Below are 51,059 nucleotides of genomic sequence, written 5' to 3'. Positions count from 1 at the left end.
TTTTTGGGGTTTGGGGATGAGGGAGGGGGGGAGCGGGTGGGGAGTGGGCTGGAGAAGGGGGCGGGGGTCCCCCCGGTATCCGGTGTTGGGGGGCGGGGGGGGGGGGGAACACTTCCCCCCGTCCCCCCCCGCGCCCCGAATCCCTCACCAGGAGACGACGACCTTGTCGCCCACCCGCACCTGCGCGAAGAGCCGGGCGATCGCCGTCTCGTCCCGGACGTTCACGCAGCCGTGCGAGCCGCCCGCGTAACCGCGCGCCGCGAAGTCGTACGAGTAGTGCACCGCCTCGCCCCCGCTGAAGAACATCGCGTACGGCATCGGCGAGTGATAGAGCGTCGACACATGGTTGCGTGACTTCCAGTAGATGTGGAACACACCCTCGCGGGTCGGGGTGTACTGCACGCCGAAGCGCACGGCCATGGTCGACACGGTCCGCCCGTCGATCATCCAGCGCAGCGTCCGGCTGGTCTTGCTGATGCACAGCACCCGCCCGGTCAGACAGCGCGGGTCGGGCGCCGCGGCCGGCTGGCCGCCCATCAGGTACAGCTCCCACTTCCCCGGCGCATGCGTCATCGCCAGCAGCCGCCGCCAGGTCGCGGTGTCCGTCATGCCGGTCCGCGGCAGCCCCCGCTTGCCCTGGAAGCCGCTGACCGCCCGCTCGGTCAGATCGTCGTACGACCCCGTCGGCCCGTCGAACAGCCAGTCCAGCTGGCGCAGCCGCGCCTGGAGCTCGCGCACGCCCGGCCCGCTGTCGCCGCGCCGCCACAGCACGGCGGGGGACGGCGTCTCCGCCCGCGCGCCGGGCGGGGCCTGGGACCGGGTCCGGGCGGGTACCGGTCCGCCGGGTCTGCCGTCGGTGCCCGCGGGCTGGACGGTGCAGCCGACGAGAGCGGTGAGGGCGGTGAGGGCGGTGAGGGTGACGGCACGGGCTCGTACGGCGGCGGGGCCGCCCGGCAGCTTCATGCCGAGGATGCTTCCCCGCGTGACCGCCGCCGAACGAGCGGGCATGGTGAGAAGTGACGGACGTACTGCCGTACCGCGGAGGCGAGGCATCCATGGCGCGTGAGTCGGAGTCGGGGCTGCCGATCGAGCCGGTCTACGGCCCGTCGGCGCTGGACGGCTGGGACCCGGCCGTCAGTCTGGGCGAACCGGGCGGCTACCCCTTCACCCGGGGCGTGTACCCGACGATGTACACCGGCCGCCCCTGGACCATGCGCCAGTACGCCGGTTTCGGCACCGCGGCCGAGTCCAACGCCCGCTACCGGCAGCTGATCGAGCACGGCACGACCGGGCTGTCGGTCGCCTTCGACCTGCCCACCCAGATGGGCCATGACTCCGACGCGCCCCTCGCGCACGGCGAGGTCGGCAAGGTCGGCGTGGCGATCGACTCGATCGAGGACATGCGCGTCCTCTTCGACGGCATCCCGCTGGGCCAGGTCTCGACGTCGATGACGATCAACGCCCCGGCGGCCCTGCTGCTCCTGCTCTACCAGCTGGTGGCGGAGGAGCAGGGCGTCCCGGCGGACCGGCTGACGGGGACGATCCAGAACGACGTCCTGAAGGAGTACATCGCGCGCGGGACGTACATCTTCCCGCCGAAGCCGTCCCTGCGGCTGACCGCGGACATCTTCCGCTACTGCACCGCCGAGATCCCGAAGTGGAACACGATCTCGATCTCCGGCTACCACATGGCCGAGGCGGGCGCCTCGCCCGTGCAGGAGATCGCCTTCACGCTCGCCGACGGCATCGAGTACGTGCGGACGGCGGTCGCGGCCGGGATGGACGTCGACGACTTCGCCCCCCGCCTGTCCTTCTTCTTCGTGGCCCGTACGACGCTGCTGGAGGAGGTCGCGAAGTTCCGCGCGGCGCGGCGGATCTGGGCGCGGGTGATGCGGGAGGAGTTCGGCGCGCGGAACCCGAAGTCGCTGATGCTGCGCTTCCACACCCAGACGGCCGGGGTGCAGCTGACCGCCCAGCAGCCGGAGGTGAACCTGGTCCGGGTCGCCGTACAGGCCCTCGCGGCGGTGTTCGGCGGCACCCAGTCCCTGCACACCAACTCCTTCGACGAGGCCATCGCGCTGCCGACCGACAAGTCGGCCCGGCTGGCGCTGCGGACGCAGCAGGTGCTGGCGTACGAGACGGACGTACCGGCGACGGTGGACCCGTTCGCCGGCTCGTACGCGGTGGAGCGGATGACGGACGAGGTGGAGGAGGCGGCCGTCGCCCTCATGCGCAGGGTGGAGGAGTTCGGCGGGGCGGTGGCGGCGATCGAGCGGGGCTTCCAGAAGGCCGAGATCGAGCGGAACGCCTACCGGATCGCCCAGGAGACGGACTCCGGCGAGCGGGTGGTCGTGGGCGTCAACCGCTTCCAGCTGGACGCGGAGGAGCCGTACGAGCCACTCCGCGTCGACCCGGCGATCGAGGCCCGGCAGACCGAGCGGCTGCGCCGGCTCCGCGCGGAGCGGGACCAGGGCGCGGTGGACTCGGCCCTGGCCGCCCTGAAGAAGGCGGCGGAGGGCGAGGACAACGTCCTCTACCCGATGAAGGAAGCCCTGCGCGCACGGGCGACGGTGGGAGAGGTGTGCGGCGCGCTCCGCGAGGTGTGGGGCGCTTATGTGCCGTCGGACGCGTTCTGATCCGGGCGGGTACCCCGTAGGGGCGGCCGCGGCCGGTCAGAGGCCGACCGTGGGGAGGTAGGACTCCAGGCCCGCCGTCGTGTCGCCCGTCCAGGCGATGTGGCCGTCCGGGCGGATCAGGAAGACTCCGGGGCCGTAGCCGGCGGGGGCTGCGGGCAGTGCGCGGATGTCCGGGCGCGGGGCGGGGGCGCCCAGGAGGGTCCAGTGCGGGCCGCGGAAGGTGTCGAAGAGGCGGACGCCGTTCACCGTGCCGTCGGGGGCACGGTCGCCCGCCTGGACGCCGGTCGGGTGCTTGCGGGTCTCCGCGCTCAGGGACGACGTCCGGTATCCCACGTCGAGCTGGACCGTGGCCCGGCCCCGGCGCACCTCTCCGCGGTGCACGCCCGTCGACAGCTCCAGCATCGCGGCCGCGTTCGCCCGGCGTTCCTCCTCGTAGGTGTCGAGCAGTGCCTCCGGCGCCCCGTCGCGCAGCACCGCGCCCAGTTTCCAGCCGAGGTTGTAGGCGTCCTGCACGCTGGTGTTGAGCCCCTGTCCGCCGGCCGGGGAGTGGATGTGCGCGGCGTCGCCGGCCAGCAGGACCCGGCCCGCCCGGAAGCGGTCGGCCAGGGCCGCGCGAGGCCGGAACTCCGAGGCCCAGTGCACCTCGGCCAGGTCCCCGGCGTCCAGGTGGGTGCCGGCGGCGACCAGCCTGCGCAGTCCGTCGAGGGAGAGGTCCACCGCCTCGTCCTCCGCCAGGCGCGCCTGGAGCTGGAACCGGTCCGTGCCGGCCAGCGGGCACAGGCCGACGACGGTCCCCTCGTCCCTCGGGAACACATGCCAGTGCTCCCGGTCCAGGCCACCGATCCGCACGTCCGCCACCAGGAACGGCGCCGGGTCCACCGTCTCCCCGGTCATGCCGACGCCCACGGCGCGCCGGATGGCCGAGCGGCCGCCGTCGGCCGCGACGACATACCGCGCGCCGAGCGTCGTACCGTCGGCGAGGCCGACCCGCACCCCGTGCGCGTCCTGCTCCACGCCCGTCACCTCGTGGCCGAAGGCGACCTTCCCGCCCGTCTCCAGCAGCCGCGCGTACAGCACCTCCTGGGTCCGCCACTGCGCGATCGACCACGGTTCGGGGTACGGCGTGCCCTCGTCCGGCGCGATCCGGTCGAACATCGGGCTGGTGTCGGCCGGTGCGCCGTCCCGCCAGATCAGCCGTGGCGGCACCGGACCGCCCGCCGCGCGGATCCCGGCCAGCACGCCCAGGTCGTCGAAGACCTCCAGGGTGCGCGGCTGGAGGCCCTTGCCGCGTGAGCCGGGGAACAGGCCGTCGGCCCGCTCCAGCACCAGCGCGTCCACTCCGCGCCGCGCCAGGTCGATACCGAGGGTGAGACCGGTCGGCCCCGCGCCGACAATCACGACATCCATCCCAGCTCTCCTTAACGTCGTTAAGTTCCGTCGCTCGCAAGGATGCCCTTAACGCTGTTAAAGTGTCAAGGGTGAGCCCCGAGAAACGCGCCCCCCTGGACCGCCGCCGGGTCGCGGACACCGCGCTGCACCTGCTGAACGAGGTCGGCCTGGACGGCCTGACCCTGCGCGCCATCGCCCAGCGGCTGGACGTCAAGGCGCCCGCCCTGTACTGGCACTTCAAGGACAAGCAGGCGCTGCTGGACGAGATGGCGACGGAGATGTACCGGCGGATGGTCGCCGGAACCGCGCATCACCCGGACGACACCTGGCAGGAGCGGCTGCGCAAGGTCAACCGCGGACTGCGCGCCGCACTGCTCGGCTACCGCGACGGCGCCAAGGTGTTCAGCGGCTCACGCTTCACCGGCACCGACCACGCCTCCGAGCTGGAGGCCAACCTGCGCTTCCTCACCGGTGCGGGCTTCACCCTGGCCCAGGCCGTCCAGGCGTCCCGCGCGGCGCACCTGTACACCCTCGGCTTCGTCACCGAGGAGCAGGGCATGCGGCCCCGCCCGGACGAACCCCGGCAGGGGTACGACCTCGTCGAGGAGCGGGCCCGCCGGCTCGCCGACTACCCGCTCGCGGCCGAGGCCGGGAAGGTGCTCTTCGACGACTACGACCGCCAGTTCGAGGAAGGACTGGCGGTCGTGATCGCGGGAGTGGAGGCGCGCTACGGCATCGGCTGAGCGCGGGCCGGCGACGGTTTCAGCGCCCGCTTCAGCCGCGGCCCGAACGGCCTCTCCACCAGCCGGTGGATCAGCCAGGCCAGCACCAGCATGGCCACCACCGTCAGGGCGAGCGTCGGCCACGGCGGCAGCCCCAGGCCCCGGTGCAGCACCCGGATGACGAACCAGCCCAGGTGCTCGTGGACCAGGTAGAACGGGTACGTCAGCGCGCCCGCCGTGACCAGCCAGCGCCAGGAGGCCCACTGGGTCCAGCCCAGCGCCACGGCGGCGACGGCGGCGAAGGCGAGAGTGACGACGAGCATCACGACGTACGGATCGCGGTGCGGATGCGGGCCCCACAGCCCGCGCGTGGCCTCGCTCTGCGCCAGCAGCCAGGACATCGCGACGATGCCCCAGGCGAGCAGGCCGCTGCCGAAGCGGTGGATCAGATACAGGGCCAGCCCGCCGGTGAAGTAGGGCGCGTACTCGGGCATGACCAGCTGGTTCAGCAGGTCGTTGCCGGAGCCGTGGCACAGCACCGCCGCCGCCGTCCACACGCAGGCGAACAGCACCACCCGGCGGTAGGTCACCCCGCGCACCACGACGAGCAGGGCGAACAGCACGTAGAAGCGCACCTCGACCCAGAGGGTCCAGCACACGCCGAGGACCCGGGTCGCGCCCATCGGCTGCTGGAGCATCGTCAGGTTCACCAGGAACTCGTCCGGCCGCACCGGGTGGACGACGACGGGCAGCGCCGCGGCCGCGCCGGTGACCAGCACCAGGGCCACCCAGTAGGCGGGGTACAGGCGCGCGACCCGGGAGCGGAAGAAGTCGCCCAGAGTGCGGCCCCAGCTGCTCATGCAGATCACGAAGCCGCTGATGACGAAGAAGAACTGCACCCCGAAGCAGCCGTACACGGCCACCCGGTACAGGGTGGGGAAGATGTGCCGCGGGTCCCCGTGCCAGGACCCGGCGACCGTGCCGCCGCGACCGGCGTAGTGGTAGAAGCAGACCAGCAGCGCGGCCACCAGCCGCAGACCGTCCAGGGCGAACAGCCGGCCCCGGCGACCCGTCGCGAGGACCCGGCCGCCGTCCGGCCGGGGTATGACAGGCCCCGCCTCGGCGGCAAGCCCGGGAGAGGGAGCGGGCATATACGGATTCTTCCTTCCTGCGTGCCTGCCACGGACGTCCTGCGTGCCCGCCGCGAACCGACCCGGCGCCCGGGCACGGCATCCGACCCGGATGCCGTCAACCGCGTGCGCCGCGGCGCAGGCTGCGGGCCTTGCGGGCCACGCGGCGGACTGTTGCGTTGCGGGGGATGAAGGCCAGTTGCGCCGGGACCCCGCCGGGCAGGGCCAGTGCGGACAGACGCCGTCGCTTGAAGTAGCGCGCGGTGTGCGCGTCCAGGTTCCGGGCCAGCCAGCCCTCGGCCTCCGGGCGCAGCCCCGGCAGGATCTTCGGCTGCATCGCGAAGCCCACCGCGCGCACCAGCCCGCTCAGCGCCTCCACGGTCATGCCGCGGCGCTGCTCGGTGACGGCGGCCGCGTCGGTCAGCTCCGGCAGCAGCGCGTCCACGATGGTGACCGGGACCCGGTTGCTGTTCTCGTACGGCGTCAGCCCCTCCAGCAGCAGCTCGGTGCCGACCCGGGCGACCGGAAGGCCGTACAGGGCCTGCGCCGTGAGCAGCGCGGTGGAGAAGCAGCCGACGACCAGCGCGGGACGCATCCGCTGGTACAGCACCTCGGCCAGCACCGGGGTGTCGAGCACGGTCAGCTCGGCGTCCAGCCGCTCCGCCTCCTGCTCCAGGGAGCGGGTGTAGCGGGCCGGGGCCGAGGGGTGCGGCTTGAACACCACCCTCCGGTGGCCGAGCCGGACCGCGCCGCGCAGCATCCGCACATGCAGCGCCTCCTCCTGCTCGGCGGTGAGGATGTCCAGCGCGGACAGGTACTGCCCCAGCAGCAGTGCCGGTTCGTCGATGTCCGGCAACTCCGCGGTTTCCTGGGCGAGTTCGGCGAGCACCTTAATGAAGGCCGGGCTCGGCAGCAGCTCGCCGGGCACCCCGAACTCGGTGAGCAGCAGCGGCTCCAGACCCGGCACCAGGTCCAGGTGCAGCACCCGGTCCACCCGGGTGCCGACCAGCGGGTCGATCTTGTTGCGGGTCGGGCCGTAGCTCATCAGTCCGTCGGCGTACACCGTGACCGGGGCGCCGGTGAAGCTCTGGGCGAGCGCCAGGGACGGGTTGACCTGGATCGACTCGACCGCCAACTCCACGTCGTCGGAGCCGAGTTGCCACTCGTGGCGCAGATAGCGCTCCCAGAGCGGCAGGTCGTCCGCGCGGGGTGCCCAGCCGCCCGGGTGGAAGGGGAAGATCGCCGCGTTGTACGAGACGACGTCGTCGAAGCGGTCCCGCAGCCGTTCGAAGCCGGGCGCCCGGTCCAGCGCCGGGGTGATCTCCGGTGCGGCCGCGTTGTTGCAGACCAGCAGGATCCGCCGGTCGGCCGGGCGGAAGCAGCCGGAATCCAGTGCGGCGGCGAGCGTGGCCGTGCCGTACAGCGTCGACGCCTGGAAGATCTGGGTGGTCACGCGGCGGCCCCCGCGGCGGCGGGACGGCGGCGCAGCCGGCGCAGCCGGGAGGCGCGCTGGATGTCCATCGAGTCCAGTGCCTCGTCCAGCACGTCCTGCGGCATGCGCCGCAGCGCGGCGGCACTCAGGGATTTCAGTTTCTTCGCCACCGCGGGCTCGAACCTTTCGATGGTTCCCAGATGATGGGAAATGATGGCGCAATAGGTGCGGACGGCCTTCGGCAACAACCGTGCGGCCTCCCGGTCCAGGGCGGTTTCCGCGATGACCTGATCGAACGCCCGAATGAAATCGAGTTGCCGCACATCGCCGATCTGGGTGAGCGAGGACGCGACCCCGCGCCGGTAGAACACCCCGAGCAGGCTCACCACGGCGAAGGACTCGGCCTCCCGGTGCAGCTTCCAGATCCACGGCCGGTCCTCGGCCGTGCGCAGCCCGTCGGTGAAGTGCAGCAGCCCCCGCTCCAGCAGCCGGCGGTGGTAGACGCCCGCCCAGGCGTACGGGTAGTCCACGGACGTGGACCGGTCGGCGGGCAGTATCGCCTCGCGCGGGTCCAGCACCACGTTCCGCCGGCCGACCGGCACCCGCACCACACTGCGCGCCCGCGCCGTGCACTGCACATGGTCGGTGCGCAGGAAGTCGCAGCCCAGCTCGTCCATCGCGGCGACCAGCCGGGGAAAGTAGCCGGGGGCGAGCCAGTCGTCGCCGTCCAGGAAGGTCAGATACTCGCCGCGCGCCCGGTCGATCCCGGTGTTGCGCGCGGTCGCCAGCCCGCCGTTCTTCTCGTGCCGGACCAGCACGGCCCCCGGCAGCTCGCGCTCCGCGCGCGCGAGAATCTCTGGTGTCCCGTCGCGGGAACAGTCGTCGACGAGAATGAATTCGAAGTCCTCACGCGCGTTCGCACCCAGACTGGTGAGGGTGTCGGGCGCGTATTGCTGCACGTTGTAGAACGGCACGATGACGGAGAGCTTGACCACGTCAGGGACGTTAGGGGGAAGCCCGTCATTCGTCTTGACGCTTCGCTTGATACCGGGTGAACGACACGTGGCGAAGCTGTGAACCGGGCTTTTTCAGGGGGAGTTCCCGGCCCGATTCGCCATTCGGCGGTGTGCTGTTAACCGTTTGTTGCATTCCGGTTGGGCGGAACCTCGGAATGCCTTCCTAGCGTCTTCGGCGTGCCAGCAAGTGCAACGAAGTCCCTGCGGGTCGCCGTTCTCGCGGACTCCGACACCCGGTGGAAGTGGGGGGCGCTCACCGCGCAGCGCCTCACTCCGGCGGCTGCCGGGGTCCGGCTCGACGGCTACCTCCTGCGGGGGCGCGCCACACCGACCCCCCGCCAGCTTCAGGAAGTCGGCGTCCGGGCGGACTCCCTGAGCGAGGTCACCGGCGTCGAGTTCCTGCGTGCGATGACCGCCGAGCCGTACGACATCCTCGTCCTCGCCCTGGTCGGCGGCGGTGTGCAGGCGATGCTGCACGGGCTGCGCAACGCCTGGGGCACGGGCCCGCGTCCGGTGGTGGTCACCGGATACGTCGGCGTCGTCTACGAGAAGCTCGCCGACGGGCTGCTGCTGCGGCACGGCGCCGACCTCGTCCTTGCCAACTCCCGCCATGACGCGGACCGGTTCCGGGCCGTGTACCAGGGGGTGGGGGCCGACGCCTCCGCGGTGACCGAGGTCGCGCTGCCCTTCCTCGGCGGAGCGCCGTACACCGGTGAACACGACCCCTACACGGTGGTGTTCGCGGCCCAGCCGTCCGTCCCCGACAACCGACGGGACCGCACCTATCTGCTGGACCGGCTCGTCGAGCACGCCCGCCGCCACCCCGAGCGCGAGGTGCTGCTCAAACTGCGCTCCAAGCCCGGGGAACACACCACCCACATCGAGGAGCTGCCGTACCAGAAGCTGGTCCAGGGCAAGGAGCTGCCCGCCAACTTCCGCCTGGTGTACGGCCACATGGGCGAAGTCCTGGACCGCACCGACCTGCTGGTGACGGTCAGCTCCACGGCCGCGCTGGAGGCCCTGCACCGCCGTATCCCCACGGTCCTCCTGACCGACCTCGGGGTGCGCGAGGTGCTCGGCAACCACCACTTCACCGGCTCCGGCTGCCTCGCCTCCTGGGACCAGCTCGACGCCGGACACCGGCCGGTGCCGGACGAGGAGTGGGTGGCCCGGCAGGGCGTGGCCGCCGACGGCGGCTACGAGACGGCCTTCGACACGGCCCGCGCCCGCATCGCCGAGCTGCTGGACCGCCCCGGCGGGCTGCCGCCCCTCACCCCCTACTACACCCCCCGCACCGCCCCCGGCTATCTGCCCGGCATCCTCGCCCGGCACCACCTCGGCCCCGACGGCGCCCCGCTGCCCGGCGCGCCCGCCGCCGACAAGGCGCCCGGACCGGTCCGGCAGATCGTCCGCCGGGCCGCGCGCGGCGCCTACCGCCACGGTGTGCAGCGCGTGGCCCCCGTGATCCGCCGCATGGGCGAGCTGTGAACCCCCAAGGAGTGGAAACCGTGTCCGAGACAGCAGTCGGCGTGCGCCGCATCCTCGCGGTGATCCCCGCCCGGGGCGGCTCCAAGGGAGTGCCCGCCAAGAACCTGGCCCCCATCGGCGGCGTCCCCCTGGTCGCCCGCGCGGTCCGCGAGTGCCTGGCCACCCGGCTGGTCACGGACGTGGTCGTCTCCACCGACGACCGGGCCATCGCCAACGCGGCCCGCGAGGCGGGCGCCGAGGTCGTACTGCGCCCCGCCGCCATCGCCGGTGACACCGCCACCTCCGAGGCGGCCGTACTGCACGCGATGGACGCCCACGAGGCCCTGCACGGCGCCGCCGTCGACGTCGTCGTACTCGTCCAGTGCACCAGCCCCTTCCTCGTCCGCGAGGACGTCGACGGCGTCGCCGGCGCGGTCGCCGAGCAGGGCGCCGACACCGCCGTCACCGTCGCCCCCTTCCACGGCTTCGTGTGGCGCCACTCCGACGAGACGGCCGGGGGCGGCTTCGGCGTCAACCACGACAAGTCCTTCCGGCCCCGCCGCCAGGACCGCCCCCAGGACTTCCTGGAGACCGGCGCCGCCTACGCGATGGACGCGGCCGGCTTCCGCAAGCACCAGCACCGCTTCTTCGGCCGTACGGAACTCGTCCGCACCGACCCCGCCCGGGTCCTGGAGATCGACGACCCGCACGACCTCGCCCGCGCCCGCGCGCTCGCCCCGCTCTTCGACGCGGACCGCCCGGGCGCCCTCCCCACCTATGACGACATCGACGCCGTCGTCCTCGACTTCGACGGCACCCAGACCGACGACCGGGTGCTGATCGACTCCGAGGGACGGGAGTTCGTCTCCGTCCACCGCGGCGACGGACTCGGCATCGCGGCCCTGCGCAAGAGCGGCCTGAAGATGCTGATCCTGTCCACGGAACAGAACCCGGTGGTCGCCGCCCGCGCCCGGAAGCTGAAGCTCCCGGTGCTGCACGGCATCGACCGCAAGGACCTCGCCCTCAAGCAGTGGTGCGAGGAGCAGGGCATCGCGCCGGAGCGCGTGCTCTACGTCGGCAACGACGTCAACGACCTCCCGTGCTTCGCCCTCGTCGGCTGGCCCGTGGCGGTCGCGAGCGCCCACGACGTCGTACGCGGCGCCGCACGCGCGGTCACCACCGTCCCCGGCGGTGACGGCGCGATCCGAGAGATCGCCAGCTGGATCCTCGGCCCCTCTCTCGATTCCCTCCCCGAGTAAGGACACCCCCAGTCATGAGCAACTCCCGTCTGCGCACGTTCGGTTCGCGCGAGGTCGGCCCCGGCCGCCCCGTCTACATCTGCGGCGAGATCGGCATCAACCACAACGGTGAGCTGGAGAACGCCTTCAAGCTCATCGACGTGGCCGCCGAGGCCGGCTGCGACGCCGTCAAGTTCCAGAAGCGCACCCCGGAGATCTGCACCCCGCGCGACCAGTGGGACATCGAGCGCGACACCCCCTGGGGCCGGATGACCTACATCGACTACCGCCACCGGGTGGAGTTCGGCGAGGACGAGTACCGCCAGATCGACGCGTACTGCAAGGAGAAGGGCATCGACTGGTTCGCGTCCCCGTGGGACACCGAGGCGGTCGCCTTCCTGGAGAAGTTCGACCTGCCCGCCCACAAGGTCGCCTCCGCGTCCCTCACGGACGACGAGCTGCTGCGCGCCCTGCGCGACACCGGCCGTACGGTCATCCTCTCCACCGGCATGTCCACCCCGCGCCAGATCCGCCACGCGGTCGAGGTGCTGGGCAGCGACAACATCCTCATGTGCCACGCCACCTCCACCTACCCGGCCAAGGCCGAGGAGCTGAACCTCCGCGTGATCAACACGCTGGAGAAGGAGTACCCGAACGTCCCGATCGGCTACTCCGGCCACGAGACCGGCCTCCAGACCACCCTGGCCGCGGTCGCCCTCGGCGCCACCTTCGTGGAGCGCCACATCACCCTCGACCGCGCCATGTGGGGCTCCGACCAGGCCGCCTCCGTCGAGCCGCAGGGCCTGACCCGCCTGGTCCGCGACATCCGCACCATCGAGGCCTCCCTCGGCGACGGCGTCAAGAAGGTCTACGACTCCGAGCTGGGCCCGATGAAGAAGCTGCGCCGGGTCACCGGTGTCGTCGCCGAGGCGGAGATCGCGGCCGCGGCCGGCGAGCCGGTCGCGGTCTGAGCGTTCTGATTCCCTTACGACGGGACGGTCGTACGCCGATGAGCCCCCGCGCCGGTCACCCCGGCCACCCTCCCCGCACGCTCGCCTTCGTGGAGAGCCCCGTCCAGCTGCTGAACGTACTGGAGTGGGCGCACCTGCACGGTCTGCACGGCGCGGACCCGGACGGCACCGGCCCGGCCGCGCCGCTGCCGTGCGTGCCGACGCAGGTGCGGCGGACGGTGACCGGCGACTCGCCACGCACCGGCGCGGAACTCACGGTCGTCGTCCTGTCCCCGACCGACCCCATGACCCGGGGCCAGCTGCGCCGCATGGCCGACCTGGCCCGGGACGAGGGGTACCGGGTGCGCTGGGAGGAGGCGCGGGGCGGTACGACGGCCCCGTTCGCGACGATCGGCGGCCTGGCCGGTGCGCTGCGCCGCGCCGACCGCATCGTCATGGGGGACCCCTTCTCCCGCTATGTGCAGCTGCTGCTGACGATCACCCGCGCCCGCGACCTGGTGGTCGTGGACGACGGCACCGCGACGATGGAGTTCGTCGCCCAGCTCGCCCGCGGTGAACGCCTGGTGCGCTGGCACCGCAAGGGCGGCCGCCGCGGCCCCCGGGACCTGCTCTTCGCCCCGGTCTCCGCCTCGGCCCGGCGCCGCCTCACCCCGAGCGACCGGCACCGGGTGGAGGTCTTCTCCTCCATGCCGGTGACCCAGACGCCGGACGGTGTGACGGTCACGGCGAACGACTTCGCCTGGACCCGGGCCCGCTTCGGCCCGCCGCGCATCACCAAGGGCGCCGACATGGTCGGTACATCGCTGGTGGAGACCGGCGTGGTGGACGGCGACCGCTACCTCGAAGCCGTCCGCCACCTGGCCAAAACCCACGGCGCCACCCGCTACTTCGCCCACCGGCGCGAGAACACCGGCAAACTCCACCGCCTCGCAGCCGAGACGGGCCTGGAGATAGTCCGCCCGGACCTGCCGCTGGAACTGATCGCCCGCAGGGGCCCCATCGGCCGTACGATCCTCAGCTTCCCCTCCACCGTCGTCCACACCCTCCCGCTGGCGCTGACCGGCACGGGGGTGCGGGTGGCGGTCTGCGACATCGACCCGAGCTGGCTCACCGACTCCGCGTCCCCCCGCGCCCAGGGCTTCCTCTCCGGCGTGACCGGCACCGCCCGCGACGTCCACCGGCTGACGGCGGTGACCCCGGCGTGACGGACGGCCCCCAGGGCCGCTCTTCCGGATGTGCGTGCCGGGGCCCGCGACGCCGGCACGATCCGGAAGAAGACCCTAGGGCGGGGTGGTGCCGCAGCCGGTCGGGCAGACCCAGAGCCGGAACGGCAGTCCGCGGTAGCGCACCTCGCCCAGCACCCGGCCGCTCGACCCCAGCGGGAGGCCGCAGTCGGCGCAGTCGATGCCCATCTGCTGGCGGGGCCGGAGCCGGGCGACGTCGGGCAGGAGCGGGGGCGCCGAGACAAGGGTGTTCACGCGCCGCCCCCGACCGTCCGGCCCCGGGCGGGCCGGACGGCGGCCGCCCGCACCGGCGTACGGAAACTGCTCATCGATGTGGAACCTCCAGCTGTGCCAGGCGGAAGCGGACCCCGGCTCGGCGGCGCCGCCGTGAGAACGGTCAGGGACGGTCGCCGGGCCACCCGAAGCGACGCGGGGGACCGGAGAGCGGGTCATGGGCCGCAGGACCGGCGGCCCCCACCTCTCCCACCGGTCCCGCGAAGCCCCCCGGTGGCAGGTCGCCGCTCGGGTACAGCGTGCCCTCCTGGGGCGCCGCCGCTTCTTCCACGGCCGCCTTCTCGGAAGACTGGGACCGGTGCCGGGGGAAGGCCCGCCGGGGCGGTCTGGTCAGGGTGACCTGCCGTACCACCTGCTGGAAGCAGGCCAGCGAGGCGAGGCTCGGCAGCGCGGCGGCCACGGTGTCCACGATGTTCTTCGGTGCCTGCGCCACACACAGGGCCATGGCGATGGCGGAGAACACCAGCAGGACGGACCAGGAGTGCAAGGCCCGGCGCTGGTGCAGCGCCGCCCGGAGGATGGACAGCGACGCCACCAGCCAGGGGCCGAACACCAGCAGAGGCCACCAGGAGACCACGCCGCTCTCCGTCCGGGCCGCCGCCACTAAGCGCAGCGGGTCGTAGGCGATCAGGCCGCCGAAGATGCTCACTCCCGAAGCGATGACGGTCGCGGCGGCGGCGATGAGGTAGCTGGCGATCCGGATCCTGCCGGGACGCTGTCTCCGGCGGTCCTTGCGGTGGCCCCGCGGAGCCGCCTTCACCGGGGGCAGCTCCGCCGTGAGTTCCACCAGGGCCTCGCGGGGCGTCTTCGGCTCCGGAGCCATGGGGTGGTCCTCATAGCGCGGGCCCGGGACCCTGCCCTCCTGCTCCATGGTGTCCCGGAGCATGTAGGCCAGTTCTTCCGCGGGGTCCCAGCCCGAGTCCGGGGGGACCAGAGGGTGCGGGAAATCCTCGGTGGGCGACCGGTGCCGCCCCCTGCCGTGGTAGTAGTCGTCCGCATAGTCGGCGGGGAAATCCGGGTACGATCCCGTTGTCTCGTGCTGCATGGGCGATGTCATTCCGTCGGTGAAATACGGAACCAGGTGTCCGCGCCCGCCCAGCGCTGGGAGATGTCACTCTCCAGCGAGTTCATTCTCTCCATGAATTCCTGGAGGATCTCCTCGGTCGCCTCCAGTGTGACAGGGAGGCCGCCCCTCATCAGGACCCCTTTGGCGCTGTGCATTTCGGCGCGTGCCGGCAGGTAGGTATAAGAACCCAGCCGCACGGGACGCACCCTCAGAGCCTTCGTCATGCTGCAACTAACGGCACCACGCGACGATGGGTGTGCGGCAAAGGAGTGAAGAAAGTAGCCGGACAAACACCTTGTCCCGGTGTCGTTCGGCCCTATGCCCATCCTGTATGAGAAATGGAAAAGCAGGTGGTACATGACGACGGCGGGATCAGAAGAAAAGGTTTTTCAAAGTGTAGGGGCTGTTTCTCCCTGGTCGCAGCCCCTGGGGCGGATTGTTAGGATTTCCTGCCGTCGGAGCAGCCCGGTGCGTCACTCATGGCCCGCACCTCGCGCTGTAGCACTTCCCCCATGCGACGCCACCGCCGCAATTCCACGGTGTCGGTCTGCCGCATCCGGAACTGGTGGGGTCGTACGAAAATGGACCCCGCGGTACAGAGGGAAGTACATGTGATTACCGTCCAGACGAGCATGTTCCACATTTTTTCTTCTCCCGTGTGACGTGCGGATGGGGTCGCAGATTATCCGTGTCGAGATGTGGCATCTCACATACGCGCGATGCGGAATAATGCGTCACTCGAAGAGCGGACTAAAAGTAAATGAGGGGCGAGTTCCTCCGCAGCTTGATTTTTTTGCCCGCACCGTGGGGAGCATGGCTCGGTCGGCGGGGCTGCCGGCAAGGGGGAAACGGGGAGGATCACACTCATTCTCCTGGGACGAATGGGAGCAGTTGAAGGCGGACGCCGCGGACGGGGACGCCAAGTGGGCGCCGGAACTGCGGGCGTTGAAGGCCGACGGCGACCTGGTGGCGTCCGGCCGGGCCTGGACCCGCTACCGTGCGGGACGAGGCCAACCGTCTCGTGCCGGCCGAGAGCCGGGCCGGCTACAGGACAAGCTGGACGCCTGGATGAAGAAGGAGGGGCCGGCCGGCCCCGGTCCGGCCGGCGGCCGCGCCTCCCCGCCCGCCGTCGGAGGGCGCGTCCGGGGGGTCCGGTGCGTGGACATGGCGCGCGTGATCGTGGCGTGACGTGGTATGCGTGGAAGGAGGAAACAAGTGTTTTACCCACCAGTGTCCGCCGCCATGCGTCCGCCGGTCAGATTTTATTCCCCTAACGGGCTGAACTTTTGTTGATCGAGGGGTACTTGACCGGCCGGGCGTCCTACCCTTCAGAGGGTGAAGCAATTGATGTCCCTAGAGTCCGAGGCCGGCCTCGCGGGGGATGTGCTCCCCGGGGTGCTGAGCGAGTCCCTGCACACCGAACTCGTCGCGTTCCGCCGCGACTTGCACATGCACCCCGAGCTGGGCAACCAGGAGTTCCGAACCACCGCCGCGATCAAGGAGCGGCTGGAGCAGGCCGGGCTGCGGCCCCGCGTCCTGTCCGCCGGAACCGGACTCGTGTGCGACATCGGACTCGCCGAGGGGGAGCGGTCGGCGGTGCCGCTGCTGGCGCTGCGGGCCGACATCGACGCCCTCCCCATCCCGGACACCAAGACCGACTGCCCGTACCGGTCGACCGTGCCGGACCGGGCGCACGCGTGCGGACACGACGTGCACACGACCGTGGTGCTCGGGGCCGGGCTGGTGCTGGCGGACCTGCACGCCAAGGGGCTGCTGCCCCGGCCGGTGCGGCTGGTCTTCCAGTCCGCCGAGGAGCTGATGCCCGGCGGTGCCCTCGACGCCATCGAGGACGGGGTGCTGTCCGGTGTCGGACGGATTCTCGCCGTGCACTGCGACCCCCGGGTGGACGCCGGGAAGATCGGGCTGCGGCACGGGGCCATCACCAGCGCCTGCGACCGGCTGGAGATCGCCCTCGACGGGCCCGGCGGGCACACCGCCCGGCCGCATCTGACCACCGACCTGGTCACCGCCGCCGCCCGGGTCGCCGTGGACGTGCCCGCGCTGATCGCCCGCCGGGTCGACACCCGGGCGGGGCTGGCGCTGACCTGGGGCCGGATCGAGTCCGGGCACGCGCCGAACGTGATCCCGCAGCACGCCGAGCTGTCCGGCACCGTGCGCTGCCTGGACCTGGAGGCCTGGCGGCAGGCCCCGGACATCGTGCACGCCGCCATCGACGAGGTCGCCACCCTGCACCGGGCCAAGACGGAGATCACCTATGTACGCGGGGTGCCGCCGGTGGTGAACGACAAGGACTCCACCGAGCTGCTGCGCCGCGCCATGGCCGCGCGGCGGGGGCGGGACTCCGTCGAGAGCACCGAGCAGAGTCTCGGCGGCGAGGACTTCTCCTGGTACCAGGAGCATGTGCCGGGTGCCATGGCCCGGCTCGGCGTCCGCCGGCCCGGCGAGCGCACGGTGCGCGATCTGCACCAGGGCGACTTCGACGCCGACGAGCACGCGATCGTGGTCGGCGTCGAGATGTTCACGGCGGCGGCCTGCCTGGACGCCAGGTCCCCCATGGAGGACTGAGCCGCAGTAGCGGCACCGGCAGAAGGCTGCCCGGCGCGATGCCGGACAGCCTTCTGCCGTATACAGGCCTTCTCCTGGGCAGAGCCCTGCCGGGCGGGATCAGACCGGCTCGTCGGTCTCGATCTTCATCCGGAGGACGCCGACGCCGGAGTGTCCCGGGTCCGAGCTGCACGTCGCATGGGAGGTCTCGCCCTTGCGCGTGTTGACCCAGTTGCCCTCCATGTTGAAGGTGTGGCCGTTCGGGCCTACGCACACGGCCCAGACGCGGTGCACGCTGAAGCGGGTGTCGCCGCCGGTGCACTTGCCGTAGGCGGTGCCACCGTTCTTGGACGTCCAGGTGGTGCAGGTGGAGTCGGCGGAGGCGGGCGTGGCCGCCAGGACGACGAGCGCGGTGCTGGCGGTGAGACCCACGCCGACAGCGGCGGATACGGCCTTACGGAAATTCAAGAGTTCCCCCTTGGTCGATCCAGAAGATCTGGATGATCGGACGATCGGAAAGATCGACTTTGGTCAGAAGCCGAAGATCGCCGCGGTCAAGCTAGCCAAGCGGGAGGCGGCTTGCAAGGGTGTTCGATCAACCTGCCGGGCCGCCTCCCGGAGGCCGGGCAGGCGGAGCGAGAGGTTCCGCTGTCCGGCGCAACACACTCGTAAGCCATTCGTGCCCTGTGCGCGACGACGGCGTGAGAGATCACAGACCCCGAGTTCAGGCAGTGTTTGCCTCGAATCGATAACGGCTTCGAGAGGGGTGTTTTTCTGACATCTACGCGCGTTACGATGCCGCGAAGCCGACGCCGATGGGGGCGTCTCGGCCCGAGCACTGGCATGGTGCTCACATCAAGCGCCGACAAGGCGCTCAGGTCAGGTGAAGGAGCCTTCCCGTGCGCCGGGTAGCCAAGCTTTCCGCTGCGTGTCTCGCCACCGCAGCCCTCGCACTGACTGCCACAGCCTGTGGCAGCACCTCGTCCGACAACAACGGCACCTCGCCGTCCTCCGGCGGAGGCAAGGGTGTCAAGATCGGTCTCGCCTACGACGTCGGCGGCCGTGGTGACCGGTCCTTCAACGACTCCGCCGCGCGCGGTGCGGACAAGGCCCAGAAGGAGTTCGGCGGCTCGATCAAGGAGCTGACCGCGAAGTCCTCGGACACCCCCGCGGACCGTGTGCAGCGCCTGACGGACCTGGCGGACGCCGGCTACAGCCCGATCATCGCCGTCGGTTACACCTACGCGCCCGCCGTCGAGCAGGTCGCGAAGAAGTACCCGAAGACCTCCTTCGGTCTGGTCGACGCCGTGGTCGGCGGCAGCAACGTCAACAGCATCACCTTCACCGAGGAGCAGGGCTCGTACCTCGCCGGTGTCGCGGCCGCGCTGAAGACGAAGAAGGACCACGTCGGCTTCATCGGCGGTGTCGACAGCCCGCTGATCAAGAAGTTCGAGGCGGGTTACGTCCAGGGTGTCCACGACACCAACAAGAAGATCAAGGTCGACACCCAGTACCTGTCGCACGGCTCGGACACCTCCGGCTTCTCCAGCCCCGACAAGGGCAAGGAGGCCGCGCAGGGCATGCTGGACGGCGGCGCCGACGTGATCTACACGGCGGCCGGCTCCTCCGGCAACGGCGCGATCGAGGCCGTGCACGGCGTCAAGGGCGCCTGGGCCATCGGCGTGGACTCGGACCAGTACAACATCCCGGGTCTGGCGCAGTACAAGAGCTCGATCCTGACCTCCATGGTCAAGAACGTCGACGTCGGCGTCTACGACTTCATCAAGTCCGTCCACGACGGCAAGCCGCTGTCCGGCAACAACGTCTACTCGCTGGCCAAGGGCGGCGTCTCGCTGGCCGCCAGCGGTGGCTTCATCGCGGACATCCAGCCCAAGCTGGACGCCGCGAAGAAGGACATCGTCGACGGCAAGATCAAGGTCAAGACCACCCCGTGATCTGACGGTCCGGGGGTCCCGGACCCGCCCGCGGCCCCAGCGCCCGGGCGGTCCGAGGACCCGTCGGATCAGGTCCGTCCAGCGGACCTCGGCTCGGCGCGGGGGAGCCTTCGGGACCCCCTCGCCGAGCCATAACAATGTGTCAACTCTACGCGTGTAGCACGGAGTTGCCGCGCTAGCGTCGCCGACGCCCAGCCCTCCCCTACGCAGCCCCTTTCCCCGAGGAGAGTGCGCCATCAACGCGTCCAGCCCTCCCGCTGCCGTCGAACTGCGCGGCATCACCAAGCGTTTCCCCGGCGTCGTCGCCAACCGCGACATCGACATCACGGTCCGCACGGGCACCGTCCACGCCCTGTGCGGTGAGAACGGCGCCGGCAAGTCGACCCTGATGAAGATCCTCTACGGCATGCAGCAGCCGGACGAGGGCACCATCACGGTCAACGGCGAGCAGGTCGTCCTGCACAACCCCGGCGACGCCATCGCCCGCGGCATCGGCATGGTGCACCAGCACTTCATGCTCGCCGACAACCTCACCGTCCTCGAGAACGTCGTCCTCGGCGCGGAGAAGCTGTACGGCATCGGCGGCAAGGCCCGCGCGAAGATCAAGGAGATCTCCGACGCGTACGGCCTGAACGTCCGCCCCGACGTCCTCGTGGAGGAACTGGGCGTCGCCGACCGCCAGCGCGTGGAGATCCTCAAGGTCCTCTACCGCGGCGCCAAGATCCTCATCCTGGACGAGCCGACCGCGGTGCTGGTGCCGCAGGAGGTCGACGCGCTCTTCGCCAACCTGCGCGAGCTGAAGGCCGAGGGCCTCACCGTCATCTTCATCTCGCACAAGCTGGGCGAAGTGCTCTCGGTCGCCGACGACATCACCGTCATCCGGCGCGGCACCACGGTGGGCACGGCCGTACCGTCCGCCACCACCCCCAAGCAGCTCGCCGAGCTGATGGTCGGCAGCGAGCTGCCCACCCCGGAGACCGAGGAGTCCACCGTCACGGACGTCCCGATGCTGGACGTCACCGGGCTGCACCTCACGCAGACGGGGCTCGACGGCATCGAGCGGATCATCCTCGACGAGATCACCTTCACCATCCACAAGGGCGAGGTGCTGGGCATCGCCGGTGTGGAGGGCAACGGCCAGTCCGAACTGGTCGAGGCGATCATGGGCATGCGCCACCCGGACACCGGCGTCGTCACCCTCGACGGCACCAACATCTCGCACATCGACACCCGCGCCCGCCGCGTGGCCGGTATCGGCTACATCCCCGAGGACCGCCACCGGCACGGCCTGCTGCTCGAGGCGCCGCTGTGGGAGAACCGCATCCTCGGCCACGTCAGCGAGAAGCCCAACTCGCGCGGCGGCCTGCTGGACATCAAGGCGGCCCGCGCCGACACCGAGCGGATCGTGCAGGCGTACGACGTCCGCACCCCCGGTATCGACGTGACCGCGGGCTCGCTGTCCGGCGGCAACCAGCAGAAGCTGATCGTCGGCCGGGAGATGAGCCACAACCCCAAGCTGCTCATCGCCGCCCACCCCACCCGTGGTGTGGACGTCGGCGCCCAGGCGGCCATCTGGGACTACATCCGCGAGGCCCGTCGCGAGGGCCTGGCGGTGCTGCTGATCTCCGCCGACCTGGACGAGCTGATCGGCCTCTCCGACACCCTGCGGGTGATGTACCGCGGCCGCCTGGTCGCCGACGCCGACCCCGCCACCATCACCCCCGAAGAGCTGGGCTCCGCCATGACGGGTGCGGCCTCCGGCCACCTGGAGCACACAGAGGACGACGAGCGATGAACAAGCTGACCTCACGGATCGACAAGGAGCGGCTGCTCCTCGGCATCGCGGCCCCGGTGCTCGCGGTCGTCGCCGCGCTGGTCATCACCGCCCTGGTGATCCTCGCGACCGGCAAGAACCCGGGCCCCGCCTTCAACGACATGGTGACCTACGGCTTCGCCAGCGACAGCCAGGTCTACATCCTCAACAAGGCGACGACGTACTACCTCGCGGGTGTCTCGGTGGCCATCGGCTTCCGGATGAACCTGTTCAACATCGGCGTCGACGGCCAGTACCGGATCGCCGCCTTCTTCGCCGCCGTGCTCGGCGGCGCGCTGACCCTGCCCGGCTGGATCGCCATCCCGCTGATCATCATCTGCGCCATGGCGACCGGCGCCCTGTGGGCGGCCATCGCCGGTGTCCTCAAGGTCACCCGGGGCGTCAGCGAGGTCATCTCCACGATCATGCTGAACGCGATCGCCACCGCGGTCATCGGCTATCTGCTCCAGCCCGGCAAGCTGGCCCGGCTGGAGGAGGGCGGCACGGTCGTCTCCACCAAGCCGCTGCCGACGTCCTCGTACTTCTTCAGCATCAACACCGGTCCGGCCGGTGAGCTGTGGGGCTTCATCTTCCTCGCCGTCATCGTCGGTGTCGCCTACTGGTTCGTGCTCGGCCGCACCCGCTTCGGCTTCGACCTGCGCACGGTCGGCCAGTCCGAGAGCGCCGCCTCCGCGAGCGGTGTGTCGGTGAAGAAGATGGTCCTCACCAGCATGCTCATCTCGGGTGCGGTGGCCGGTCTGATCGGCATGCCGACCCTGCTCAACGACAGTCACGCCTTCAGCAACGACTTCCCCGCCGGCATCGGCTTCACCGGCATCGCCATCGCCCTGCTCGGCCGCAACAACCCGGTCGGCATCGCGCTCGGCGCCCTGCTCTGGGGCTTCCTGGAGCGCACCACGAACCACCTGGAGTTCCAGGGCTACGACAAGGAGATCCTCGGCGTCATCCAGGGCGTCATCGTCCTCTGCGTCGTGATCGCCTACGAGGTCGTACGACGCTACGGCCTCAAGCGCCAGCAGCAGAAGGTCGGCGCGGAACTCGCCGCCATGGCCGCCGCCACGACGAAGAATCAGGAGGTGGCGTGATGACTGCCACGATGACCGACGCGCCGCCGCCCGCGGCGCCCAAGGCGGGCAACGCCCCCCAGCGCTCCGGCCGCTCGCTCGGCCAGCTCCTCATGATCATCGCCGGTGCCCTGCTGCTCGTCGCCGCCGTCCGTATGATCACCGGCTCCGACCAGCTCGACTCCGCCGGACAGGTCAGTGCCGCCGTCGGCCTCGCGGTGCCGATCGGCCTCGCCGGTCTCGCCGGTCTGTGGTCCGAGCGGTCCGGCGTGGTCAACATCGGCCTCGAGGGCATGATGATCCTCGGCACCTTCGGCGCCGGCTGGATCGGCTGGCAGACCAACCCCTGGCTGGGCCTGCTCTGCGGTGTCGCCTTCGGTGTCCTCGGCGGTCTGGTGCACGCCGTCGTCACCATCACCTTCGGCGTCGACCACATCGTCTCCGGTGTCGCGATCAACCTGCTCGCGCTCGGCATCACCCAGTACCTCGCCAAGGTCTTCTTCACCACCGGCAAGGCGGCCGACGCGGGCGGCAACCCCAAGCAGTCCCCGCCGGTCGACTCGCTGCCGCAGGTCACGGTGCCCGGCCTCTCCGACGCCCTGGCCTCGGTGGAGAAGCACCACTGGTTCCTGGTCTCCGACCTCGCCGGCATCCTCGGCGGCCTGGTCACCAACCTGTCCGTGATCACGATCCTGGCCGTGGTGCTGTTCGTCGCCAGCTGGTGGCTGCTGTGGCGCACCCCGTTCGGACTGCGGCTGCGCTCCTGCGGTGAGAACCCGATCGCCGCGGAGTCGCTCGGCGTCAACGTCTACACGTACAAGTACGCGGCCGTGGCCGTCTCCGGCGGTCTCGCCGGCCTCGGCGGTGCCTTCCTGGCCCTGGTCACCTCGCACACCTACCTGGAGGGCCAGACCGGCGGCCGCGGCTACATCGGCCTCGCGGCGATGATCTTCGGTAACTGGCGTCCCGGCGGCGTCGCGATGGGCGCCGGGCTGTTCGGCTACTCCGACGCGCTCCAGCTGCGCAACGGCGGCACCACCGTGCACGCCCTGCTGCTCCTGCTGGTCGTCCTGCTCGTGGCCCTGGGCGCCTGGAAGCTGTACCAGAAGGCCGTGCTCCAGGGCCTGATCAGCCTCGGCTGGGCCGGCATGGTCCTGGTCTGGTACCTGCTCACCGACGAGGTCCCGAGCGACTTCGTCGGCGCCACCCCGTACGTCGTCACCCTGCTCGTGCTGTCGCTGTCGGCGCAGCGCCTGCGGATGCCGAAGGCGGACGGCATGCGGTACCGGAAGGGCCAGGGCAAGTGACGGGCGCCGACGCCGGGTTCGACTGGGAGGCGCTGCGGGAGGTGGCGCGCGAGGCGATGTCCCACGCGTACGCCCCCTACTCCGGCTTCCCGGTCGGCGTGGCGGCTCGGGTCGACGACGGGCGCACGGTCACCGGCTGCAACGTGGAGAACGCCTCCTACGGCCTCGGCCTGTGCGCCGAGTGCGGCCTGGTCTCCGACCTCCAGCGCACCGGCGGCGGCCGCCTGACGCACTTCACCTGCGTGGACGGCACCGGCGGCCTGCTGGTCCCGTGCGGCCGCTGCCGTCAGCTCCTCTACGAGTTCGGCGGCCCGGAGCTGCTCCTGGACACCCCGGCGGGCATCCTCCCGCTGGCCGAGATGCTGCCCCAGGCCTTCGGCCCGGAGCATCTCACCTCGTAATGCCGTACGGCCCCCCTGCCCCGCTCGCAGGGGGGCCGCACACTTCGCACCTCCCGGAAGGAACGACACCCGCCATGGCCATGGACGCCATCTCCGTCATCCGCACCAAGCGGGACCGCGGCGAGCTGACCGACGAGCAGATCGACTGGGTCATCGACGCCTACACCCGCGGCGAGGTCGCCGACGAGCAGATGTCCGCGCTCGCCATGGCGATCCTGCTCAACGGCATGAACCGCCGTGAGATCGCCCGCTGGACCGCGGCCATGATCGCCTCCGGCGAGCGCATGGACTTCTCCTCGCTGTCCCGCCCGACGGCCGACAAGCACTCCACCGGCGGCGTCGGCGACAAGATCACGCTGCCCCTGGCGCCGCTCGTGGCCGCCTGCGGCGCCGCGGTCCCGCAGCTGTCCGGCCGCGGCCTCGGCCACACCGGCGGCACCCTGGACAAGCTGGAGTCCGTCCCGGGCTGGCGTGCCCTGCTCTCCAACGAGGAGATGCTGCACGTCCTGGACACCACGGGCGCCGTGATCTGCGCGGCCGGCGACGGCCTGGCCCCGGCGGACAAGAAGCTGTACGCGCTCCGCGACGTCACCGGCACGGTCGAGGCGATCCCGCTGATCGCCTCCTCCATCATGTCCAAGAAGATCGCCGAGGGCACCGGCTCGCTGGTCCTGGACGTGAAGGTCGGCACCGGCGCCTTCATGAAGACCCTGGAGGACGCCCGCGAGCTGGCGACCACCATGGTGGGCCTGGGCACCGACCACGGGGTGAAGACCGTGGCCCTGCTGACCGACATGTCCACCCCGCTCGGCCTCACCGCGGGCAACGCCCTGGAGGTCCGCGAGTCGGTCGAGGTCCTGGCGGGCGGCGGCCCCAAGGACGTGGTCGAGCTGACGATCGCGCTGGCCCGCGAGATGCTCGACGCCGCCGGGGTGAAGGACGCCGACCCGGCGAAGGCGCTGGCCGACGGTACGGCGATGGACGTGTGGCGCCGGATGATCGCGGCCCAGGGCGGCGACCCGGACGCCCCGCTGCCCACCTCCCGCGAGCAGCATGTGATCAAGGCCCCGTCGAGCGGTGTCCTCACCCGCCTCGACGCCTACGACATCGGCATCGCCGCCTGGCGCCTCGGCGCCGGCCGCGCCCGCAAGGAGGACCCGGTGCAGGCGGGAGCGGGCGTCGAGATGCACGCCAAGCCCGGCGACACGGTGACCGAGGGCCAGCCCCTGCTCACCCTGCACACCGACACCCCGGAGCGCTTCGACTACGCCCTGAACGCCATCGAGGGCTCCTACGACATCGCCGCCCCGGGCACCGCCTTCACCCCGTCCCCGGTGGTGCTGGAACGCATCGCCTGACCAGGGGATCTCCCCTTCCGAGTGAACGGGACCGGCGGACCACCGCCGGTCCCGTTCGGCATGCTGGGATCGGTGACGCACCGAAGGAGACCGCCATGAGCGCACTCACCGTGAGCCAGGACCCCGACCAGAACTGGGACGACCTCGTCCGGTACTGGGAGGAGATGGAATGGCCCGAGGGCAGCAAGGTGGAGATCATCGAGGGGATCATCACCGTGTCACCCCCTCCCGCAGTCCGCCACAACGTGATCGCGGCCCGCATCCAGCGTCGCCTCTACTCCGTGATCCCCGAGGACTGGGGTATTTATCAGACGCAGGCCATCGCCGTGCCGTCGCGGCTCGGCATGTTCATCCCGGACCTGTTGGTGGCCCCCGTTCAGGAGTGCGCCGAGTCGGACTCCCACATCCCAGGCGCCGTCGCCGAACTGGTCGTCGAGGTGACTTCCAGGACCAACGCGCGGCACGACCGGGTGAGCAAGCCCGCCGCGTACGCCACCACAGGTATTCCGCTCTCCCTCCTCGTCGACCGTTGGGCCCCCGGTGGCCCCACCGCGACCCTCTACGGGGAGCCGAAGGGCGAGGTGTACCGGGTCCTCAGCGCCGTCACGTTCGGTGATCCCATCACGCTCCCGGCGCCCTTCGACCTGACGATCGACACCGGCGAGTTCCCCGTGGACTGACCTGCCGCCCCGCACACCGGGGAGACCGGCTCCCGGCGATGAGTTCCGCGCGCTCCGCCGGTCTACCGCATGTGGAGGACGAGACCCCTGCCGTGCTGGTGCTGCGCGGCCCCCTGGCCCGGGAGGCGGTGGCACCGCTGTGTGCCGAGGTGCGGGGGCTGCTGGAGGGGCGCGGGGGAGGGGTGGTCGTGGTCGACGTGGGGGCGCTCGGGCCGCCGGGGCTGGGGGCCGTGGAGCTGCTGGCGCGGCTGGAGCTGACCGCCCGCCGGGCCGGCGGGCGGATCCGGCTGCGCGACCCCGACGCCGCGCTGGCCGCGCTACTCGAACTGACCGGACTCCGCTTCCAGACGGAGCGGGAGGCCGAACAGCGGGAACCATCGCTGGGCGTCGAGGAAGCAGTGGAATCCGGTGATCCGGCCGGCTGAGATCTCCAGGACCTGCACCGCCCAGGGGCTGAACCCGCCCTGCTCCGGATCCGGCTTGTAGTGCGCGAAGCCCGGCAGGCCGTTCGCCTGGACCGGCAGCAGCCGGGATCCGGCGCAGGCGGAGCCGAGCGTGGTCATGAAGCCGGTGATGTCGGCCGGGCCGCGCAGCCACAGGTCGAACGGCGGCATCGTCATGACGGCGTCCTCGTGCAGCAGCGCCGTCAGCGCCGTCATGTCGTACCCCTCGAAGGCCTGCACATAGCGGTCCAGGAGCTTTCGCTGCTCCTCGTCCAGCGGGTCGGACACCGCCGCGTCGGCGCCCGCCTCCGCGCGCTCGGCGAGCGTGGCCCGGGCCCGCTGCAAGGCGCTGTTGACGGAGGCGACCGTGGTGCCCAGCAGCTCGGCGACCTCGCTCGCCCGCCAGGCCAGCACCTCGCGCAGGATCAGCACCGCCCGCTGCTTGGGCGGCAGTTGCTGGAGCGCGGCCATGAACGCCAGCCGGACGGACTCCTTGGCGACCGCGGCCTCCGCCGGGTCCGTCACCGACGGCAGCACCCGGGCGTCCGGCATCGGCTCCAGCCAGGTGTGGTCCGGGCGGGGCGACAGGGCCGCCTGCGCGAGCGGGGTCGCATCGGTGAGGTCCATCGGGCGGGCCCGCTTGCTCCCGGCCGCCAGCATGTCCAGGCACACGTTCGTCGCGATCCGGTACAGCCAGGAGCGGAGGCTGGAGCGGCCCTCGAACGACCCGTAGCTCCGCCAGGCCCGGACCAGGGTGTCCTGCACCGCGTCCTCGGCCTCGAAGGACGAACCGAGCATCCGGTAGCAGTACCCGGTCAGTTCGGTCCGGTGCTTCTCCAGTGCGACCTCGAGATCCGCCGTCGCCGTGCCGTTGCCCATCGTCCACCCACCCCTGTGGCCGTAACCGTCACGCGTCCTCGCGCCCCAGCACTTCGGAAGCTACCGCACCCCACTGACAACGGCCGCCCGAGCCGGAAAAAGTCCAGCTCGGACGGCTTGTGTACGAATCTGACCGAATGGGTCGGGCAACGGCCCACCGGTGTCAGTGCGCCGGAACCGGCTCCCGCCGCTCCGCCACCCGGGCCGCCCGCGAACCGGCGACGGTGATCGCGACCACCCCGACGACCGCCAGCAGCCCCACCGCGACCGTGCCGCTCCAGCCGTCCGCGCGGAAGGCCAGCGCACCGACCGTGCTGCCGGCGCTGGAGCCGATGTAGTACATCGACTGGTACAGGGCGGAGGCCTGGGCGCGGCCGTGCGTGGCCGTCCTGCTGACCGCCGAGGAGGCGACCGCGTGCCCCGCGAAGAAGCCCGCCGTGATCAGCACCAGGCCCAGCAGGACCAGCGGCAGCGCCGGGGCCAGCGACAGCAGCAGACCGGCCGTCGTCGTACCGCCCGCCAGGTACAGCGCGCCCCGGCGGCCCAGCCGGCCCACCAGCCGGCCCGCCACGGACGCGGACACCGTGCCCACCAGGTAGACCAGGAAGATCGATCCCGCGATGCCCTGCGGCAGCCCGAACGGCGCCTCTGTCAGCCGGTAGCCGATCACCGTGTAGACGCCGCCGAACACCGTCATGAACAGCGCGCCGATCGCGTACAGCCGGCGCAGCAGCGGGTTCGCCAGGTGGTCGCGGACCGTGCCGAGCAGCACCCGGGGCCGCAGCGAGCCGGCCGTGAAGTGGCGCGGCGCCGGCAGCAGCAGCCGGAAGGCGACGGCACAGCCGACCGCGATCACGCCGATCACCCCGACCGCGACCCGCCAGCCCCACTCCTGGGCCACCCAGCCGGTGATCACCCGGCCGCTCATGCCGCCCACGCTGTTGCCCGCGACGAACAGCCCGATCGCCGTGATCAGCGCCTTGGGCCGGACCTCCTCGGCCAGATACGCCTGCGCCGAGGCCGGCAGCCCGGCCAGCGCGGCGCCCTGCACCGCCCGCAGCACCACCAGCGCGCCGAGCGACGGCGCGAAGGGCACCAGCAGGCCGACCGTCACCGCGACCGCCAGCGACGCGGTCATCACCGTACGGCGGCCGAACCGCTCCGACAGGGCGCTCATGGGCAGCACGAACAGGGCCAGCCCGCCGGTCGCGGCGGCCACCGTCCAGCTCGCCTCGCTCGCCGCGACCCCGAACTCCCGGGAGATCAGCGGCAGCAGCGCCTGGGTGGAGTAGAGGAGGGCGAAGGTCGCGACACCGGCGAGGAAGAGGGCGAGGCTCATCCGGCGGTAGCCGGGGCCGCCCGGGGTCATGCGGGAATCGGCGGCGACTTCGCGGGAGGGTACGGACGATACGGCGCCCACGGTGGTGGACGCCCCGGTACTGGCGGGAGACATGCTTCGACCGTAGGCACGCACCGCTCATCCGTCCAATGCATGAAACGGCCATAATCGTTCCCATGGTGCATCAGCAAAGGTCACAGGGGCGCCTGTCACCATTCGGTGACAGAGAAGACATGAACGAGATGTCGAGGCTGCTCGCGCCGCGCCTCGCCTACTTCGCCGGGGTGGCCCGCACCGAGCACGTCACCCGCGCCGCCCTGGAGATGGACGTACCCCAGTCCACCCTGTCCCGGGCGATGGCCCGGCTGGAGCAGGACCTCGGCGTCGACCTGTTCGCCCGGCACGGCCGCACCGTCTCCCTGACCACGGCCGGCCGCACCTTCCTCGCCTCCGTCGAACGCGCCCTCGCCGAGATCGAGCGGGCCGCCGAGGAGGTCCGCGCCGACGCCGACCCGGCCACCGGCAAGGTCGCCTTCGGCTTTCTGCACACCATGGGCGCCGAGACGGTACCGGGCCTGTTGCACGCCTTCCGCGCCGACCACCCGCGCGTCCGCTTCAGCCTGGTGCAGAACCACGGCGAGGCCATGCTGGAGCGGCTGCGCGCCGGTGAACTGGACCTCTGCCTGACCTCCCCGGTCCCGGACGCCCCCGACCTGGTCGCCCGCCGGCTGGACGAGCAGAAGCTCCGCCTTGTCGTCCCCGCCGAGCACCGCCTGGCCGGCCGCCGCCGCATCCGCCTGGCCGAGGCCGCCGACGAAACCTTCGTCACCCTGGAACCCGGCTACGGCATGCGCCGGATCACCGACGACCTGTGCCAGGAGGCCGGTTTCCGGCCCCGGATCGCCTTCGAGGGCGAGGAGGCGGAAACCCTGCGCGGCTTGGTCGCGGCGGGCCTGGGGGTGGCCCTGCTGCCCCCGCCCACCGTCCCCCGGCCGGGGGTGGTGGAACTGACCGTCACCGCCCCGAGGGCGGCCCGCGAGATCGGCGTCGCCTGGCTGGCCGACCGCCCGGACACTCCGCCGGTGGCCGCCTTCAAGAAGTTCCTGCTGTCGCGCAGGGGCAGCCTGCTGCCCTGAGCGGCCGGCCGGGGCGCGCGGGACTCACGGCCGCAGCGACCTCCCGAACCCCACGGCCAACGGCATCCGGAGCCCGATGGGCGGCGGAGCCGCGAGCGCGTCCTCCACCGGCCGGGACAGCACCTCCCCGAACAGTGCCGCCCGCATGAAGTCCACGGCCAGCCAGGCCACTTCGTCCCGGTGCCCGCGCATGCGATGCCCGTCGGAGTGCACCTCGAACCGGCACACCTCCCGGTTCACCTTCTTCGCCCGCGCCGCGTACCGGAACGACAGCTCGGGGTCGGTCCGTTCGTCGTTGGTGCCGTGCACGATCAGTACCCGCCGCCCCACCAGCTGCTTCACCGGCTCGGGGGGCGCGGCGACATCGTCCTCGGGCAGCCAGGGGGCAAGCGCCACCACCGAGTTGACGGCCTCGTGCCCGCCGGCCCGCAGCGCCGCCCGTCCCCCCATGTCCACCCCGACCAGGCAGACGGGAACGTCCCCGTAGCGCCGTACGATCTCGTCGGCGGCCCACTCGGCGTCGGCGGCCGGCTGTGCCGCGCTGCCGTTCCAGCCCCGGCAGCGGTAGTGGACGGTGTGCACGGCGAGTCCTTCGGCCCGCCCCGCGCGAGCGAGCCGCCGGCCCAGGGAGCGCAGCGCGACCGCCGCCCGCACGGCGGACGGCCTGCGGTCGGAGACCTCCTCGCCGCCGGGGAGCAGCAGCACCGCTCCGCTCACCGCCGTCGGCTGCGGGCCGACTGCCTTCCCCAGCCTGGCCGTTCGGACCGGCGTCGCTTGCTGTCCCATGACAGAACAGTGTCAGAAGGCGCGGTGTACGAAACCCGTACGTGCGGTCACCGTTGCGTATCGACGGAAAAAGAAGCGGTGGCGTCGAAAGAGCCGCCTTCTACGCGCGTAGGCGTTACAGTGCGGAAATGACGAGCCAGACTGCACCGAAAGGGACCGTCCCGACGCCGGACCAGATCCGCCGGGCGCCCAAGGTTCTGCTGCACGATCATCTCGACGGCGGGCTCCGTCCGGGCACCGTCGTCGCCCTCGCCCAGGAGACCGGGTACCGGGATCTTCCCGAGACCGACCCCGACAAGCTGGGCATCTGGTTCCGCGAGGCCGCCGACTCCGGTTCGCTGGAACGGTATCTGGAGACCTTCCGGCACACCGTCGGCGTGATGCAGACCCGTGCGGCACTGGTCCGGGTCGCCCGGGAGTGCGCCGAGGACCTCGCCGAGGACGGGGTCGTCTACGCCGAGGTGCGGTACGCGCCCGAACAGCACCTCGGCGGCGGACTGACCCTGGAGGAGGTGGTCGAGGCGGTCAACGAGGGCTTCCGGCAGGGCGAGCGGCTCGCCCGGGAGAACGGCCACCGGATCCGCGTCGGCGCCCTGCTCACCGCCATGCGGCACGCGGCCCGCTCCCTGGAGATCGCCGAACTCGCCAACCGCCACCGGGACTCCGGAGTGGTCGGATTCGACATCGCCGGTGCCGAGGCCGGATATCCGCCCACCCGGCACCTGGACGCCTTCGAGTACCTCAAGCGCGAGAACAACCACTTCACCATCCACGCCGGCGAGGCCTTCGGGCTGCCGTCCATCTGGCAGGCGCTCCAGTGGTGCGGCGCGGACCGGCTCGGACACGGGGTGCGGATCATCGACGACATCGAGGTCCGCGAGGACGGCACGGTACGGCTCGGCCGGCTGGCCGCCTACGTCCGGGACAAGCGGATCCCGCTCGAACTGTGCCCCAGCTCCAATCTCCAGACCGGGGCCGCGCCCTCGTACGCCGAGCACCCGATCGGGCTGCTGCGCCGGCTGCACTTCCGGGCCACCGTGAACACCGACAACCGGCTGATGTCGCACACCAGTATGAGCCGGGAATTCGAGCATCTCGTCGAGGCGTTCGGTTACACGCTCGACGACCTCCAGTGGTTCTCCGTCAATGCGATGAAATCAGCGTTCATTCCTTTCGATGAACGACTCGCGATGATCAATGACGTCATCAAGCCCGGATATGCCGAGCTGAAATCCGAATGGCTGTTCCAGCAGACGGCCGCGACCAGCGACTTTGTCGATTCCTCGGGGGAGTAGCGGGCCGGACTCCGACCCGGAATGCGGACGCGCTTTCACATGGCGTCCGCATTTCGGTGTTTGCGGTGGGCGGGTGTGCGTGTTTACGGTCGTGGACCGCTCAGATCGTTTGTGATCTCCCGTCCCCTGTTTCCCCTATTCAAGGAACGCATTCACCATGAAGCAGTCTGCTGCCAAGACCCTGGGCGTCGCCGCCCTCGGTGCCGCCTTCGCCGCCGTCGGCGCGGGCGCGGCCAATGCCGCCCCGGCCACCCCCGACGCCACCCAGGCCCTGGACAGTGTCACCAAGACGCTGCCGGCCGAGAACGTCGGCAAGGCGCTGCCGGGTGCCACCCAGGCGCTCGCCCAGGGGCAGGGTGCGCTGAGCGCCGGTGTGGCCGCCGCTCAGCCGGTCGTCGAGCAGGTGCTCGCCGGCGGCCCGACCGCCCCGGTCGGCAAGCTGCTCGGCGGTCTGCCGGTGGGCAAGACGGGCCTGCCCACGCACGGCCTGCCGGTGAACGGGATCCCGCTCGGCTGACCGGCCGCCGCCGGCTTCCGCACGACGCCGCTGGGGCGCTCCGGAGCTGTCCGGGAGCGCACCAGCGGCGTTCGTGTGCGCGGGCGGCTCACCAGGCGGCGGTGACGGTCTTGTCCTCGGCGGGCAGCAGGATCCACAGCGCTATGTAGACCAGGAACTGGGGGCCGGGCAGCAGGCAGGACAGCAGGAAGATCACCCGCATGGTCGTCGCCGACGTGCCGAAGCGGCGGGCCAGGGCGGCGCACACGCCGCCGATCATGCGGCCGTGGGTGGGGCGGGCAAGGGCGGTCATGGCTGCTCCTCCGTGGTGATCCGTGGGTGGCGGTGTCGCTCAACTGCCTTCCACGGTACGGAGACGAAGCGGACGAAGCATCGCTCTACGGGGCGATCCCGACCCTGGGAATCGTCGGGGTACGACCCTGAGACAGCTCCTCCTGGACGGTGACCGGCTCGCTGCCCTCGCGCTCCGCGCCCGCCCGCGCGTCCCGGCGCCGCAGCCGGGCCCGGGCCGCCGGGACCACGGCCAGATGGGCCAGGATCGCTCCGGTCGTGTTGAGCAGCAGCGAGTCGACGTCCACGACCCGGCCCGGCACGCCGGTCTGGAGCAGGGCGATGCCGACGGAGACCAGGGTGCTCGCGGCGGCCGTGCGCAGCAGGGAGGCGACCGGCGAGACGCCGAGGCGGCCGTGCGCCATGGGCAGCAGCACCCCGAGCGGTGCGAGCAGGGCGAGACCCTCGCCGAGGGGCTTGGCCGCGCCCGGCCAGCCGAGCGCGAGGTCGGCCCGGATGCCGGCCAGGGGGTGCAGGTTGGGCGGCAGCACCCAGGGCACGTCCAGGGGGCGCAGCATCAGCCAGGCGACGAGGGTGAGGTGTGCGACGAGGAGGATGCTTCCCGTCGCACGGATGCGGATCGCGGCGGTGCCGCCGATGGAGCCTTGACGCTGCACGATCCCCAAGACGCCACCCCGGGCGCGAACGGTTCCGCATCGGAGCGTTTCCGTCCGGGCACCCTGGGCTGTGACCGGCCGGCCGCCGGTTTCGCTTTCCTCGCACCGCACGACCGGCGGGGTGCGTCTCCCCGCCACCCGGAGGACACGCACCCCCGTGCCCGGGGTCAGTGCCCCAGCACCGTCAGCACCTGCCCCACCACCGGCACCCCGCCCAGCGACTGGGCCTCGGCCAGCGGCGCCGTCAGCATCTGGGAGCCCACCGGCTTGAAGTCGGCCAGCTGGGTGCCCACGCCGTTGTCCAGGGGGTCGACGCCGGTGCCCGCCAGCGGGTTGGGCTTGAGGCCGGCGACGGGTCCGGTGACATAGCCGACCGTGCCGGTGAGGACCGTGAGGCCCGCCTGCGGGTCGATGTGGCCGAGCGAGGTCGGCCGCCAGGGCACCTCCACGAGCGAGGGGGCCGCGTCCGCGTGCGCGGTCGCGGCGCCCGCGCCCAGGGCCGCCCCCGCGGTCGCGAGGGCGACCAGGGCGCGCCGCGTGGTGGGGTGCTGGGAGGGGGAGTGTGGGGCCATCGCTGGTGCCACCTTCTGGTGCGCAGGGTAAGGACGTCGACACGTAGGGTAGTTGAGGCGGGAGTCACGCTCAAAAGCCGACCCGCGGGGTCGGCAGGCGGCCCGCCATGCGTCAAACTGGTGTTCCGTGAGCATTCATCCCCCGTCCCCCGCCCGTGTCGTGCTGCTGTGCGGCCCCTCGGGCTCGGGCAAGTCCCTCGTCGCCGCCCGCTCCGGGCTTCCCGTCCTGCGCCTGGACGACTTCTACAAGGAAGGTGACGACCCGACTCTGCCGCTGGTGGACGGGAGTTCCGACATCGACTGGGACCACCCGGAGTCCTGGGACGCGGACGTCGCCATCGAGGCCATCACCCGGCTGTGCACCACGGGCGCCACACCGGTCCCGGTGTACGACATCTCGCTGAGCGCCCGCACCGGTGAGAAGACGCTGGACATCGGCCGTACCCCGCTGTTCATCGCGGAGGGCATCTTCGCCGCGGAGATCGTCGAGCGGTGCCGGGACCTGGGTCTGCTCGCCGACGCGCTGTGCCTGACCCGCGGATCGGTCACCACCTTCCGGCGGCGCTTCCTGCGGGATCTGCGGGAGGGCCGCAAGTCGGTGCCGTTCCTGCTGCGCCGCGGCTGGCGGCTGATGCGCGCGGAGCGGTCGATCATCGCCCGGCAGGTGTCCCTCGGCGCGTACCCCTGCGACCGGGACGAGGCACTGGACCGGCTGGCGGCGGCGGGCGACGGACGGCCCGCGCGGCAACAGCCGGTGGCGTAGGCCCTGGGAAATAGGCCCCGGGAAAACGGAAGCGGGACCGGTCAGGCCTACGGCCCGCCAGTCCCGTTCCTCTTTCCCCCGTGATCCCCCGTGGATCCACCCCCCCCGGTGGTTCCCCCGTTGTCCCCCCGTTTTCCCCCGTGTCCCCCCCGAGGTCACCCCCCAGTGACCCCCGTCCTTCAGGCGACCAGCTCGCCGAAGGCGTTCTCCTCGTCACGGCCGAAGCTGAGGACCTCGTCCTCGCGCAGCCGGCGGAGCGACCGCCAGATGCTGGACTTCACCGTGCCGACGCTGATGCCGAGGATCTCCGCGATCTCCGGGTCCGTGCGGCCCTCGTAGTAGCGCAGGACCAGCATGGTGCGCTGGAGCTCGGGCAGCCGGGCCAGCGCCTGCCAGAGGACCGCGCGCAGCTCGGTGCCGCGCATCGCGTCCGTCTCGCCGGGCGTCTCCGGCAGCTCCTCGGTCGGGTACTCGTTCAGCTTGCGGCGGCGCCACGCGCTGATGTGCAGGTTCGTCATCGTCCGTCGCAGATAGCCCCCGACGGCCGCCTTGTCGCTGATCCGGTCCCACGCCTTGTACGTCGAGAACAGCGCGCTCTGGAGCAGGTCCTCGGCCTCGAAGCGGTCGCCGGTCAGGTGGTAGGCGGTGGCGTACAGGGAGGCGCGGCGCTCCTGGACGTAGGCGGTGAACTCCGCCTCGGTCAGCGAACGTCGCTGCTCCCCCGAGTCCTCCCTGTACGCGGTTCCCCCGTGTGCCGCCCCCGTGCGGGCGTCGATCACCGTCATGAAGGCGGTGTGCTGACGCCCGGTGCCGCGAGCGCACCCCCGCCCGCTCACGGCACCGGACTTCTCGGATCCCCGGTGCACGTCGTGCAGACGCGTGACCACTGCGCTGGTGCTGATGCTGTGCAGCGTGTTCATCTCGCGCTCCCCGTCGTGGACTTCCGGCGACTCGGTCTTGCCGGGCCGGTTGTGGCTCCCCCGTCCGGCCCGTGCCCAAAAGACTGCCGGGGCGACTTCATGGCCGTGTCCGCCGACTGTCACAGACCTGTCACAGGGGTCCGCGCGGGAACGAAAGGCGAGGGCATGACGCCCGCAGGTCGTACGACCGGCCGTCCATGGGCCAGAATGAGCCCGTGCCTTCCCTGTTGCTGATCGAGGACGACGACGCCATCCGTACGGCCCTGGAGCTCTCCCTGACGCGCCAGGGACACCGGGTCGCGACCGCCGCCAGCGGTGAGGACGGTCTGAAGCTGCTGCGCGAGCAGCGGCCGGACCTGATCGTGCTGGATGTGATGCTGCCCGGCATCGACGGGTTCGAGGTGTGCCGGCGCATCCGGCGCACCGACCAGCTGCCCATCATCCTGCTGACCGCGCGGAGCGACGACATCGACGTCGTGGTCGGGCTGGAGTCCGGGGCCGACGACTATGTCGTCAAGCCGGTCCAGGGCCGGGTGCTGGACGCCCGGATCCGGGCCGTGCTGCGGCGCGGGGAACGGGAGTCCAGCGACTCGGCGACCTTCGGCAACCTGGTCATCGACCGGTCGGCGATGACCGTGACGAAGAACGGCGAGGACCTCCAGCTGACCCCGACCGAGCTGCGGCTGCTGCTCGAACTGAGCCGGCGGCCCGGTCAGGCGCTCTCCCGCCAGCAGCTGCTGCGGCTGGTCTGGGAGCACGACTACCTCGGTGACTCCCGGCTGGTGGACGCGTGTGTCCAGCGGCTGCGCGCCAAGGTCGAGGACGTGCCGTCGTCACCGACCCTGATCCGTACCGTCCGTGGTGTCGGCTACCGCCTGGACTCGCCTCAGTGACCGATACGCGAGGGGGGCTGCGCGGCTGGGCCGCGGGGCGCAAGGGGAATCTGTCGCGGCTGCGGTTCACCAGCCTCAGGCTGCGACTGGTCGTCGTGTTCGGGCTGGTGGCGCTCACGGCCGCCGTGTCGGCGTCCGGCATCGCCTACTGGCTCAACCGGGAAGCCGTGCTCACCCGCGCCCAGGACGCGGTGCTGCGCGACTTCCGGCAGGAGATGCAGAACCGCGCGGGCGCCCTGCCCGCGCACCCCACCCAGGACGAACTCCAGCGCGCGGCGGGCCAGATGGCCGCGAGCAGCCAGCACTTCAGCGTGCTGCTGGTCGGCCAGGACACCGACGGCCGTACGGTGTACGGCAACTCGGGCGGCATCAACGGCTTCTCGCTGGAGGACGTGCCGAAGACGCTGCGCGCCGCGGTGAACAAGCGGCAGCAGGTCACCGGCACCAACAAGGAGCCGTACCACCTGTACTGGCAGCGGGTCGTGGACCACGGCACGCCCTATCTGGTGGCCGGTACCCGGGTGATCGGCGGCGGGCCGACCGGTTACATGGCGAAGTCCCTGGAGCCGGAGGCGAAGGACCTCAACTCGCTGGCCTGGTCGCTGGGCATCGCCACCGGGCTCGCGCTGATCGGCGCCGCGCTGCTCGCGCAGGCCGCCGCCACGACCGTGCTGAAGCCGGTGCACCGGCTCGGTGTCGCCGCCCGGCGGCTGGGCGAGGGCAAGCTCGACACCCGGCTGCGGGTGTCCGGCACCGACGAACTCGCGGACCTCTCCCGGACGTTCAACAACGCGGCCGAGGCGCTGGAGCAGCGGGTCGCGGAGATGGCCGCGCGGGACGAGGCGTCCCGCCGGTTCGTCGCCGACATGAGCCACGAGCTGCGGACGCCGCTGACCGCCATCACCGCCGTCACGGAGGTGCTGGAGGAGGAGCTGGAGTTCGAGTCCGGGAGCATCGACCCGATGATCGAACCGGCGGTGCGGCTGGTGGTGAGCGAGACCCGGCGGCTGAACAACCTGGTCGAGAACCTGATGGAGGTCACCCGCTTCGACGCGGGCACCGCCCGGCTGGTCCTGGACGACGTCGACGTCGCCGACCAGATCACCGCCTGCATCGACGCCCGCGCCTGGCTGGACGCCGTCGAGCTGGACGCCGAGCGGGGCATCCACGCCCTGCTCGACCCGCGCCGCCTGGACGTCATCCTCGCCAACCTGATCGGCAACGCGCTCAAGCACGGCGGGTCGCCGGTCCGGGTCTCGGTGCGGGAGTCGGACGACTCGGTGGTGATCCAGGTCCGCGACCACGGCCCCGGCATCCCCGAGGACGTCCTGCCGCACGTCTTCGACCGCTTCTACAAGGCGAGCGCCTCCCGGCCCCGCTCGGAGGGCAGCGGGCTCGGCCTGTCCATCGCCCTGGAGAACGCCCACATCCACGGCGGCGGGATCACGGCCGCCAACTCGCCCGAGGGTGGCGCGGTGTTCACCCTGCGGCTGCCGCGGGACGCCTCGCAGCTGACCGAGCAGCCGGCGGACGAGCCGCAGCAGAAACCCGACGACAGCAAGAAGAGCACGACGGCCGACACGGACGATTCCGGTTCCGGAAAGGAGGGGTCATGACCGTACGACGCCTGCTGGCGCTGCCCCTCCTGGGCGCGCTGCTCACCGGCTGCGGCATCCGCGCCACGGAGGTGCCGACCGACTTCGGCGCGGCGCCCTCGCGGGTGCCGTGCTCGCTGGCCGGGCCGGACCGGTCCACGCAGACCGCGCACGGCGTGCCCGTGCAGGTCTTCCTGCTGTGCGGCGCGTCCCTGGTGGCCGTCGACCGCACGGTGCCCGTCCCCGAGGGCACGCCGGACGCCAAGCGCCGGGTGATCGTGGCCCAGGGCCTGCTGGACCAGCTCGCGGCCTCGCCGTCCGCCGCGGAGCGCTCCGCGGGCTACACGACGTATGTGCCGGGCGGGCTGAGCGTGTCCGGGCCCGGCCCGCGGGACCCCGAGGACGCGCTCCGGCTGAGCACCTCCCCGACCCGGCTCACCTCCTACGCCCTGGCCCAGCTGGTGTGCACGCTGTCCGACTCGGCGGCGACGGAGGGCGACGGATCGGTCATCCTGGCGGGGCCGCCCCCCGCGCCGCCGAGCCGCTACGAGTGCACCGACCCGGTGCGCAACCACCCGGGCAGCGAACAGCCGCCGACGAGCAGGGTGACGGGGAAGTCCTGACGCGCCTGCTCGCGCACGCGCCGCCCGACCGACCGCCGAAACGGAAGAGCCGCGCCTTCCCCGGACGGGGGGAAGGCGCGGCTCTCGGCCTGGTGGCCTGCCGTCAGTAGGACGAGCCGGACGCGCCCAGCGAACCCGTCGGGTGCCAGACCGTCTTCGTCTCCAGGAACGCGGTCATCCGCTCGATCCCCGGCGTCCGGGAGTAGTCCACATCCTGGGGACGCAGTACGCGCTTGAGGTTGTCGGCCGCCGCGATCTCCAGCTCCTTCGCCAGCTCCTCGTCCGCCCCCGCGAGGTCGATCGCGTTGACGTCCTGGTGCGCGGCCAGCGGCGCCGCGATCTCCGCCGTACGGCCGGAGAGGACGTTCACCACACCGCCCGGCACGTCGGAGGTGGCCAGCACCTCGGCCAGGGAGAGCGCCGGCAGCGGGGACTTCTCGCTCGCGACCACCACCGCCGTGTTGCCGGTGGCGATCACGGGCGCGAGCACCGACACCAGGCCCAGGAAGGACGACTCCTGCGGCGCCAGTACGGCGACCACACCCGTCGGCTCCGGGGAGGACAGGTTGAAGAACGGGCCCGCGACCGGGTTGGCGCCGCCGACCACCTGGGCGATCTTGTCGGTCCAGCCCGCGTACCAGACCCAGCGGTCGACGGTCGCGTCCACGACCGCGGCCGCCTTCGACTTGGACAGGCCCTCCGCGTCGGCGACCTCGCGCACGAACTGCTCGCGGCGGCCCTCCAGCATCTCCGCGACGCGGTACAGGACCTGGCCGCGGTTGTAGGCGGTCGCGCCGGACCAGCCGCCGAACGCCTTGCGCGCGGCCACGACGGCGTCCCGGGCGTCCTTACGGCTCGACTGCGGTGCGTTGGCCAGCCAGTTGCCCTTCGAGTCCGTCACCTCGTACACCCGGCCGCTCTCGGAACGCGGGAACTTCCCGCCGACGTACAGCTTGTAGGTCTTGAAGACGCTCAGACGGTTCGGTTCAGACATCGAGGTACGCCTCCAGGCCGTGGCGGCCGCCCTCGCGGCCGAAGCCCGACTCCTTGTAACCGCCGAACGGCGAGGTCGGGTCGAACTTGTTGAACGTGTTGGACCAGATCACGCCCGCGCGGAGCTTGCCCGCGACCGCCAGGATCCGGGAGCCCTTCTCGGTCCAGATGCCCGCCGACAGGCCGTACTGGGTGTTGTTCGCCTTGGCGACCGCCTCGTCCGGGGTGCGGAAGGTGAGCACCGACAGCACGGGGCCGAAGATCTCGTCGCGGGCGATGGTGTGCGCCTGGGTCACGTTGGTGAACACCGTCGGGGCGAACCAGTAGCCGGACGCCGGGAGTTCGCAGGCCGGGGACCAGCGCTCGGCGCCCTCCGCCTCGCCCTGGTCGGCGAGGGCGGTGATCCGGGCCAGCTGCTCGGCGGAGTTGATCGCGCCGATGTCGGTGTTCTTGTCCAGCGGGTCGCCGAGCCGGAGGGTGGACAGCCGGCGCTTCAGGGCCTCCAGCAGCTCGTCCTGGACCGACTCCTGGACCAGCAGCCGGCTGCCCGCGCAGCACACCTGGCCCTGGTTGAAGAAGATGCCGGTGACGATGCCCTCCACCGCCTGGTCGATCGGAGCGTCGTCGAAGACGATGTTCGCGCCCTTGCCGCCCAGTTCCAGGGTGAGCTTCTTGCGGGTGCCCGCGACGGTCCGCGCGATCTCCTTGCCGACCGCGGTGGAGCCGGTGAAGGCGACCTTGTCGACATCGGGGTGCGCGACGAGCGCGGCGCCCGCGTCGCCGTAGCCCGGCAGGATGTTGACGACGCCCTTGGGCAGCCCGGCCTGGCGGCAGATGTCCGCGAAGAACAGCGCGGACAGCGGGGTCGTCTCGGCCGGCTTCAGCACGACCGTGTTGCCGGCCGCCAGCGCCGGGGCGATCTTCCAGGCCAGCATCAGCAGCGGGAAGTTCCACGGGATGACCTGGCCCGCGACGCCCAGCGGACGCGGGTTCGCGCCGAAGCCGGCGTGGTCGAGCTTGTCCGCCCAGCCCGCGTAGTAGAAGAAGTGCGCGGCGACCAGGGGAAGGTCGGCGTCGCGCGTCTCCTTGATCGGCTTGCCGTTGTCCAGCGTCTCCAGGACGGCCAGCTCACGGCTGCGCTCCTGGATGATGCGGGCGATGCGGAAGAGGTACTTGGCGCGCTCGGAACCGGGCAGCGCGGACCACTTCTCGAAGGCCTTGCGGGCGGCCCTGACGGCCCGGTCCACGTCCTCGGAGCCGGCCTGGGCGACCTCGGAGAGGACCTCCTCGGTGGACGGCGAGACGCTCTTGAAGACCTTGCCGTCGGCCGCCTCGACGAACTCGCCGTCGATGAACAGGCCGTAGGAGGGGGCGATGTCGACGACCGAGCGGGACTCGGGCGCCGGTGCGTACTCGAAAACCATGATCGATCAGTCCACCGTCACGTAGTCGGGGCCGGAGTAGCGGCCGGTGGCCAGCTTCTGGCGCTGCATCAGCAGGTCGTTCAGCAGCGAGGAGGCGCCGAAGCGGAACCAGTGGTTGTCCAGCCAGTCCGCGCCGACGGTCTCGTTGACCAGGACGAGGAACTTGACGGCGTCCTTGGTGGTGCGGATGCCGCCGGCCGGCTTCACACCGACCTGGATGCCGGTCTGGGCGCGGAAGTCGCGTACGGCCTCCAGCATCAGCAGGGTGTTCGCCGGAGTGGCGTTCACCGCCACCTTGCCGGTCGAGGTCTTGATGAAGTCGGCGCCGGCCAGCATGCCGAGCCAGGAGGCGCGGCGGATGTTGTCGTACGTCGACAGCTCGCCGGTCTCGAAGATGACCTTCAGCCGGGCGTCCGGGCCGCAGGCCTCCTTCACGGCGACGATCTCGTCGTACACCTTCAGGTACTTGCCCGCGAGGAACGCGCCCCGGTCGATGACCATGTCGATCTCGTCGGCGCCCGCGGCGACCGCGTCACGGACGTCGGCGAGCTTCACGTCGAGGGCGGCGCGGCCGGCCGGGAAGGCGGTGGCGACCGAGGCGACCTTGACGCCGGAACCGGCGACGGCCTCCTTGGCGGCGGCCACCATGTCGGGGTAGACGCAGACCGCGGCCGTGGCCGGGGTGGTGCGGTCCGTCGGGTCGGGGTGGACCGCCTTGGCGCCGAGCGCCCGGACCTTGCCCGGGGTGTCCGCGCCTTCCAGCGTCGTCAGGTCGACCATCGAGATGGCGAGGTCGATGGCGTACGCCTTCGCGGTGGTCTTGATGGAACGGGTGCCGAGAGACGCGGCCCGCGCCTCCAGGCCGACCGCGTCGACGCCGGGCAGCCCGTGCAGGAAGCGGCGCAGCGTGCTGTCGGACGCGGTGACGTCGGTGAGCGCGTGTGCTGGGGGAGCAGTGGTGGGCATGGTCACCAGACGAGCATATCTACGCGCGTAGCGGCTGTACAGCCCCGGTGCTCGTTCTGCCGGAGTGGATCACGGATGAGCGGTGCGGCCGGGGCGCGTGGGGATACCGGTGATGCTGTCGTGCACAATCGGGGCCATGACGACCCCGGACCACGAGTCACCCGCGCCCGAGCCTTCGGCGCCCGCTGTCAAAGACCGCGTCTACCGCTCGCCCCTGGGCATGGCGGGCGGGGTGCTGCTGCTCGCGGTCGTGGGCTGGCTGGGCATCGACGCGCTGGTCCACGGGCATGGCCGCGCGCCCTGGCTGGCGCTGGCCACGCTGATCCTGATCGTCCCGCTGGTGATCGCCTTCACCCTCCGCCCGGCCGTCTTCGCCGGCGAGGACCGGCTGCGGATCCGCAACCCCTTCCGGCTGATCACCGTGCCCTGGGGCGAGGTGAGCGCACTGCGCTCCGGCTTCTCCAACGAGGTCGTCGCCACGTCCGGCAAGAAGTACCAGCTGTGGTCCATCCCGGTGTCGCTGCGCGCCCGCAAGAAGGCCGAGGCGCGCACGGCGCGGGCCGCGGCGGACGCGGCCCGGGGCGGCGCCGGCGGAGGCGGCCTGTTCGGCGGCCGTGGCGGCCGCGGACTCGGCGGCTTCGGCTCCCTCGGCGGCCCGGCCGCGGGCGGCGCGGCGGGCGTCCCCAGCGGGCCGACCCGCGCGGAGTTCGACCAGGCCATGGACGACCTGCGCGACCTGCTGGACCGACGCGGCGAGGCGGAGCAGGCCCAGGGCGAGATCACCGTGCGGTGGGCGTACGAGGTACTGGCGCCGGTGATCGCGGGAGCGGTGCTGCTGGGAATCCTGCTGGCGCTGGGCTGAGGGCCCCTCCGGGGAGGGGCGTGGGGGGTCGCCTGGCGGGCGGGGTGCGCCTGGGTCACGGTGGTGACGTGGGTGCGGTGTTGTTACGGCGGTGAGCAGGCGGCCGTGGGCTGCGGGTGGCTGGGTGTCGTCGTGTCGTGTGGCGGGCCGGGCTCGGTCTGCTGGCCGTCGTGGCAGGGGTGGTCTTTTGCGATCGCCGTCTCCCTGGCTGGGAACGGTGCGGCGTTGCCCGTCGGGTGGGGGCATCCTCGGCGCGGCCTGGTGGTGTCCGCCTGTGTCGTGGTGGCCGCCCTCGGCTTCTGGTGGCTGACGCCGGCCCCGGCGGTCCGGCTGCCCCGGCCACGGGGGTCCGGCTGCTCCGCCCCCGCTGGGGCGGGCCCCGTCGGATGTGGCTTGGCAGCAGCAGCCTTCTGCGATGCCCTCAGGGCGCCCGGCGGCGGGGCAATGACCGGCGCCCCGGCGTCACAGGGTGACGGCCGGGGCGCCGGTGGGGTCGTACCGGGGGCCGGGGTCAGATGCCGGCCGCCGCGGAGAGGTCCCGCTTGATCGCGGTCAGGAGGTCCGTCGCGCGGGTGCGGGCTGCCGGCAGGTCGGCGTGGGTGGCCACCGGGACGACGACCTCCAGGTAGCACTTCAGCTTCGGCTCGGTGCCGCTCGGGCGGACGATCACCCGGGCGCCGTCCAGCGTGTAGCGCAGGCCGTCGGTGGGCGGCAGCTTCTCCGTGCCCCGGGTCAGGTCCTCCGCGCGCGTGACGGGCAGCCCGGCCAGCTCGGTCGGCGGCTGCTCGCGCAGGCGGCGCATCGCGTCGGCGATGAGCGAGAGGTCCTGGACCCGGACCGACAACTGGTCGGTGGCGTGCAGACCGTGCTGCACGGCCAGGTCGTCCAGCAGGTCGAGGAGGGTACGGCCGTCCTCCTTGAGCTGCGAGGCCAGCTCGGTGACGAGGAGCGCCGCGGTGATGCCGTCCTTGTCGCGGACGCCCTCCGGATCGACGCAGTAGCCGAGGGCCTCCTCGTAGCCGTACCGCAGGCCGTCCACCCGGGCGATCCACTTGAAGCCGGTGAGGGTCTCCTCGTACGCCAGCCCGGCCCTCTCGGCGATCCGGCCGAGGAGGGAGGAGGAGACGATCGACTCCGCGAAGGTGCCCTGGACACCGCGGTTCACCAGGTGCGCGGCGAGCAGCGCGCCGACCTCGTCGCCGCGCAGCATGCGCCAGTCGGCGCCGTCCTTGACGGCCACCGCGCAGCGGTCGGCGTCGGGGTCGTTGGCGATCACCAGGTCGGGGTCGGTCGCGCGGGCCCGGGCGAACGCCAGGTCCATCGCGCCCGGCTCCTCCGGGTTGGGGAAGGCGACCGTCGGGAAGTCCGGGTCCGGCTCGGCCTGCTCGGCGACCAGCACCGGCTCGGGGAAACCGGCCCGGGCGAAGGCGGCGAGGAGGGTGTCCTTGCCGACGCCGTGCATCGCGGTGTAGACCGTGCGGGCGCCGCGCGCGGAGCCGGGGGCCAGGACCGCGTCCGTGCGGGCCAGGTAGGCGTCCAGGACCGCGTCGTCCAGGGTCTCCCAGCCGGAGTCCGGGCGGGGTACGTCGTTCAGCGAGACGATCGCGTCGATCTCGGCGGCGATCTCCGCGTCCGCGGGCGGGACGATCTGGGAGCCGTCGCCGAGGTAGACCTTGTAGCCGTTGTCCCGGGGCGGGTTGTGGCTGGCGGTGACCTCGACGCCCGCGACCGCGCCCAGGTGCCTTATGGCGAAGGCCAGGACCGGGGTGGGCAGCGGGCGGGGGAGTACGGCGGCCCGCAGGCCGGCGCCGGTCATCACGGCGGCGGTGTCGCGGGCGAAGTCGGCGGACTTGTGGCGGGCGTCGTACCCGATGACGACGACTCCGTCGCCCTGGCCGTTCTTCTTCAGGTAGGCGGCGAGACCGGCGGCCGCGCGGATGACGACCGAGCGGTTCATGCGCATCGGACCGGCGCCGAGTTCGCCCCGCAGGCCCGCGGTGCCGAACTGGAGCGTGCCGCTGAAGCGGGCCGACAGCTCGGTCACGTCCCCGGCCTCGATCAGCTTGGCCAGTTCGTCGCGGGTCTCCGCGTCCGGGTCCTCGGCGAGCCATGCCGTGGCCCGGGCGATGAGATCGTCGTGCACCTTGGGATCAACCTCTCCGTGTTTGCCTGCTCCACCAGGGGCTCCGCCCCCGGACCCCCGTCCGCCCACTCTCCCGACGCGGTCGGTGCAGGGTGGGCGAGGGCCCTTGCGGGGTGCTTACAGCTTGCCCAGCACCTGGGCCAGCAGCTCGCCCATCCGGGCGGCCGAGTCGCGGCCCGCCTGGAGGACCTCCTCGTGGTTGAGGGGCTCACCGGTCATACCGGCCGCGAGGTTGGTGACCAGGGAGATGCCCAGCACCTCGGCGCCCGCCTCACGGGCGGCGATGGCCTCCAGCACCGTGGACATGCCGACCAGGTCCGCGCCGATGACGCGGGCCATGCGGATCTCGGCCGGGGTCTCGTAGTGCGGGCCGGGGAACTGCGCGTAGACGCCCTCTTCGAGGCTGGGGTCGATCTCCTTGCACAGGGCGCGCAGACGCGGCGAGTACAGGTCCGTCAGGTCGACGAAGTTGGCGCCGACGATGGGGGAGGTCGCCGTCAGGTTGATGTGGTCGCTGATCAGCACCGGCTGTCCGGGGCGCATGCCCTCGCGCAGACCGCCGCAGCCGTTGGTCAGCACGATCGTCTTGCAGCCGGCGGCCACGGCGGTGCGCACACCGTGCGCGACGGCGGCGACGCCACGGCCCTCGTAGTAGTGGGTACGGCCGAGGAAGACCAGGGCGCGCTTGTCACCGAAGGTGTACGAGCGGATCTTGCCGCCGTGCCCCTCGACGGCCGGCGGCGGGAAGCCGGGCAGCTCGGTGACCTGGAACTCGGCGTCGGGGGCGCCCAGCGCGTCGACGGCCGGAGCCCAGCCGGAGCCCATCACGAGGGCGACGTCGTGGGTCTCGGCGCCGGTGAGTTCGCGCAGGCGTGCGGCGGCGGCGTCGGCGGCGGCGTACGGGTCGCCCTGGATGTCGTCCGGAAGAAGAGATGCGTTCACGACGACGAGGGTAGCCGGTATTCGCCTACGCGCGTAGATGACGAAGGCCACGGGATTGCCTTCGTTGTCTTGTCGTTTTCCACAAGGGCGGGCGAAGAGGGAGGAAACACGCGGGGGCGCGGCTCAGCAGGGGCGCTTGCGGAGTTCCATCACATAGTCGTGGGGAGCGCCCGCGGACTCCGCGGCGTCGGCGATCTCGCCCAGGTAGCGGGCGGAGGGAAGACCGCCCTCGTAGCCGTTCAGGACGTACGCCCAGGCCTGCTCGTCCCCCTCGAGGGTGTGCACCCGCACCCGGACCCGGCGGTAGACGCCGAGGCCGACGCCCTCCCAGCGGTCCAGCGACTCCTCGTCCGGCGGGGCGATGTCGTACAGGCCCACGAAGACCTGCGCGAGCGGGTCCTCGACGATCGTCGCCAGCGCACCCTCCCAGCCGAGCTGCTCGCCGCCGAAGGTCAGCCGCCAGCCGTCCAGCCAGCCGGTGGCGCGCAGCGGGGAGTGCGGGGCGCGGCGGGACATCAGACGCGCGTCGAGGTTGCCGGCGTACGCGGCATAGAGCGACATGGAGAGAGGGTACGGCAGCGAAAACGTTCCCTTTCACGCCCCGGGGGGCGGCGCCGCGGCAGCTGTGAAGGGGGCTTTCCTCCCCCGGGCAGTAGCACCTTGAAGGGTGCGGGACAATGGGATACGTGACTCGGATCGTGATCATCGGTGGCGGACCCGGCGGATACGAAGCGGCGCTGGTGGCCGCTCAGCTCGGGGCGGAGGTGACCGTCGTCGACTGCGACGGTCTGGGCGGAGCGTCGGTGCTGACCGACTGCGTGCCGTCGAAGACCCTTATCGCTACGGCCGAGGTGATGACCACCTTCGACTCCTCCTACGAGGAGCTGGGGATCATCGTCGCCGACGACACCCCGCCGCTGGAGCAGGCGGCCCGGGTGGTCGGGGTGGACCTCGGGAAGGTCAACCGGCGGGTGAAGCGGCTCGCGCTCGCGCAGTCGCACGACATCACGGCGTCCGTGACGCGCGCCGGCGCCCGGGTCATGCGCGGCCGCGGCCGGCTGGAGGGCATGCAGGCCCTCGACGGCTCCCGGAAGGTCGTCGTCACCTCCGCCGACGGCACCGAGGAGACCCTCACCGCCGACGCCGTCCTCCTCGCCACCGGCGGTCACCCCCGCGAGCTGCCCGACGCCCAGCCGGACGGCGAGCGCATCCTCAACTGGACCCAGGTCTACGACCTCACCGAGCTGCCCGAAGAGCTGATCGTCGTCGGCTCCGGTGTGACCGGTGCCGAGTTCGCCGGCGCCTACCAGGCACTGGGCTCCAAGGTCACGCTCGTGTCGTCCCGCGACCGCGTGCTGCCCGGCGAGGACCCCGACGCCGCCGCCGTGCTGGAGGACGTCTTCCGGCGCCGCGGCATGAACGTCATGGCCCGCTCCCGCGCGCAGTCCGCCAAGCGCGTCGGCGACCGGGTGGAGGTCACCCTCGCCGACGGACGCGTCATCAGCGGTACGCACTGCCTGATGGCCGTCGGCGCCATCCCCAACAGCGCCGGGCTCGGGCTGGAGGAGGCCGGGGTCAAGGTGCGCGAGTCCGGGCACATCTGGACCGACAAGGTGTCCCGCACCACCGCCCCGGGCGTGTACGCCGCCGGTGACGTGACCGGCGTGTTCGCCCTCGCCTCCGTCGCCGCGATGCAGGGCCGCATCGCCATGTACCACTTCCTCGGCGACGCCGTGGCCCCGCTGAACCTCAAGACCGTGTCCTCGAACGTCTTCACCGACCCCGAGATCGCGACCGTCGGCTACAGCCAGGCCGACGTGGACGCCGGCAAGATCGACGCCCGGGTCGTCAAGCTGCCGCTGCTGCGCAACCCGCGCGCCAAGATGCAGGGCATCCGGGACGGCTTCGTGAAGATCTTCTGCCGCCCGGGCACCGGGATCGTCGTCGGCGGTGTGGTCGTCGCGCCCCGCGCCTCCGAGCTGATCCACCCCATCTCCATCGCCGTCGACAACAACCTGACGGTCGAGCAGATCGCGAACGCGTTCACCGTGTACCCCTCCCTCTCCGGCTCGATCGCGGAGGTGGCGCGCCAGCTGCACACCCGCAAGGCGGGCGCCGAGGCCTGACGCCCCGGACCCGTCCCACACCCCCTGGCGCTGCGCACCAGGGGGTGTGCGGTACCGGTCCGGGACGCCCGGACCACCGCACAGCTCTCACACTCACTGCCGGCCGGGCGATTGTTCGCAGGGTGGGGACGCGACGGCGGACGCCGCGCACGTGGTGCCGGCGAGGCGATCGCGTTCCCGGTGCTCACGAGAAGCCGTGGGCCGCTGGTTCAGATGGTGACCAGTAGGGTACGAGTACGGACTGTCCGTCAGCAAACGGTTCTTGACGATTGATCAGCCCGTTCCGATCCCTGCGGGTCAGGGGTGGTCCCGTGGTGCCCGGCTTCGATCGGAAGCGCCGCCGGCCGACGTGCGGCGAGCGGGGCGGGGCCGGGCGGCCGGTTCCGGGTTCCCGCTGGTCACGGGGAGTTGCCGCGCATGCGGGCGGCATAGTCGGGCTGGATAGGCCCTATACCACTTCCCACCCTGTCGCACGAACAACTTCTGTTATTCGGCGCAAACTGCTGAAAGCAGACGGTCGCTGGGGTTACTGTCAGTTTCGTGTTCGCTGCTGAACGTCGCCAATTGATCCTCGAAATGGTGCGAGCGAACGGTGCGGTCTCGCTCCGTGAACTCGCCCGCGTCGTCCAGACCTCCGAAGTGACCGTACGGCGGGACGTGCGGGCACTGGAGGCAGAAGGACTCCTCGACCGCCGGCACGGCGGTGCGGTACTGCCGGGTGGCTTCACCCGCGAGTCGGGCTTCCCGCAGAAGTCCCATCTCGCGACCGCCGAGAAGACGGCCATCGCCGACCTCGCGGCGGGCCTCGTCGAAGAGGGCGAGGCCATCGTCGTCGGGGCGGGTACGACCACACAGGAGCTGGCCCGCCGGCTCGCGCGGGTCCCCGGCCTGACCGTCGTCACCAACTCCCTCCTCGTCGCACAGGCCCTGGCCCATGCCAACCGGGTGGAGGTCGTGATGACCGGTGGCACCCTGCGCGGCTCCAACTACGCCCTGGTCGGCTCCGGCGCCGAACAGTCCCTCCAGGGGCTGAGAGTGTCCAAGGCCTTCCTCTCCGGGAGCGGGCTCACCGCCGAACGCGGGCTGTCCACCTCCAACATGCTCTCGGCATCCGTCGACCGGGCCCTCGTCCAGGCCGCCGCGGAGGTCGTGGTCCTCGCCGACCACACCAAGCTGGGCACGGACACCATGTTCCAGACCGTGCCGACGGACCTCATCACCCGGCTGGTCACCGACGAGCCGCCCGGCCATGACGACCGCGCCGGCACCGAGTTGCAGGCCCTGGCCGACCAGGGGGTGCAGATCGCCGTGGCCGGGGCGGGCGGAGTCCCTTCGGGGGGTGAGCAGGCCCCGGCGCGACGCGCGTCCCTGCCGGGGCCGCGGCGGGGCGTGCCCGGAGGCGGGCTGCGCGGAGTACTGGGCGAACAGCCGGCCGGCGAGCGGGGACGCGTCGCCGACCTGCGGCGCCGCTGAGGCCGCCCGCCGCCCGCCCGGCCGCGGGGCTCAGGGCGCGGCGGGGGGCTCGGGAGGCCGGACCCGGTAGGGGGCGAAGGCGGTGGTCGCGGCCGGGGCGTAGGGCCTGCGGGACATGCGGGTCACCAGCTGCCACATGGCGCGCTCCTGCTCCAGATCGCCCGGCAGGACCAGACCGAGCGCCTCCGCCAGCGGCTTGCGGCCCAGGTTGACCAGGGCGCGCGTCGCCGCCGCCCACTCGTCGGTGGCGGCCACCGCCGCGTGGTACCACACGGGCATCAGCAGGAGCAGTACGACACCCGTGACCACCAGCACCGGGCGGTCGGCCCGCCCGGACGCCAGCGCGGCGCACGCCGTGCCGGCCACCGCCGCATGGCCGTACAGCAGGGCCACGAAGAAGTCCACGTTCGTGCGGGCGGTGTCGTGCTGCCTGCGGGCCCACTCCGGGGCGACACTCGTCAGCTCGTTCCACAGCACCTGGGTGTCGAGCCGGTAGCGGTCGTGGCCGTACTCCTCGAAGCGGCGGATGGCGTTGCCGAGCCGGGTCGGGGCGATCTGCTCGTCGCTGACCGGATAGCGGCTCAGCTTCTCGGCGAGCAGACCCCGCCGGATGGTCGAGCCGGCCGGGATGCCCGCCAGCCGCTCGGCCGTACGCCGCCGACGGGCCAGCTGGGTCCGGCAGCCACGCTCGTACGCCACCGGCGGCCACAGCGCATAGCCCTCCAGCAGGCGGTACAGGGGCGTCTGGAGGGCGTTGAGCACCAGGCCGAGCAGCACGGCCGCGACGAGGAGCAGCAGCGCCGTACGGCCCCCTGTCGCCGGCCAGTGCCCGGACAGGAACGCGGGGCGGTGCAGGCTGGGGGCGACCGCCAGCAGGAACACGGACAGGTTCAGCGCGGTCGGCAGGATCCAGCCGACGAGCAGCGTCCAGCCGCCCCCCAGCGCCCCCTTGGCGATGTCTCCCACCGGCTACCGCTCCCTCACTCCCGGTCCCAGTCGTCATCGGGGTCGAGGACGGGACCGGGGGAGGTGTGGCGCCCGGACCCCGTGATGTCGGTATCGCCGGTGGTCGGGAGGCCCGTCACCGGCCCCGGGCCCCGTGGAGCGCTCAGCGCGGAGACCAGGCGCACGAGCGTTTCCGGGTCGTCGGTTCCGCCGGTCAGCTCGACGCTTCGCCGCACCGGGGGCATTTCCACGGTGACGGTGAGGGTGGGGGAGCCCGGACCTCGCTGGGTCAGCCAGGTCACCAGCCCATCCGCGTACAGGACGAGCGCCCCGGGCCGGTGGCTCCTGAACCGCACGACCCGGCCGTCCGGGCCGTCGGGCAGCTCCAGCTCCAGCGCCGGTTCCGGGGTCAGCGCCCTGTCCCGCAGCCAGGCGCGCAGCTCCCCGGCTCGGCCGGGGTCCGCCACAGTGACGGTGAAGACGAATTCCACGCGGCCAGCTTAGGGACCGGCAAAGCGAGTTGGCCCCCGGTGTGACGACACCGGGGGCCAACTCACGTTCCTGCTGCGGTTGTTCAGTCCTTGATCTCGCAGATCGCGGCGCCGGAGGTGATGGAGGCGCCGATCTCCGCGCTCAGGCCCTTGACGGTGCCGGCCTTGTGCGCGTTGAGGGGCTGTTCCATCTTCATGGCTTCCAGGACGACGATCAGGTCGCCTTCCTTGACTTCCT

The 51,059-nt window shown here is 71.7% G+C and carries 51 protein-coding genes; 26 read left to right on the top strand and 25 right to left on the bottom strand.

Features of this window, described 5'->3' with window-relative positions; all coding sequences use genetic code 11:
* Positions 1-144 precede the first annotated feature (144 nt).
* Positions 145-963, bottom strand: coding sequence for a L,D-transpeptidase family protein (locus ACZ5CZ_RS37550; RefSeq protein WP_468949279.1), 819 nt, complete (start codon positions 961-963; stop codon positions 145-147).
* 92 nt (positions 964-1,055) lie between these two features.
* Between ACZ5CZ_RS37550 and ACZ5CZ_RS37545 the strand changes: the two genes are divergently transcribed.
* Positions 1,056-2,636 carry an acyl-CoA mutase large subunit family protein gene (locus ACZ5CZ_RS37545; RefSeq protein WP_385843513.1) on the top strand — a complete coding sequence of 527 codons (1,581 nt, stop codon included), beginning with the start codon at positions 1,056-1,058 and terminating at the stop codon, positions 2,634-2,636.
* A gap of 36 nt (positions 2,637-2,672) precedes the next feature.
* Here the strand turns inward: ACZ5CZ_RS37545 and ACZ5CZ_RS37540 are convergent, their stop codons facing one another.
* On the bottom strand, positions 2,673-4,043 hold the full coding sequence (locus ACZ5CZ_RS37540) for an FAD-dependent monooxygenase (RefSeq protein WP_468949274.1): 1,371 nt from the start codon (positions 4,041-4,043) through the stop codon (positions 2,673-2,675).
* 71 nt (positions 4,044-4,114) lie between these two features.
* Here ACZ5CZ_RS37540 and ACZ5CZ_RS37535 point away from each other — a divergent pair, with 71 nt between their 5' ends.
* Complete coding sequence (locus ACZ5CZ_RS37535) at positions 4,115-4,768, top strand: TetR/AcrR family transcriptional regulator C-terminal domain-containing protein (protein ID WP_468949272.1); 654 nt, start codon at positions 4,115-4,117, stop codon at positions 4,766-4,768.
* On the opposite strand, the gene ACZ5CZ_RS37530 is transcribed toward ACZ5CZ_RS37535, so the two are convergent.
* The 3 genes from ACZ5CZ_RS37530 to ACZ5CZ_RS37520 form a co-directional block, all read right to left on the bottom strand.
* Positions 4,753-5,898: an acyltransferase family protein gene (locus ACZ5CZ_RS37530; RefSeq protein WP_468949270.1), complete on the bottom strand. Its 1,146-nt coding sequence runs from the start codon at positions 5,896-5,898 to the stop codon at positions 4,753-4,755. The two genes, ACZ5CZ_RS37535 and ACZ5CZ_RS37530, sit on opposite strands and share 16 nt — an antisense overlap.
* Positions 5,899-5,995: 97 nt before the next feature.
* The gene (locus tag ACZ5CZ_RS37525; RefSeq protein ID WP_468949268.1) at positions 5,996-7,330 is read right to left on the bottom strand and encodes an alpha-2,8-polysialyltransferase family protein; all 1,335 of its coding nucleotides are present in this window, start codon (positions 7,328-7,330) and stop codon (positions 5,996-5,998) included.
* The gene (locus ACZ5CZ_RS37520) at positions 7,327-8,304 is read right to left on the bottom strand and encodes a glycosyltransferase family 2 protein (protein ID WP_385843521.1); all 978 of its coding nucleotides are present in this window, start codon (positions 8,302-8,304) and stop codon (positions 7,327-7,329) included. The genes ACZ5CZ_RS37525 and ACZ5CZ_RS37520 overlap by 4 nt, the downstream gene beginning before the upstream one ends.
* 198 nt (positions 8,305-8,502) lie before the next feature.
* Between ACZ5CZ_RS37520 and ACZ5CZ_RS37515 the strand changes: the two genes are divergently transcribed.
* Genes ACZ5CZ_RS37515 through ACZ5CZ_RS37500 form a run of 4 tightly spaced genes read left to right on the top strand, consistent with a single transcriptional unit; the run spans position 8,503 to position 13,206 of the window.
* Positions 8,503-9,813 carry a DUF6716 putative glycosyltransferase gene (locus ACZ5CZ_RS37515; RefSeq protein ID WP_468949266.1) on the top strand — a complete coding sequence of 437 codons (1,311 nt, stop codon included), beginning with the start codon at positions 8,503-8,505 and terminating at the stop codon, positions 9,811-9,813.
* A 20-nt stretch (positions 9,814-9,833) separates the two neighbouring features.
* Positions 9,834-11,051 (top strand): cytidylyltransferase domain-containing protein, encoded by a 1,218-nt coding sequence (locus tag ACZ5CZ_RS37510; protein WP_468949264.1) that lies wholly within the window; start codon positions 9,834-9,836, stop codon positions 11,049-11,051.
* A gap of 14 nt (positions 11,052-11,065) precedes the next feature.
* On the top strand, positions 11,066-12,001 hold the full coding sequence (locus ACZ5CZ_RS37505; RefSeq protein WP_450788506.1) for an N-acetylneuraminate synthase family protein: 936 nt from the start codon (positions 11,066-11,068) through the stop codon (positions 11,999-12,001).
* 38 nt (positions 12,002-12,039) lie between these two features.
* Positions 12,040-13,206 carry a hypothetical protein gene (locus ACZ5CZ_RS37500; RefSeq protein WP_385843527.1) on the top strand — a complete coding sequence of 389 codons (1,167 nt, stop codon included), beginning with the start codon at positions 12,040-12,042 and terminating at the stop codon, positions 13,204-13,206.
* A gap of 75 nt (positions 13,207-13,281) precedes the next feature.
* Here ACZ5CZ_RS37500 and ACZ5CZ_RS37495 read toward each other — a convergent pair whose 3' ends face one another.
* The 3 genes from ACZ5CZ_RS37495 to ACZ5CZ_RS37485 all read right to left on the bottom strand — a co-directional run bounded on the left by ACZ5CZ_RS37495 (position 13,282) and on the right by ACZ5CZ_RS37485 (position 14,808).
* Positions 13,282-13,479, bottom strand: a complete 198-nt coding sequence (locus tag ACZ5CZ_RS37495; RefSeq protein WP_385843529.1) for a hypothetical protein — start codon at positions 13,477-13,479, stop codon at positions 13,282-13,284.
* 142 nt (positions 13,480-13,621) lie between these two features.
* A complete protein-coding gene (locus ACZ5CZ_RS37490; RefSeq protein ID WP_468949261.1) occupies positions 13,622-14,563 on the bottom strand; it encodes a DUF2637 domain-containing protein in 942 nt (313 codons plus the stop codon).
* An 8-nt stretch (positions 14,564-14,571) separates the two neighbouring features.
* Complete coding sequence (locus ACZ5CZ_RS37485; RefSeq protein ID WP_468949259.1) at positions 14,572-14,808, bottom strand: hypothetical protein; 237 nt, start codon at positions 14,806-14,808, stop codon at positions 14,572-14,574.
* Positions 14,809-15,475: 667 nt separating this feature from the next.
* Between ACZ5CZ_RS37485 and ACZ5CZ_RS37480 the strand changes: the two genes are divergently transcribed.
* Both ACZ5CZ_RS37480 and ACZ5CZ_RS37475 read left to right on the top strand, forming a co-directional pair.
* Positions 15,476-15,772 carry a hypothetical protein gene (locus ACZ5CZ_RS37480; RefSeq protein ID WP_468949257.1) on the top strand — a complete coding sequence of 99 codons (297 nt, stop codon included), beginning with the start codon at positions 15,476-15,478 and terminating at the stop codon, positions 15,770-15,772.
* 159 nt (positions 15,773-15,931) lie between these two features.
* Positions 15,932-17,170 carry an amidohydrolase gene (locus ACZ5CZ_RS37475; protein WP_385843534.1) on the top strand — a complete coding sequence of 413 codons (1,239 nt, stop codon included), beginning with the start codon at positions 15,932-15,934 and terminating at the stop codon, positions 17,168-17,170.
* A 99-nt stretch (positions 17,171-17,269) separates the two neighbouring features.
* On the opposite strand, the gene ACZ5CZ_RS37470 is transcribed toward ACZ5CZ_RS37475, so the two are convergent.
* Positions 17,270-17,581, bottom strand: coding sequence for a hypothetical protein (locus ACZ5CZ_RS37470; RefSeq protein ID WP_385843535.1), 312 nt, complete (start codon positions 17,579-17,581; stop codon positions 17,270-17,272).
* Positions 17,582-18,048: 467 nt separating this feature from the next.
* Between ACZ5CZ_RS37470 and ACZ5CZ_RS37465 the strand changes: the two genes are divergently transcribed.
* The 8 genes from ACZ5CZ_RS37465 to ACZ5CZ_RS37430 all read left to right on the top strand — a co-directional run bounded on the left by ACZ5CZ_RS37465 (position 18,049) and on the right by ACZ5CZ_RS37430 (position 26,173).
* Positions 18,049-19,104 (top strand): BMP family lipoprotein, encoded by a 1,056-nt coding sequence (locus tag ACZ5CZ_RS37465; protein WP_385843537.1) that lies wholly within the window; start codon positions 18,049-18,051, stop codon positions 19,102-19,104.
* Positions 19,105-19,372: 268 nt separating this feature from the next.
* Positions 19,373-20,899 (top strand): ABC transporter ATP-binding protein, encoded by a 1,527-nt coding sequence (locus ACZ5CZ_RS37460; RefSeq protein ID WP_385843573.1) that lies wholly within the window; start codon positions 19,373-19,375, stop codon positions 20,897-20,899.
* Complete coding sequence (locus ACZ5CZ_RS37455; protein ID WP_385843538.1) at positions 20,896-22,023, top strand: ABC transporter permease; 1,128 nt, start codon at positions 20,896-20,898, stop codon at positions 22,021-22,023. The genes ACZ5CZ_RS37460 and ACZ5CZ_RS37455 overlap by 4 nt, the downstream gene beginning before the upstream one ends.
* Positions 22,023-23,309, top strand: a complete 1,287-nt coding sequence (locus ACZ5CZ_RS37450; RefSeq protein WP_385843539.1) for an ABC transporter permease — start codon at positions 22,023-22,025, stop codon at positions 23,307-23,309. The genes ACZ5CZ_RS37455 and ACZ5CZ_RS37450 overlap by 1 nt, the downstream gene beginning before the upstream one ends.
* The gene (locus ACZ5CZ_RS37445) at positions 23,306-23,710 is read left to right on the top strand and encodes a cytidine deaminase (protein WP_385843540.1); all 405 of its coding nucleotides are present in this window, start codon (positions 23,306-23,308) and stop codon (positions 23,708-23,710) included. The genes ACZ5CZ_RS37450 and ACZ5CZ_RS37445 overlap by 4 nt, the downstream gene beginning before the upstream one ends.
* An 80-nt stretch (positions 23,711-23,790) precedes the next feature.
* Positions 23,791-25,068 (top strand): thymidine phosphorylase, encoded by a 1,278-nt coding sequence (locus ACZ5CZ_RS37440; protein WP_385843574.1) that lies wholly within the window; start codon positions 23,791-23,793, stop codon positions 25,066-25,068.
* Between the two features lie 95 nt (positions 25,069-25,163).
* On the top strand, positions 25,164-25,748 hold the full coding sequence (locus tag ACZ5CZ_RS37435; protein WP_468949253.1) for a Uma2 family endonuclease: 585 nt from the start codon (positions 25,164-25,166) through the stop codon (positions 25,746-25,748).
* Between the two features lie 38 nt (positions 25,749-25,786).
* Positions 25,787-26,173: an STAS domain-containing protein gene (locus ACZ5CZ_RS37430; protein WP_467545898.1), complete on the top strand. Its 387-nt coding sequence runs from the start codon at positions 25,787-25,789 to the stop codon at positions 26,171-26,173.
* Here ACZ5CZ_RS37430 and ACZ5CZ_RS37425 read toward each other — a convergent pair.
* A complete protein-coding gene (locus ACZ5CZ_RS37425) occupies positions 26,066-27,070 on the bottom strand; it encodes a sigma-70 family RNA polymerase sigma factor (RefSeq protein WP_385843544.1) in 1,005 nt (334 codons plus the stop codon). The two genes, ACZ5CZ_RS37430 and ACZ5CZ_RS37425, sit on opposite strands and share 108 nt — an antisense overlap.
* Before the next feature lie 163 nt (positions 27,071-27,233).
* On the bottom strand, positions 27,234-28,523 hold the full coding sequence (locus ACZ5CZ_RS37420; protein WP_468949250.1) for an MFS transporter: 1,290 nt from the start codon (positions 28,521-28,523) through the stop codon (positions 27,234-27,236).
* A gap of 62 nt (positions 28,524-28,585) precedes the next feature.
* On the opposite strand from ACZ5CZ_RS37420, the gene ACZ5CZ_RS37415 reads away from it, so the two are divergent.
* Entirely contained in the window at positions 28,586-29,545 is a 960-nt protein-coding gene (locus ACZ5CZ_RS37415; protein ID WP_385843546.1) for a LysR family transcriptional regulator, read from the top strand.
* Positions 29,546-29,569: 24 nt separating this feature from the next.
* Here ACZ5CZ_RS37415 and ACZ5CZ_RS37410 read toward each other — a convergent pair whose 3' ends face one another.
* Positions 29,570-30,331, bottom strand: a complete 762-nt coding sequence (locus ACZ5CZ_RS37410; RefSeq protein WP_385843547.1) for an alpha/beta hydrolase — start codon at positions 30,329-30,331, stop codon at positions 29,570-29,572.
* A gap of 128 nt (positions 30,332-30,459) precedes the next feature.
* Between ACZ5CZ_RS37410 and ACZ5CZ_RS37405 the strand changes: the two genes are divergently transcribed.
* Together ACZ5CZ_RS37405 and ACZ5CZ_RS37400 are read left to right on the top strand one after the other, a co-directional pair.
* Positions 30,460-31,626 carry an adenosine deaminase gene (locus ACZ5CZ_RS37405; RefSeq protein WP_468949247.1) on the top strand — a complete coding sequence of 389 codons (1,167 nt, stop codon included), beginning with the start codon at positions 30,460-30,462 and terminating at the stop codon, positions 31,624-31,626.
* A 157-nt stretch (positions 31,627-31,783) separates the two neighbouring features.
* Complete coding sequence (locus tag ACZ5CZ_RS37400; protein ID WP_385843549.1) at positions 31,784-32,143, top strand: ATP-binding protein; 360 nt, start codon at positions 31,784-31,786, stop codon at positions 32,141-32,143.
* 88 nt (positions 32,144-32,231) lie between these two features.
* On the opposite strand, the gene ACZ5CZ_RS37395 is transcribed toward ACZ5CZ_RS37400, so the two are convergent.
* The 3 genes from ACZ5CZ_RS37395 to ACZ5CZ_RS37385 form a co-directional block, all read right to left on the bottom strand.
* Complete coding sequence (locus tag ACZ5CZ_RS37395; protein ID WP_385843551.1) at positions 32,232-32,435, bottom strand: PspC domain-containing protein; 204 nt, start codon at positions 32,433-32,435, stop codon at positions 32,232-32,234.
* Positions 32,436-32,520: 85 nt separating this feature from the next.
* The gene (locus ACZ5CZ_RS37390; protein WP_385843552.1) at positions 32,521-33,090 is read right to left on the bottom strand and encodes a VanZ family protein; all 570 of its coding nucleotides are present in this window, start codon (positions 33,088-33,090) and stop codon (positions 32,521-32,523) included.
* 167 nt (positions 33,091-33,257) lie between these two features.
* Positions 33,258-33,662, bottom strand: coding sequence for a hypothetical protein (locus tag ACZ5CZ_RS37385; protein WP_468949245.1), 405 nt, complete (start codon positions 33,660-33,662; stop codon positions 33,258-33,260).
* Positions 33,663-33,822: 160 nt separating this feature from the next.
* Between ACZ5CZ_RS37385 and ACZ5CZ_RS37380 the strand changes: the two genes are divergently transcribed.
* Positions 33,823-34,425 (top strand): uridine kinase family protein, encoded by a 603-nt coding sequence (locus tag ACZ5CZ_RS37380; protein ID WP_385843576.1) that lies wholly within the window; start codon positions 33,823-33,825, stop codon positions 34,423-34,425.
* 179 nt (positions 34,426-34,604) lie between these two features.
* On the opposite strand, the gene ACZ5CZ_RS37375 is transcribed toward ACZ5CZ_RS37380, so the two are convergent.
* Positions 34,605-35,345, bottom strand: a complete 741-nt coding sequence (locus ACZ5CZ_RS37375) for a SigE family RNA polymerase sigma factor (RefSeq protein ID WP_385843554.1) — start codon at positions 35,343-35,345, stop codon at positions 34,605-34,607.
* Positions 35,346-35,560: 215 nt separating this feature from the next.
* Here ACZ5CZ_RS37375 and afsQ1 point away from each other — a divergent pair, with 215 nt between their 5' ends.
* From afsQ1 to ACZ5CZ_RS37360, 3 genes are read left to right on the top strand one after another with little or no spacing between them, the layout of a single operon-like run.
* Positions 35,561-36,238: a two-component system response regulator AfsQ1 gene (gene afsQ1 / locus ACZ5CZ_RS37370; protein ID WP_199272809.1), complete on the top strand. Its 678-nt coding sequence runs from the start codon at positions 35,561-35,563 to the stop codon at positions 36,236-36,238.
* Positions 36,235-37,854: an ATP-binding protein gene (locus ACZ5CZ_RS37365; protein ID WP_468949242.1), complete on the top strand. Its 1,620-nt coding sequence runs from the start codon at positions 36,235-36,237 to the stop codon at positions 37,852-37,854. Before afsQ1 ends, ACZ5CZ_RS37365 begins: the two co-directional genes overlap by 4 nt.
* A complete protein-coding gene (locus ACZ5CZ_RS37360) occupies positions 37,851-38,456 on the top strand; it encodes a hypothetical protein (protein WP_468949240.1) in 606 nt (201 codons plus the stop codon). Before ACZ5CZ_RS37365 ends, ACZ5CZ_RS37360 begins: the two co-directional genes overlap by 4 nt.
* A 103-nt stretch (positions 38,457-38,559) precedes the next feature.
* On the opposite strand, the gene ACZ5CZ_RS37355 is transcribed toward ACZ5CZ_RS37360, so the two are convergent.
* Genes ACZ5CZ_RS37355 through deoC form a run of 3 tightly spaced genes read right to left on the bottom strand, consistent with a single transcriptional unit; the run spans position 38,560 to position 41,839 of the window.
* Entirely contained in the window at positions 38,560-39,450 is an 891-nt protein-coding gene (locus ACZ5CZ_RS37355; RefSeq protein WP_385843558.1) for an aldehyde dehydrogenase family protein, read from the bottom strand.
* Complete coding sequence (locus ACZ5CZ_RS37350) at positions 39,443-40,873, bottom strand: aldehyde dehydrogenase family protein (RefSeq protein ID WP_468949238.1); 1,431 nt, start codon at positions 40,871-40,873, stop codon at positions 39,443-39,445. Before ACZ5CZ_RS37350 ends, ACZ5CZ_RS37355 begins: the two co-directional genes overlap by 8 nt.
* Positions 40,874-40,879: 6 nt before the next feature.
* Positions 40,880-41,839, bottom strand: a complete 960-nt coding sequence (deoC, locus tag ACZ5CZ_RS37345) for a deoxyribose-phosphate aldolase (protein WP_385843578.1) — start codon at positions 41,837-41,839, stop codon at positions 40,880-40,882.
* Positions 41,840-41,975: 136 nt separating this feature from the next.
* Here deoC and ACZ5CZ_RS37340 point away from each other — a divergent pair, with 136 nt between their 5' ends.
* Positions 41,976-42,701, top strand: coding sequence for a PH domain-containing protein (locus ACZ5CZ_RS37340; protein ID WP_387055729.1), 726 nt, complete (start codon positions 41,976-41,978; stop codon positions 42,699-42,701).
* Between the two features lie 511 nt (positions 42,702-43,212).
* Here the strand turns inward: ACZ5CZ_RS37340 and ACZ5CZ_RS37335 are convergent.
* From ACZ5CZ_RS37335 to ACZ5CZ_RS37325, 3 genes are all read right to left on the bottom strand, one after another.
* Positions 43,213-44,844, bottom strand: coding sequence for a phospho-sugar mutase (locus tag ACZ5CZ_RS37335; protein WP_385848482.1), 1,632 nt, complete (start codon positions 44,842-44,844; stop codon positions 43,213-43,215).
* A 117-nt stretch (positions 44,845-44,961) separates the two neighbouring features.
* Positions 44,962-45,786, bottom strand: a complete 825-nt coding sequence (locus ACZ5CZ_RS37330) for a purine-nucleoside phosphorylase (RefSeq protein ID WP_385848483.1) — start codon at positions 45,784-45,786, stop codon at positions 44,962-44,964.
* 123 nt (positions 45,787-45,909) lie between these two features.
* Positions 45,910-46,347: a gamma-glutamylcyclotransferase family protein gene (locus tag ACZ5CZ_RS37325; RefSeq protein ID WP_385848485.1), complete on the bottom strand. Its 438-nt coding sequence runs from the start codon at positions 46,345-46,347 to the stop codon at positions 45,910-45,912.
* A gap of 116 nt (positions 46,348-46,463) precedes the next feature.
* Between ACZ5CZ_RS37325 and ACZ5CZ_RS37320 the strand changes: the two genes are divergently transcribed.
* On the top strand, positions 46,464-47,912 hold the full coding sequence (locus ACZ5CZ_RS37320) for an NAD(P)H-quinone dehydrogenase (protein WP_385848486.1): 1,449 nt from the start codon (positions 46,464-46,466) through the stop codon (positions 47,910-47,912).
* Positions 47,913-48,452: 540 nt separating this feature from the next.
* Complete coding sequence (locus tag ACZ5CZ_RS37315; RefSeq protein ID WP_450788457.1) at positions 48,453-49,385, top strand: DeoR/GlpR family DNA-binding transcription regulator; 933 nt, start codon at positions 48,453-48,455, stop codon at positions 49,383-49,385.
* 30 nt (positions 49,386-49,415) lie between these two features.
* On the opposite strand, the gene ACZ5CZ_RS37310 is transcribed toward ACZ5CZ_RS37315, so the two are convergent.
* The 3 genes from ACZ5CZ_RS37310 to ACZ5CZ_RS37300 form a co-directional block, all read right to left on the bottom strand.
* On the bottom strand, positions 49,416-50,351 hold the full coding sequence (locus ACZ5CZ_RS37310) for a hypothetical protein (RefSeq protein ID WP_468949235.1): 936 nt from the start codon (positions 50,349-50,351) through the stop codon (positions 49,416-49,418).
* A gap of 14 nt (positions 50,352-50,365) precedes the next feature.
* A complete protein-coding gene (locus ACZ5CZ_RS37305) occupies positions 50,366-50,821 on the bottom strand; it encodes an effector-associated constant component EACC1 (RefSeq protein WP_468949233.1) in 456 nt (151 codons plus the stop codon).
* An 83-nt stretch (positions 50,822-50,904) separates the two neighbouring features.
* Positions 50,905-51,059 (bottom strand): acyl-CoA carboxylase biotin carboxyl carrier protein subunit (locus ACZ5CZ_RS37300; protein WP_468949276.1); only part of this gene is annotated, 155 nt, incomplete at its 5' end.

This window comes from Streptomyces sp. NPDC031418, assembly GCF_055581605.1.
This window is presented reverse-complemented; position numbering and strand designations above follow the sequence as displayed.

Coding starts and splice junctions, on each gene's coding strand:
- ACZ5CZ_RS37420 (WP_468949250.1), bottom strand. CDS start 28,523: ATGTCTCCCGCCAGTACCGGGGCGTCCACCACCGTGGGCGCCGTATCG.
- ACZ5CZ_RS37375 (WP_385843554.1), bottom strand. CDS start 35,345: ATGAACACGCTGCACAGCATCAGCACCAGCGCAGTGGTCACGCGTCTG.
- ACZ5CZ_RS37385 (WP_468949245.1), bottom strand. CDS start 33,662: ATGGCCCCACACTCCCCCTCCCAGCACCCCACCACGCGGCGCGCCCTG.
- ACZ5CZ_RS37550 (WP_468949279.1), bottom strand. CDS start 963: ATGAAGCTGCCGGGCGGCCCCGCCGCCGTACGAGCCCGTGCCGTCACC.
- ACZ5CZ_RS37400 (WP_385843549.1), top strand. CDS start 31,784: ATGAAGCAGTCTGCTGCCAAGACCCTGGGCGTCGCCGCCCTCGGTGCC.
- ACZ5CZ_RS37435 (WP_468949253.1), top strand. CDS start 25,164: ATGAGCGCACTCACCGTGAGCCAGGACCCCGACCAGAACTGGGACGAC.
- ACZ5CZ_RS37455 (WP_385843538.1), top strand. CDS start 20,896: ATGAACAAGCTGACCTCACGGATCGACAAGGAGCGGCTGCTCCTCGGC.
- ACZ5CZ_RS37505 (WP_450788506.1), top strand. CDS start 11,066: ATGAGCAACTCCCGTCTGCGCACGTTCGGTTCGCGCGAGGTCGGCCCC.
- ACZ5CZ_RS37540 (WP_468949274.1), bottom strand. CDS start 4,043: ATGGATGTCGTGATTGTCGGCGCGGGGCCGACCGGTCTCACCCTCGGT.
- ACZ5CZ_RS37395 (WP_385843551.1), bottom strand. CDS start 32,435: ATGACCGCCCTTGCCCGCCCCACCCACGGCCGCATGATCGGCGGCGTG.
- ACZ5CZ_RS37405 (WP_468949247.1), top strand. CDS start 30,460: ATGACGAGCCAGACTGCACCGAAAGGGACCGTCCCGACGCCGGACCAG.
- deoC (WP_385843578.1), bottom strand. CDS start 41,839: ATGCCCACCACTGCTCCCCCAGCACACGCGCTCACCGACGTCACCGCG.
- ACZ5CZ_RS37415 (WP_385843546.1), top strand. CDS start 28,586: ATGGTGCATCAGCAAAGGTCACAGGGGCGCCTGTCACCATTCGGTGAC.
- ACZ5CZ_RS37325 (WP_385848485.1), bottom strand. CDS start 46,347: ATGTCGCTCTATGCCGCGTACGCCGGCAACCTCGACGCGCGTCTGATG.
- ACZ5CZ_RS37355 (WP_385843558.1), bottom strand. CDS start 39,450: ATGTCTGAACCGAACCGTCTGAGCGTCTTCAAGACCTACAAGCTGTAC.
- ACZ5CZ_RS37490 (WP_468949261.1), bottom strand. CDS start 14,563: ATGCAGCACGAGACAACGGGATCGTACCCGGATTTCCCCGCCGACTAT.
- ACZ5CZ_RS37530 (WP_468949270.1), bottom strand. CDS start 5,898: ATGCCCGCTCCCTCTCCCGGGCTTGCCGCCGAGGCGGGGCCTGTCATA.
- ACZ5CZ_RS37440 (WP_385843574.1), top strand. CDS start 23,791: ATGGACGCCATCTCCGTCATCCGCACCAAGCGGGACCGCGGCGAGCTG.
- ACZ5CZ_RS37475 (WP_385843534.1), top strand. CDS start 15,932: ATGTCCCTAGAGTCCGAGGCCGGCCTCGCGGGGGATGTGCTCCCCGGG.
- ACZ5CZ_RS37360 (WP_468949240.1), top strand. CDS start 37,851: ATGACCGTACGACGCCTGCTGGCGCTGCCCCTCCTGGGCGCGCTGCTC.
- ACZ5CZ_RS37410 (WP_385843547.1), bottom strand. CDS start 30,331: ATGGGACAGCAAGCGACGCCGGTCCGAACGGCCAGGCTGGGGAAGGCA.
- ACZ5CZ_RS37425 (WP_385843544.1), bottom strand. CDS start 27,070: ATGGGCAACGGCACGGCGACGGCGGATCTCGAGGTCGCACTGGAGAAG.
- ACZ5CZ_RS37340 (WP_387055729.1), top strand. CDS start 41,976: ATGACGACCCCGGACCACGAGTCACCCGCGCCCGAGCCTTCGGCGCCC.
- ACZ5CZ_RS37350 (WP_468949238.1), bottom strand. CDS start 40,873: ATGGTTTTCGAGTACGCACCGGCGCCCGAGTCCCGCTCGGTCGTCGAC.
- ACZ5CZ_RS37430 (WP_467545898.1), top strand. CDS start 25,787: ATGAGTTCCGCGCGCTCCGCCGGTCTACCGCATGTGGAGGACGAGACC.
- ACZ5CZ_RS37485 (WP_468949259.1), bottom strand. CDS start 14,808: ATGACGAAGGCTCTGAGGGTGCGTCCCGTGCGGCTGGGTTCTTATACC.
- ACZ5CZ_RS37500 (WP_385843527.1), top strand. CDS start 12,040: ATGAGCCCCCGCGCCGGTCACCCCGGCCACCCTCCCCGCACGCTCGCC.
- ACZ5CZ_RS37320 (WP_385848486.1), top strand. CDS start 46,464: ATGGGATACGTGACTCGGATCGTGATCATCGGTGGCGGACCCGGCGGA.
- ACZ5CZ_RS37545 (WP_385843513.1), top strand. CDS start 1,056: ATGGCGCGTGAGTCGGAGTCGGGGCTGCCGATCGAGCCGGTCTACGGC.
- ACZ5CZ_RS37450 (WP_385843539.1), top strand. CDS start 22,023: ATGACTGCCACGATGACCGACGCGCCGCCGCCCGCGGCGCCCAAGGCG.